Genomic DNA, 54,650 nt, shown 5'->3' on the forward strand with positions numbered 1-54,650 from the left:
CCGCCTTCGGCCCGGTGATCGTGCTGTCGCTCTACTGGCCGCGCATGACGAGGGCAGGAGCGATGGCCGGCATCGTGACAGGTGCGGTCACCGTCGTCCTGTGGAAGCGCATCGACCCACTCCTCGGGCCGCTCGAGACAGGCGTCTACGAAATGGTGCCGGGTGTGCTCGCCGCCACGGCCGCCGCGCTGCTCTTCGGCAGGTTCGTCGGCTACCCCCCAGGGCGCACCTGGTCCGGCGCGATGGAGAAGCAGGACACCCCGGGGGCGCCGGTCGGCTGACTCGGGGTCAGTACCTTCGGCCGGTTCTGCCGAGAGGGGCGCCGCTCGCCGTCCACCAGCCGCTGCACTTCGAGGAACGTGCCGCCGCTACACGACCGCCGAAGACGAGTTGAGCCGACCTCGCCCAGCGGCCGGGTGAGCTGCCACCGGGCTGGACCGCCCGGGTTGCCTTGACATTCTTCAGGGCCGATGTCATCCGGCGTGCTCGTGATCGGCGAGAACTTCGTGGATGACGCGTCGTGCGACGGCCGCCATGACCGGGTTCGTGTCTCGGTAGTACTGCAATTCGAGGAGCGCGATCGACAGTGCCCAGCCGCGACCTCGCGCCCAGGTCGCATCATCAACTCCTAGCGCGGCCCGGAAGGTGCCCTGCGCTTCAGTAGGCAGTACGTACCACGCCACGATCAGGTCGACAGCGGGATCGCCCACGCCCAGGCACCCGAAGTCGATGACGGCGCTCAGCCGACCATGGACCATCAGCAGATTCCCCGGTTGCAGGTCTGCATGGATCCACACTGCCGGGCCGGGCCACGCGGGGGCCTGCAGGGCTGCGTCCCATGCGGCGGTCGCCGCGTCGGTGTCGACGATTCCACGCAGTTCCGCGACCGCGGCGCGGGTCGCCGCGTCCCGCGTCGCCAAGGGCTCACTGCGGTAGGAGGGAGGCCCGTCTGCGGGATCGATCCGGTGCAACGCGGCGACGAACTCCGCCAGATCCTCTGCGAGCAAGCCGGGTTCGGCGATACGCCCGACGATCGGATTCTCACCGTCGAGCCAGCGGTAGACGGACCAGTGCCAGGGATAGCCCTCAGCAGGCGCACCTTTGCCCAGCGGCACGGGAATGGCAACCGGAAGCGGCGGGGCCAGCCGTGGCAGCCACGTGTGTTCCCTCTCCACATCGTTGGCGGCACCTGCGATGCGGGGGAGCCGCACGACCATGTCCTCGCCCAGCCGGTGCATGGCGTTGGATGTGCCGGCGGAGTCGACCGGCTCGACGGGAAGGCCTGCCCACTGCGGAAACTGCGCAGCAACCAGCGTCCCACTGCCGAAGGCGCCGTTCACCCAGACGATCACACGCATCCTCACACTTTCGAAGCCGAACGCCCGCGTCCGCGGGGCGCCACCAGCGGGTGCCTGAGGGCAGGGCAGGCACTTCCCGGGAACCGGTACCAGTCTGGTACCACCGCGCTAGGCGGCAGCCTTGCTGCAATCGCTGGCCTTGAACCCCCCGTTTGTCGACGGCAACAAGCGCACTGCGTGGCTGTGCACCGTCGTCTTCCTCGACGCGAACCGAGCGGAGATGGTGGACGTCGACCAGGATCGCGCCTACGACCTGGTCATCGACATCGCCTCCGGCAAGACGGAGGAGGTCGCCGTGATCGCCGAAGCTCTCCGGGAGCTTCGCCGCGAGCTGAGCCAGTCATGAGCGAGTGAGCGAGTTGCACCATCCGGCGGTGCCGGGGTGGAGCAGCGCCCCGGACGGAAGCCGGGGCCACGCAGGGGAGAGGCCCGCCGGGTGGGGGGTCGGCGGGCCTCTGGCTGGGGGTGGGGCGGCTGTCAGCCCACGGTGAACTTCCGCGTGCTGCCGTTGAACGGAGTGATCTTGCCGAAGATGCTCTTGGAGTCCCCGAAGTGGACGATCCGGTACGTGCCCGACGGGGTGTCCGGCGCGATCTCCCAGGAGATGGCCGCCTTCGAGGTGCCCGTCAGCCCATTGGTCCGGATCCAGCGGTACTTGGTCTCCCAGTCGCCGTCGTCCAGCTGCCGCACCCACGTGCCGTCCACCAGCCGCTGCACCTCGAGGAACGTGCCGCCCCGGTGCAGGTTGTTCTTCGGGTGGCCGGTCACGAACTCGGTCTTGACCGTCTGGCCCGGCTTGTAGGACTCCTCGGGCTCGGTCAGCACATCGCCGAACGACGTGCCGGACGGCGGGTTGTCCATGACCACCCCGGTCTGCAGGCTGACCTGCTTGTCCGAGTGGTCGGGCGGGGTCGGACCGCGGTCGATGGCGCTGCCGTCCTTCAACGAGGCGGCGAGCCGGGCGAACTCCTGCTGATAGGCGGGGAGCGTGTGCCTGCCGTAGAGCGTCGAGCCGCCCTCGTACTGCTGCAGGTCGTACTCCTCGGGCGTCGTCACGTACTGGCTGTACGCGTTGGCGTAGCCCTGCATCAGCACGTTCTCGACCGGTACGCCGAGCTCCTGCGCGACCGTACGGCGGATGCGCAGGCCGGAGACGATGGTGTACTCGGCCGGGCCCGCCACCAGATAGAACTGGCCGATCTTGACGATCTGCACCGGCAGGATCTTCGGGGTGGCGGGTGCGCCGACGGAGATCATCCCGGTCGGCACGAGGTTGGCCTTGGGGTACTGGCAGCCGACCAGCCACTCCGGCGGGTCGATGTGCCAGGGCTCGAGCAGTTTGGCGACCGGGCTGTTCATGCCCTCGGTGAACCCGGGGATGGCGGGCCCGTCCTCGACGCTGCCGGCGAGGGTGGAGGCGCCGACCATGGCGGGGCAGGTGCGGTGCTCCTTGCCGTCGGGGGTGTACTTCCCGTCGACGCGGACCTCTTCCATGTTCACGTACCGCAGACGGGAGTCCACGCTGCCGCTGACCGCGGTGTCCGCGGCGTTGAAGACCTCCTGGGCCTTCTTGAACTGGCGGTCGCCGATGATCCGGGTGTTCTCGAACTCGTCCTCGGTCGGCCCCGATCCCGGCTTCAGGTTCAGGTTCGGTGACATGTCGCCCGCGTTGGTGTTGGGGAACGCGGCGACGAAGCCCTTCTTGTCCTCGAGGTAGCGCACGCCTTCGTGGTCGTGCTCCCACTCGTACGCCGCATAGCCCTTGTTGTCCGCACTGATCAGCGTGTTCTTGCCGGTCATCGACGTGTTGTGGGTGGCGAACCAGTTGATCGAGCCGACATCGTTGTCGCCCTGCTTGAAGCGCAGCACGGTCATGGCCGGGTCGATGGCGCCGGGGAAGGCGGCCTTGTCGGACTCGGGGTTCTTGTCGAACGCGACCTTGGAGCGGTTGACGCTGGCGTTGGTGAGCTTGCCGCTGCCCAGGCTGATGGTGCCCGGCTTGAGGTCCTCGTGGGCCTCGGCGACCGACTCGACGATGCCGTTCACGATCGCGTTGAAGGTGGCCTTCTGGAAGCCGAGGGACGCCAGGTTGTACGCCAGGTGGTGGGAGTGGCCGCCCGGGCCCGCGTGCGTATGAGTCGCGGAGAGCAGCACGTTCTGCTCGCTGTACAGCGAGCCGTACCGCTCCTTCAACTTGCCGAGCACCGCTTGTTGGACCGCCTGGAAGATCATGGCGAGGTCGGCGTTGACGTAGACGACGCGCTTGCCGCTGTCCCGGTCGGCCACGATGAACGCCCGGGAGCGCTGGCGCTGGTGGATACCGGTCGCCTTCTGGTCGAAACTGGAGTACCCCATCATTCCGACCTCGGCGGCCTCCCCGGTGACGTCGGAGATGCCCCGGCCGATGAGGTACGTCGTCGGCTCGCCCGTGGGTGCGGCGCCGGCCCGTTCCAGGCCGGGTATGGCTGCCAGGCTCAGCGCCCCGAGCGCGCCGGCGAGCAGCACGGAGAGGGTTCTGGCTCGTCTGCTGGGGGAACGCATGCCTGCTCTCCTGTGGGGGTGGCACCTCCCTGAGGGCCCCTCCCAGAGCTAGCTGGGGGAGGTGGCTGGGGAAGCGAGGCCGATCGGGTACGGCCGGACGAGGCCTGATGACGTACAGTGCGTCAGGTCATCGGCGTCAGGCCCGTCAGGCCGCATACGGCGATGACGGTACGGCCCACCGGTGAGCGGCGAAGAGGACCGGACCGGACAGCAACCGGGTCTTCAGCGGCCACGGACCCTGTCCGCCCGCGGCCCGGAGCACCTACAGTGGCAGCCGCTGTCCACGGCGCCACCGGGAGGTGAGGTGCAGGGTGCCGCGTCCTCCGCGTCGACTTCAGCCTCCTGTCCGGCCGCCTGCCGAGGCGCGGGCCGACCCACGGTACGGCTCGGCGACGATCACACCACATCTGCTGCGCTATCTCAGCATCGTGGCCGCCGAGCGGGGGCACGACCTGGGACCCGCGCTGCGCCGCGCCGGACTCAGCGAGGCCGCGCTGAGCGTCGTGGGCCTGCGGGTGTCCTACCGGCAGGGGAGCCGGGTCATCAGAGAGGCCATGAGCGAACTGGCCGATCCCGCACTCGGCCTGGCCGTGGGCCGCAGACAGCACTTGACCGCCTGGGGCCTGGTCGGCCTCGGTCTGCAGGCCTGCCCCCGGCTGTACGACGCGGTCGCCCTCGGTGTGCGCTACCACGGCATCACGGGGTCCATGCTCGACTACCGCCTGGAGGCCCTACCCGGCGGAGCGGCGATCCTCGCGACCGCCCGCTACACCGACTCCGGGCTCCAGACGTTCCTGATCGAGGAGGCGTTCAGCAGCATCGTGGCGCTGATCAGGGGCGCCCTGCACGACGGCTTCGCTCCGCACGCCGTCGTCGTACGGCATCCGCGCCCCGCCTACGCGGAGGAGTACGAACGGTACTTCCGCTGCCCGATCTCCTTCGGCGCGCGGGACGACCGGCTCGTCTTCGGCGCGGAATGGCTGGAACACCCCCTGCCGGGCGCGGACGCCTACACCCTCGCCCAAGTCGTAGGGCTGCTCGACTCGGCGCGCACGCTCGGGCGCGAGCGGCAGGACCTGGTCGAGGGCCTGGAGGTGTCGGTCGCCCGCAGTCTGCCGAACGTGCCGCCGCTCACGCAGCAGGCGCAGGCGCGGGCGATGAGCGAGCGGACCCTGCGCAGGCGGCTCGCCGAGTGCGGGACCACGTACGAGGCGCTCGTCGACTCCGTACGCCTGGTGCGTGCCGAGGAGTTGCTGACCACCGGGGACCTGCCGTTCGGCAAGGTCGCCGAGCTGCTGGGCTTCAGCGATGCGCGGACGCTGCGCCGCGCGGTGACCCGCTGGTTCGGGATGAATCCGTCCGAGGTGCGCAAGGGCGCAGCCGCCCCGCTGCGCCGTGCACCGTCGGCGCCCGCCCGGCCCGCCTCTGCCGGACCGCAGGAATGAGCCAGTGCCCGTGACGAGCCTGAGGCCGCTCGGGAGCCGGCGGATGTGAGCGAAGTCCCGCGCAGACCGCGGGATCTGCCCGCCGCCGTGTGAGCCGTGTCGCACTGGCGGCACAGGCCGCGAGGGCGGACGAATCGGTGACCCGGCCGCCGGTAGGGTGGCCCGGTTGTCGTACGTACCCGAGAGCCCGAATGGGAGACCGTGACTACCACCACCTCCTCCCACCACCTCTCACCCGCCTTTCCCGGCCGTGCCCCCTGGGGTACGGCCGGGAAGCTGCGCGCCTGGCAGCAGGGCGCGATGGAGCGCTACCTCCAGAAGCAGCCGCGGGACTTCCTCGCGGTGGCGACACCCGGTGCGGGCAAGACCACCTTCGCGCTGACGCTCGCCTCCTGGCTGCTGCACCACCACGTCGTGCAGCAGGTGACCGTCGTCGCGCCGACCGAGCACCTGAAGAAGCAGTGGGCGGAGGCGGCGGCGCGGATAGGGATCAAGCTGGACCCGGAGTACAGCGCGGGGCCGCTGGGCCGCGAGTACCACGGCGTCGCGCTGACGTACGCGGGCGTCGGCGTGCGGCCGATCCTGCACCGCAACCGCGTCGAGCAGCGGAAGACCCTGGTCATTCTCGACGAGATCCATCACGCCGGGGACTCCAAGTCCTGGGGAGAGGCGTGTCTGGAGGCCTTCGAGCCGGCGACGCGCCGACTCGCCCTCACCGGCACGCCGTTCAGGTCGGACACCCATCCGATCCCCTTCGTCCAGTACGAGGAGGGCAACGACGGCATCCGGCGATCGGCGGCCGACTACACGTACGGCTACGGCAACGCGCTCGCCGACGGTGTCGTCCGGCCCGTCATCTTCCTCTCCTACAGCGGGAACATGCGCTGGCGGACGAAGGCCGGCGACGAACTGGCGGCGCGGCTCGGCGAGCCGATGACCAAGGACGCCGTGTCGCAGGCCTGGCGTACGGCGCTGGATCCGCGCGGCGACTGGATGCCGAACGTGCTGCGCGCCGCCGACCGGCGACTCAGTGAAGTGCGCAAGTCGATCCCGGACGCGGGCGGTCTCGTCATCGCCTCCGACCAGGACGCGGCGCGCGCGTACGCGAAGCTGATCCGCGACACCACCGGCACCGGGCCGACGGTCGTGCTGTCCGACGACAGCGGCGCCTCACAGCGCATCGACGACTTCAGCCACTCCGACGAGCGGTGGATGGTCGCCGTCCGGATGGTGTCGGAGGGCGTGGACGTACCCCGTCTTGCGGTCGGCGTCTACGCGACGACCATCTCCACGCCGCTCTTCTTCGCGCAGGCGGTCGGCCGCTTCGTACGGTCCCGGCGGCGCGGCGAGACCGCGTCCGTCTTTCTCCCGACCATCCCCACGCTGCTCGGCTTCGCCGGCGAGATGGAGGTCGAGCGCGACCATGTGCTCGACAAGCCGAAGCCGGACGGCGAGGAGGACCCGTACGCCGAGTCCGAGAAGGAGATGGACGAGGCCAACAAGCAGCAGGACGAGGACACCGGCGAGCAGGACATGCTGCCCTTCGAGGCGCTGGAGTCGGACGCGGTCTTCGACCGGGTGCTGTACGACGGCGCCGAGTTCGGCATGCAGGCCCATCCGGGCAGCGAGGAGGAACAGGACTACCTGGGGATTCCCGGCCTTCTCGAGCCGGACCAGGTGCAGTTGCTGCTGCGCAAACGCCAGGCGCGGCAGATCGCGCACAGCCGGAAGAAGCCGGACGCCGAAGCGGACCTGCTGGAACTCCCGGCGGATCGGCGGCCGGTGGTCACCCACAAGGAACTGCTGGAGCTGCGCAAACAGCTCAACTCCCTGGTGGGCGCGTACGTCCACCAGAGCGGCAAGCCGCATGGGGTCATCCACACCGAACTGCGACGGGTGTGCGGCGGGCCGCCGAGCGCGGAGGCGACGGCGGGTCAGCTCCGCCAGCGCATCAAGAAGGTCCAGGAGTGGGCCACGCGCATGCGCTGACCCGGGGCGCCGCTGCTCCGGCGAATTCCGCACCGCTCCGCGGCCATCGGCTGCGGAATCCTGATGAACCACGCCCATGAGTCCCCACCGGCCAACTCCTCTTGCTCGCGCCAGAAACGACCGTGACCGCGGGAGCCGGTGGCAACATTCCGGAAACGGTCAGCCTGCCAACGTGGTCGCCGTCGCCGCGCTAAATCGAGGCGCGGAAGCAGGAGACGGAACCTTGGAGAGGCTCATGTACATACGCAGGAAATTCACGAACACCGCCGTTTTCATCGGGGTTGGGCTGGCCGTGCTGGGTGGAGCCGCGGGGGTAGCCGCCGCCCAGCAACACGATGACACCGGTGCCCGGGTCGCCGAGGAGCGCAAGCCCGATGCGGGCGTCAAGGACGTCCGCAAGTTCGCCCGTACCGATTCCAGTTCCGCCAAGGAGGACAAGCCCGATTGCATCAAGGTCGCCCACTCCGACGATGGTGGTGTGGAGGTCACCAAGTGTGAGCCGGGTGAGGAAAACGGTCCCTGGGAGCCAGTCAAGCCAGCCCGCTAGTCCAGCCACTGTGCGAAAGCGGAAGAACACCGTGAGAAACGGACCGCGGGTATGACGGGCACGGCCGGGCACGCCTCGCGCTGCCCGGCCGTTGCTCGTCTTCAGGAACACCCATCTTTCGGCCGCAGCGAGGGATTTCCGGATGCGCGTACTTGTCGTCGAGGACCATCAGGACCTTGCCCAGGTCATCGCCCGCGGATTGCGGCGGTGGTCGATGGCGGTCGACATCGCCCACACCGGTGATGCGGCGTGGGAGCGGCTTGAGGTCAATGACTACGACGTGCTCGTCCTGGACCGGGATCTTCCCGGGGTGTCCGGGGACGAGATCTGCCGGCGGCTCGCCGAGGCCGGCGCGTGCAGCCGCATTCTCATGCTGACCGCGGCAGGGGATCTCGCGGACCGCGTGGCTGGGCTGCGGATGGGCGCTGACGATTATCTGGCCAAGCCGTTCGAGTACGACGAGTTGGTCGCACGCGTGCAGGCGCTGGGGCGGCGGGTCCAGCCTGCTCTGCCTCCGGTCCTGTGCAGAGCCGGGATCAGCCTGGACACCGGGCGCCGCACAGCGACCCGGGACGGCCGTACGCTCTCGCTGGCACCGAAGGAATTCGCCGTGTTGCATGTGCTGCTGGCCGCCGGCGGTGCCGTGGTCAGCGCCGAGGAGCTGCTGGAACGCGCCTGGGACGAGCATGCCGACCCGTTCACCAGCGCCGTGCGGATCACCATGAGCAAGCTGCGCGCCAAGCTCGGCGACCCGCCGGTCATCGTGACCGTGCCCGGCGCCGGATACCGGATCTGACCGGCATGGCCAGCACCGGGCAGCCGGGCCACCACATCCGGCGGGACAAACAGCGGTGGCGCCGTATCCTTCCCCGGCCGACGGTACGGATCCGGCTCACCGCCCTGTACGGCGCGCTGTTCGCCGGGGTCGGCGGGCTCGCACTCGCCATCATCTACTGGGTCGGCCGCGAGCGGTTCATCGCTTCGTTCAGCCTTTCCGAGCTACGCCTCAAGAAGCTGGTGGCTGAGCCCCACAGCGAGGGGACTGGCTCCGATTTCAAGCCGGTCGACCCACCCCAGGCGGAGCCGTACCCGCACCCTGAAGAACCGGACCTCGCCCTGGCGGTTGAGGACAATGTGTTGGGAGCCGCGCAACGCATCCGTGACGACGCGCTGCACCAACTGCTCACGGTGTCCGGGCTTTCACTGGTGCTGCTGACCGTCCTCGCCGTATTGCTCGGCTGGTACGTCACCGGCCGCACGTTGCGTCCACTGCACCGGATCACCGCGAAGGCGCGGCAACTGTCCGAGAAGGACCTGCACCAGCGCATCGCCCTCGCCGGGCCCGATGACGAACTCAAGGAACTGGCCGACACCTTCGACGAGCTGCTCGCCCGCCTTCAAGCCGCCTTCGACAGCCAACGCCGGTTCATCGCCAACGCCTCACACGAGCTACGGACCCCGCTGACGATGCAGCGGGCCGCCCTGCAGATCGACCTCCCCGAGGCGGCACCGGATGACATCCCGGCCATCGCGGCCCGCCTGCTCGCAGTCAACCGGCACACCGAGCACCTCATCGACGGGCTGCTCGCGCTCGCCCGCAGCGAACGCGGGCTCGGCGAGCGCGTCCCCGTCGACCTAGGCGTGACAGCCCGGGACGTCGTGGACCAACTCAGCACCGAGGCGGCAGCCGCTCATGTCGCCGTGGCGCTGTCCGCCGAAGCCGGCACGGTCCTCGGCGACCCCGTCCTGCTCCATCAGCTGCTCGCCAACCTGGTGCAGAACGGGATCCGCCACAATCACCCGGGCGGCCATGTCGGCGTCACCATCGGCGGTGACGGCAGGATCGGCGTCCGCAACACCGGTCCCGTCGTACCGGCCGACCGCATCCCGGAACTCTTCGAACCATTCCGCCAGATGACCGCCGACCGCACCGCCTCCACCACGGGAGCCGGTCTGGGGCTCTCGATCGTCCGCGCGATCGCGGCGGCCCACGCCGGCTCGGTGACCGCGCGGCCCAACCCCGGAGGCGGCCTGGCCGTGGACGCATGGATACCGGTGGACGCCGGGCCCGTAGCGGATCCACGGCGCGCGGGAGGGCGCCGTACGGCGCTGGCGGAGTCATGACGCGGTGAGAGCCGGGCCGGACGCCGCCTCGTGCGGGGTCGGTGGGCTCCGGCTGCGCGGCTCTCCGAGGTGGGCGGCGGAAGTGCCGGAAGCCGGGGCCCCGGGCTGTCATAGTTGTCGCCTGCCCGGGGCTGGGCGGGGCGTGCGCCGGGCGGCCGGATGCCGTCCGTCGGGAGGTCGGAGCCGTGTGTCGCCGCCGGGTCGATCCGCGTGCCCGGTGGCTCTCGTCCTGTGCCGCCGGTTCGTCGTCAGGCTGAAGCCCACGCCTCTCAAACCGGCAAATCGGACAAGGGTTGACCGGATTCTGGACGGACTCTTCCGCTGAGCGGGACAGCTCGCTACCTTTCCGGTACCCCACACGCCCCGTGGCAGCGTCGCCGCGGAGCGCAGCCGGTGCCACGCGACCGGCGGCTTCTCCGCGCCCTGCCGCCGGGACCGGCAGTGCATCCTCACCGAAGTCGCCGTCACTCATACGAGAGGGGGCGTCGTGACCGCCGAGACGTCTCAAACGCTCGACCGGGGACTCAGGGTCCTGAAGCTGCTCGCCGACACTGACCACGGTCTGACCGTGACCGAGCTGTCCAACAAGCTCGGCGTCAACCGCACCGTGGTCTACCGACTGCTCGCCACCCTCGAGCAGCACGCCCTCGTACGCCGGGACATCGGCGGTCGGGCCCGGGTCGGGCTCGGGGTGCTACGGCTGGGCCGCCAGGTGCACCCCCTCGTCCGGGAGGCCGCGCTGCCCGCACTGCGCTCCCTCGCCGAGGACATCGGCGCCACCGCCCACCTCACGCTCGTCGACGGTATCGAGGCCCTGGCCGTGGCCGTGGTGGAGCCGACCTGGACCGACTACCACGTGGCCTACCGGGCCGGCTTCCGGCACGCCCTCGACCGGGGCGCCGCGGGCCGCGCGATACTCGCCGCCCGCCGCAGCCCGGACGTCGACCCAGGCTTCTGCCTCACCCACGGCGAGCTGGAGGCGGGTGCGAGCGGTGCCGCGGCTCCGCTGCTCGGGGTGACGGGGGTGGAGGGCAGTGTGGGCGTCGTGATGCTCGCGGACTCCGTGCCGGAGCGGGTCGGGCCGCGCGTCGTCGAGGCGGCGCGAGAGGTCTCCGACGCACTCCGCTGATCCTCCCCCAGCTACCGCTGGGGGTACCCCCATGCCGCCGGCCCCGGTCGACTAGATTCACTGTCATGCCAGCCGTCTCTCCCCCCGCACCCGGCACTGGGGGGACCCCCAGCGAAGCGCGGGGGAGTATCCGTGCCCGTTCCCGCTTCCGGATCGTCGCCGCCTGCGCCGCACCGGTCGTCGCCCTGGTCGGGGTGGCCGCGTTCGCTCCACTGCCGTTCTCGATCGCCCAGCCCGGAATGACCGCGGACGTGCTCGGGGCCCACCAGGACAAGCCGGTGATCACCGTCTCCGGCGCCGAGAGCCGGGCGACGACGGGGCAGCTGCGGATGACGACGATCGCCGCGACCGGCCCGGACGCGGAGGTCGGCCTCGACGACGTCCTCGACGCCTGGTTCGCGACGGACCGCGCCGTCCTGCCGCGCGACTCGGTGTATCCGGTGGGGGACAGCACCGAGGAGATCGAGCGGCACAACGTCCGCGAGTTCCAGAAGTCCCAGGACGCCGCCACCGACGCGGCCCTTCGCCATCTGGGCACCTCGCCGGACGAGGTACGTGTCACTCTGCGGCTCGCCGACGTCGGCGGCCCGAGTGCCGGGCTGATGTTCTCCCTGGGCATCGTCGACAAGCTGGCGGGGGACGGCCGCGGCGGCGATCTGACGGGCGGTCGGACGATCGCGGGGACCGGCACCATCTCACCGGACGGAGAGGTCGGCGCGGTGGGCGGGGTCCCGCTGAAGACCCAGGCCGCCAAGCGGGACGGTGCGACGGTCTTCCTCGTTCCGGAGAAGGAGTGCTCGGACGCGGAGGCGGAGCTGCCGAAGGGCCTGCGGCTGATTCCGGTCACGACCCTGAAAGGCGCCGTGGACGCACTCAAGGCCCTGGAGTCGGGCGGCAGGGTTCCCGCCTGCTGACCGAGCCCGGGCCCCGCCCGGAGGGTTCCCGCCTGTCGAGCGGCTACCAGCGCCGAAGCGTGCCTCGATCGCCGCGGCGCATGCCTCAGGGGCGGCGATCCTCCGAGGCCTGGCGCACCAGCGGGATGATCCGCAGGGGAACCGGATTCTCCATGACGATCGCCGTCGACGCCCGCACGATGCCGTCGATGCCCACCACCCGGTCGATCACCCGCTGCAGATCCGCGTTCGAGCGGGCCACGAGGCGGCACAGCATGTCGCCGTGCCCCGTCGTGGTGTGCAGCTCCAGTACCTCCGGCACCCCGGTCAGATGGGCCCGTACGTCCGCGCCCTGCCCCTGCCTGATCTCCAGCGTCGCGAATGCGGTCACCGGATAACCGAGCGCCGCGGGATCCACATCCGGCCCGAAACCGCGGATCACCCCCTGTGCCTGCAGCCGGTCCAGCCGGGCCTGCGCGGTGCCGCGCGCGACGCCGAGGCGCCGGGAGGCCTCCAGCACGCCTATCCGCGGCTCGTGTGCGAGCAGCTCGATCAGCCGCCCGTCCAGTGCGTCGATCCCCATGACCTGCCTCTCGGTGGGCATCCTGTACAGAACGTCTCACGCCACGCCGGGATGACTATGCAGAATGTCCAGCTGATCTGGCAACTATTGCGCACCTTGTGGAGCGGCGAGAGCCTGAGGTCATGACTGAGACCATTGATCACACCCCGGGCACCGCACGGCAGGCAGACCCCTTCCCGGTGAAGGGGATGGATGCGGTCGTCTTCGCGGTCGGCAACGCCAAGCAGGCCGCGCACTTCTACTCCACGGCGTTCGGCATGAAGCTCGTGGCCTACTCCGGACCGGAGAACGGCGTACGAGAGACCGCCAGTTACGTCCTGGAATCCGGAGCCGCACGCTTCGTCCTCACCTCGGTCATCAAGGCGACGACCGACCGCGGCCGGTTCCTCGCCGGACATGTGGCCGAGCACGGCGACGGCGTCGTCGACCTCGCCGTCGAGGTCCCCGACGCGCGGGCGGCATACGAGTACGCCATCGCCCACGGCGCGACCGGTCTGGAGGAGCCGCACGAGGTCAAGGACGAGTACGGCACGGTCGTCCTCGCCGCCATCGCCACCTACGGCCAGACCCGGCACACCCTCGTCGAGCGCACCGGCTACGACGGCCCGTACCTCCCCGGCTTCGTCCCAGCCGCCCCGCTCGTCGAGCCGGGCCCGCGCCGCTTCCAGGCCATCGACCACTGTGTCGGCAACGTCGAACTCGGCAAGATGGACGAGTGGGTGGCCTTCTACAAGAACGTCATGCACTTCACCAACATGAAGGAGTTCGTCGGCGACGACATCGCCACCGAGTACTCGGCGCTGATGTCGAAGGTCGTGGCGGACGGCACCCGCAAGGTGAAGTTCCCGATCAACGAGCCGGCCATCGCCAAGAAGAAGTCGCAGATCGACGAGTATCTGGAGTTCTACGGCGGCCCGGGCGTCCAGCACATCGCGCTCGCCACCAACGACATCGTGGCGACCGTAGGGGCCATGCGCGCCGCCGGCGTGCAGTTCCTGGACGTCCCCGACTCGTACTACGACACCCTCGGCGAGTGGGTCGGCGACACCCGGGTGCCCATCGAGCAGCTGCGCGAGCTGAAGATCCTCGCCGACCGCGACGAGGACGGCTACCTGCTGCAGATCTTCACCAAGCCAGTGCAGGACCGCCCCACCGTCTTCTTCGAGATGATCGAGCGACACGGTTCGATGGGCTTCGGCAAGGGGAACTTCAAGGCGCTCTTCGAGGCCATCGAGCGGGAGCAGGCCAAGCGCGGCAACCTCTGACGTGGGGGTCCCCCAGCTGACGCCGGGGGACCCCCACCCCAGCGGTAGCTGGGGGAGGATCGTCCGGGCTCGCGGCCCCACGGAACCTGACCTGTGGGGCCCCCGGCCGCCACTGCTGCCCCGCCCCCGAGATAGCCCGGCCGGCGCACCGCCGCGTGTCGCACCCCGAACGCCGTCGTTGGCCCAGGGCATGCGCATTCAGATCATCACGGCCGGCACGTACGGCTCCGTGGCGCCCTACACCGGGCTGGCGCACCGACTGCTGGCCGAGGGGCATGACGTCGAGCTCGTCACCCACGCGAAGTTCGCCCCCGCCGTGTCCTGCTGCGGTCTCCGGATGCGGCCCCTGCAGGCCGATCCGTTCGAGCAACTGCTGCGTATGCACACCCGGTTCGAGCGGACCCGGTACGCGCCCGGCGGCCTGTACGCGTCCCTGCGTGCGGGCCGGCGCGCCGCGGCCGAGCTCGTGGACGGGATCCTCGACGCCGTCGACGAGAAGGCGGATCTGCTGCTGCTGTCCACGATCACCGCGCCCATCGGGGCGGTGGTGGCGGAGTACCACGGCATCCCGAGCGCCGGGGCGTACCTGCAGCCGGAAGCCCCCACGTCGGCCTTTCCTCCCTGCGTGATGGGCCTGCGCAGGCGGGGGTTCGGCAACCGGATGCTGGGCAGGGCGGTGAACCTGGCCTTCGACGCCCTGTACGGCACGGCGAACCGGCGTGTCCACACCCGGCTCGGACTGCCCTGCCGCAGCACCCGCCAACTGCGCCGCCGCCGTGCGAGCCAGAGCTGGCCCGTCTGGCACGGCTTCAGCCCCACCGTGGTGCCGCGCCCAGTGGACTGGCGCCCCGGACTGCACGTCACCGGGTACTGGTGGCCCCACCAGTGCGCGGACTGGACGCCGCCCGAGACCCTCACCGACTTCCTCGGCGCCGGGCCCGCACCGGTGTTCATCGGCTTCGGCAGCACGATGCCGAGGTCTGCCGAAGAGCTCGGTGAGATCGCCGTACGGGCACTGCGCCGGGCCCGGGTGCGGGGCGTGGTCCAGGCGGGCTGGGCGGGGCTGTCGGTGGTCGACGACGACGACGTCATCACGGTCGGCAGCCTCCCGCACGGCTGGCTGTTTCCCCGGATGGCGGCCGTGGTGCACCACGCGGGGGCCGGAACGACGGGCGCGGGGCTGCGGGCGGGCGTCCCCGCCGTCCCGGTCCCGGTCATGACCGACCAGCCGTGGTGGGCGTCGCGCCTCGTCCGGCTCGGGGTGAGCCCGGAGGCGCTGCCGCACCCGCGGCTGTCCGCGGCGCGGTTGGCGGCGGCCCTGACGCGGGTCACCGGTGAACCGGCCTACCGGCGACGGGCGGTGGAGATCGCAACGCGGATCGCCGGCGAGGACGGCTGCGGGCAGGTGGCGCGCGCGATCGAGTCCGGTTACGCCTGACCGGCACCGGGATGGCCCGCCGCCTTCGCTGCCACCGGCCTGTGGACGACGGCGGTCCGCGTGGCCCGTACGGGCGGCTCATGGGGCGGCCGTGTGGCGGCCGTGTGGCGTAGGTCGGCCCGTACGGATGAACTTCGCGGTCGGCCGTGTGCGCCGTCCTCCCGATCCGTCCGCCACGGGCTCAGATAGTGCTCTGATGCGACGACACGGTGATGCACAGGCGGCGCAGCCGAGCCGCCGGAGGATGCTCGGCCTCGGTGCGGGGGCGGCCGCGGCAGTGGTGCTCGGGGACCCCGCGCCCGCCCCCGCCGAAGCCTCCCCCGGCTACGTGCCCCCAGCGCCGAACGGGCCTTTCGACCTGAGCGGACCGGCCACCCGTTGGATCCAGGACAAGCGGCTGCACCACACGACCGTGATGCAGTCCTTCGCGTTCGACGAGCGGCACCGCCACATCTACGCGCTGCAGGTGGTGCGCGGCGGAGTCCGCCTCCCCGGCGAGTCGCGCAGATACACCCACGCCGAGCGCTCCAAGGCGGGCGACCTCGTCCTGAACCGGCTCTCCCGGAGCGGGGACCTGCTGGGCCACATGTACCTCAAGGGGTTCGGGCACGGCAGCGCGATGGGCGTCGAGGAGACGGCGGACGGCGGCATCGCGCTGTGGACGGAGTGCGACGCCAACCCGGCCTCCGGCTACGGCCGCGCCATCGGCCGCTTCCGGTACGTGGCGGGAGGCGTGCTGCACAGCGACCACCGCAGCGTCGTCACCTACCGCCCACGGCCGGGCTCGACCGCCAACTCGGTGGCCCTCGACCTGCACGGCCGCAGGGTGCTCCTGCGCTACCGGACGCGCGGTCGGCGGCGGTACGCGCTCTACGACCTCGACGCCTTCGTGCGCGGAAGATTCCGGCCGCTCACCGACTTCCCGCAGCCGGGCGCCGAACTCGGTCTGCCCTTCCAGGGAATGACGCTGTACGGCAACTACGCGTACCAGATGATCGGCTCCGCCCACGACCCCGACAACCCGTCCGCGGACGGTGGCGACACCCTGCTTCACGCCATCGATCTGCGCACCGCACAGGTCGTGGAGGAGCAGCGGACGTGGGCCGCGGAAGAACCCGTTCTGCGGGAGCCGGAGGGCCTGGCGGTGCTGCGGAGCACCACGCCCCGGCTGTGCATGGGCTTCGCCTCCGGCCCCCTGGGCGGGCGAACCTACTCCCTGTACTACAAGGAGAGCTCCTCCTAGCGGATCCCTCGCGGGAGGGTCCGGGGCAGCACGTCGTCGAGGGGCTTCCGGGGGCCAAGGGCGCATCGTGGATGGCGGCTTGGCGGAGCATCGTCGGTCTTCCGTCCGGCCTGGACTGCGCTTTCCACCCCGGTCGGTCAGTGCGAGGGTGGAGGCATGGATCAGCTGATCGACATGCTGCGCGACGGGCTCCCGGCCGACGCCGTGCTGACCGACCCGGACATCACGGTCTCCTACGCCCACGACATGGCCAGTTTCTGCACGGCCGGCGCTCCCGCCGTCGTGGTCATGCCGCGCACGGTGGACCAGGTCCAGCATGTGATGCGTACCGCCACCGCGCTGCGCGTTCCCGTCGTCCCGCAGGGAGCGCGTACCGGCCTGTCGGGCGGCGCCAACGCCACCGACGGCTGCATCGTGCTCTCGCTCATCAGGATGGACCGCATCCTGGAGATCAGCCCGGTCGACCGGATCGCCGTCGTAGAGCCGGGCGTCGTCAACGCCGCGCTCTCCCGCGCCGTCGCCGAGCAGGGGCTCTACTACCCGCCGGATCCGAGCAGCTGGGAGGAGTGCACGATCGGCGGGAACATCGGCACGGCCTCCGGCGGCCTGTGCTGCGTGAAGTACGGCGTCACCGCCGAGTACGTCCTCGGCCTCCACGTCGTCCTCGCCGACGGCCGGCTGCTGAGCACCGGCCGCCGCACGGCGAAGGGCGTCGCCGGATACGACCTGACCCGACTCTTCGTCGGATCCGAGGGCAGCCTCGGCATCGTCGTACGGGCCGTGCTCGCCCTGAAGCCCGCCCCGCCGCCGCAACTCGTCCTCGCCGCCGAGTTCCCCTCCGCGGCCACCGCCTGCGCCGCCGTGTGCGAGATCATGGCGCGCGGCCACGCCCCGTCACTGCTCGAACTGATGGACCGCACCACGCTCCAGGCGGTCAACAAGATGGCCAACATGGGCCTGCCCGAGACCACAGAGGCCCTGCTGCTCGCCGCCTTCGACACCCCCGAACCCGGCGCCGACCTGGCGGCCGTCGGCGCGCTGTGCAATGCGGCGGGCGCCACCCAGGTCGTACCGGCCGAGGACGCGGCCGAATCCGAACTTCTCCTCCAGGCCCGTCGGCTCTCGCTCACCGCGCTGGAGCAGATCAGGCCCGCCACCATGATCGACGACGTGTGCGTACCCCGCTCCCGGCTCGCCGCGATGCTGGACGGCACGGCGGCGATCGGTCAGAAGTACGCCCTGACCATCGGCGTCTGCGCCCATGCCGGCGACGGGAACACCCATCCCGTCGTCTGCTTCGACTCCGCCGACCCCGACGAATCACGGCGCGCCCGGGAGTCCTTCGACGAGATCATGGCCCTGGGACTGGAACTCGGCGGCACGATCACGGGCGAGCACGGCGTCGGAGTACTCAAGAAGGAGTGGCTGGCACGGGAGCTCGGGCCGGTGGGGGTGGAGCTGCAGCGCGGCATCAAGCGCACCTTCGACCCGCTCGGCCTGCTGAACCCGGGCAAGCTCTTCTGAGACCCCGTTGCGCTCTGCAGCTCACTCACGCGGTCGCAGTAACGATCCCGCGCCGCCCGAGCCTTCACGCACCGGCCTCCGGCGCCTCGTCGGAGGGCCAGGGATCGCGTGACCGCTGATCGTCGGACCCGGCGGGGGCGAGCAGATCGTGCAGGGCATGGTCGATGGCCAGCCACGCTTGCTCATGCCCCGGTGCCACCACCCGCAGCGTCCGCTCCAACCATGCGGACACCGCCGCCGCAGAGGCCTCCAGCAGCGCGTTGCCGTCCGGCGACGACAGCGCCAGACAGACGACGCTACGCGTGTCGACTTTCGTCGGCCAGATCCGCACATCCCCGCGCCCGCACGCGCGGAACACGCCCTCGACGAGCAGTTCACGGGCGAACGTCCAGCTGACGGGGGAGTCCGAGCCGACGTGGAAGGTGATGTGCACGGCGTACGGGTCGTCCGTGCGGTAGGCCAGCCGGGCCGGGACGGGGATGCTGCGCTCCGGCGACAGCACCAGGTCGATCTCGAGCTCTCGTTCCACCACGGTGTGCATGAACGTCGTCCTTTCCTTGTGCGGCGGCCCCGCACACGGGCCCGCACACGGTGAGACCGAACACCTCGGCGTCGATGACGCGGTTTCGCGAAAATCTCTCAAGTTTTTTCCTGCGCCCAGGCGACGGTGGCGATTTCGACGGGAAAGGCCCGGCCGTGCGCGGCGTCTGCTATGCGTGAACGATCAGGAACGGGCGCTCCGATCCGGCCCCGGGCAGTCGCCGCGGGCGGGTTGCGTGGCCCGACGAAGGTTCCGGCCGGCGCTTGCGCCCCGCCTCGTCGCGCTCCTCGGCGCTCGCGCCGGGATTCTCGTACAGCCTGGCGAACCGTTCCCCATTCGAGTGTCCGCGCTCGGCCTCCTCGTCCTCAGTCTGCTGTTCGACGGGCGTCTCGCGGTTGGTCTGCTGCCACCGCTCCCTCCGTTCTTCGTTAATGTCCTCCTTGGACAGGCGGAGGTACGCGCCGATCGCGCTGCAGGTGCGACGCGTAGCCCGTGGACAGTCGCGGTGTTGCTTGGTGATGGGAGTTGGGGACATGACGACCCCCGGTGGCGGCAGCGAGAACGTACCCCTGCCCGGGTACTACCCGGATCCGTCCATCCCCGGATATATCCGGTACTGGAACGGCGCCGCGTGGGTGCCGGGTACGAGCAGGCCGGCGCCGAAGGACGGCGAGGACATGCCCGTGCCGCCCCAGGGTGCTGCGCCGCCCCCCCAACGACAGACCGCCTCCGCTCCCGATGTCCCCGCACAGGCGACCGAGGAGACCGGGCCGATGTTCCTCGACGAGGAGTCGGCCGACTCGGGGGCCGGTTCCGGGCCGGGTGTCGGTGCAGCGCTTCCGGAGCAACGGTCGCGCGGCCGGATGGACGTACGGCAGTCCGCCGAGACGGACTGGAACGACCCTCGCCGTCTCCATGGCTCCCGCCCCGAACCCGCCTCCGCATGGCAGGCGGACGCCTCCCGCCAGACCGGCTTCGGCGACGACGACCACCGTGTCTCCTGGGGATCGGACCCGGCAGACTCAGGAACGGGAGGAGGCGGAGCCGGGTCGAGCGCCGGGTCGGCTTCGTCCGACCGGCCCGCGGACGCCGGTCGTGACAGCGGGGCGTCGGCTGCGGGCGCGTCCCGTGAAGGGGCAGCGGACCCCGGGAGCGGGCCGTCGTCCCGTGACCGAGGCCCCCGTGACGCCGGCACGCAGGTCATCCGGGCGGACCGGAGGCGGGACGCCGGTTCCTCGGACACCGACCGCCCGGCCGACGGCACCATGGCCATCCGCGCCCCGAAACCCGGGGCCACCGGGGGCGACGCCACCGCTCCCCCGGCCCGCGACCGCACCTCCGCCCAGCGGCGTGACGAGACGATGGCGATCCGCGCCACCCCCCGGGAGACCGGCGCGGCCGCCGGCGACGGCACCATGGCCATCCGTTCCCTGAGGCCGGGTTCCGGCCCCGGAGGTGCGCAGACTCCCGCGTCGGGCCCCGCATCTGCATCCGCCTCCCCGTCCGCCGCAGCGCAGGGTTCCGCCGGGGCGCCCGCTCCCGCACCCGCGCGGACGGACGGCGGCGTCCCACCGCAGCCCAGCCCGTCGCTGCCGCCGCCCGTCACCCAAGGCCCCGGCGGCGGACAGCCTTCCTGGGCCCAGCAGGTTCACCAGCTCGCGCACAGCGACTCCGGGACGTCCGGGCAGGGCGACTCCGAGTCCGGGCCTGTCACGCCCTGGCGCCCCCCGGTGAACGACCCCTTCCTGCAGGCCGCCCAGGCGCAGGCGTCCGTGCGGCCCGCCACGCTCGGGCCCCGGTTCGCCGCCCGGCTGATCGACAGCGTCCTCCTCGGCGCGATCATCGCGGCCCCTGCCGTGCCGCTCGGTCAGAAGGCCGTCGACCACATCGACCAGAAGATCGAGGCGGCGAAGCTCAGCGGCGAGACCGTGACCGTCTGGCTCCTCGACGGCACCACCGGCGGCTACCTCGGCATCGTCCTCGGCGTTCTGCTCGTCGCGGGTCTGCTCTTCGAGGTTCTGCCCACCGCCAAGTGGGGCCGGACGCTCGGCAAGCGCCTGTGCCGGGTGAAGGTGCTGGACATCGACTCCAACGAACCTCCCGCCTTCGGAGCCGCCTTCCGCCGCTGGTCGCTCTACAGCGTGCTCGGCCTCCTCGGCATCGGCGTCGTGGGCGTCCTGTGGGGTGTCATCGACCGGCCGTGGCGCCAGTGCTGGCACGACAAGGCGGCCCGGACCTTCGTGGCCGGCGACGGCCGCGAAGGCTCCGCAGGCTAGGGGGCACCCCCAGCGTTAGCTGGGGGAGTTCTCCGCCGGGTCCGCCGGGTCCGCTGGTGCGCCGGTCCGCCGGGCGCCGTACGACCGGGCGACGGTCCCCCGAACGGCTCCGGCCGGGCTGCGGTGCCCTCACCCCGGCAGTCGACTGGGGGACATGAGCACCGATCAGCCGACGCCAGGTTCTGGTGAGCCGCCGGAGGACGACCCCTTCCGGAAGCGGCCTCCCACTCCGCCGATGGACGGCGGCCCTGGTGAGCCTGGTGGTCCCGGTGCTCCCGGCGGCGGATCGCCGTACGACGGCGCTCCGCCGCCACCTCCTCCCGGTGGCACTCCGCCCCCGCCTGGCGGTGGCCCGTACGAGCCGGGACCCGGCGGTCCCGGTGAGGCTCCAACCGGCGGTGCGCCGTACGGCCCCGAGCCACTCGCCGGCATGCCCCCGCTCGCCAACCGCGGCAAGCGACTTGTCGCCCGCATCATCGACCTGCTGCTGATCTGGGTTCCGGTCGGTCTCGCCATGTATGCGATCGTCGGGGGTTACGACCCCGCCGACGCCGACGACAACGGCAAGGCCGCCATCGTCCAGGGCGTGGTGGTGCTCGCGTATCTGCTCTACGAAGGGCTGATGCTGGCCAGCTCAGGCCAGACGGTGGGCAAGAAGGTGATGAACATCCGCGTCGCCCTGCTGGAGAACGGAGCCGTCCCCGCCGGTTCGCCCGCCTGGATCCGCGCCTGCGTCTACATCCTGCCGGTGCTCGTGCCGTGCTGCGGCTGGCCCGTCTTCTGGCTGGTCAACGTGCTGTGGTGCACCTGGGACAAGCCGTACCAGCAGTGTCTCCACGACAAGGCGGCCAAGACCGTGGTGGTCGAGGCGGGTTAGCTCGGCGGCGCAGCCGATCGTTTCTTCAGCGGCGGAGCGAGTGCTCCCCGACGTGCGAACCGGCGGTCGCGTGGGTCCTCGGGTGCGGCGCCCGGGAGGCGAGCCGTCGTTCGGAGGCGGCCACTGGGGAAGCTGGCCTGGCGGAGTCGGCGGAGTTGGTGCACGTCCGTATCGGGCGCGTCCGATGCGCCGTGCCATGTGCCGGGGCCACGTCCGTACGCGCCTCATCCGTACGCGGCACGTCCGTACGCGGCAGTGGCACCGTCACGGCCACCAGAAGCCCCAACGCGAGCCCGGCGAAGGCGATGACCACCACCCCGATGCCCGAGTGGGTCTGGGAGAGCAGGAGCATGGCCACAGTCGAGAAGACGACGGTGGCCGAACCGTAGGCGAGCTGTGCGGCAGTCGGACGCGGCATGGCGGGTTCCGTCCTCGGGGCAAGTCGGGGGTGTCGAGTCACCACGTATAGGGGGTGTCGAGTCACCGTCCCGGTAGCGCGGCTCCCCGGGAGAGCGCAGCGTTGGCGCTGACACATGACTCTAAGTCCTGTGTGCCCGAGCAGAACGACTGGCAAGCGTGACCTAACCCACGGTGGATGCACAGGGGGCGCATCGAGTCATCACGGATTCCAACTGGTGAGATGAGCGCGCCTGTTCGGCTTTCGCCCCGCCGTCCGCTCTCCGGGTCACGCGAACCCGAAAACGTACGTCCCCTTACGTGTGCAAGTCAAGGTCTGTCTTTTCCTCGCCGACTCCGGTCCAATGCCCCCTGACCACGCCGTAATCGGGGAGGGACAACGTCAGGTGAACAACGTGATGAGTCGGCGGCGGACCAGGAGAGCCGCCGCCCTGGTGACCGCAGTCGCCGCCATCGGTGCGGCTGCGCTCACCGCCGGTGCCGCCGCCCAGGCCGATGACCGTCCGGGCGCCGATCGGGTCGAGCGCCGTGATCCGGCGCCCGCGAAGCACCACGTCGACCACGACCTGGAAGGCCCGTACAGCAAGCAGCAGGAGGAACAGCGCGAGGACGCGCTCCAGCAGGTGCTGACCGGGGAGGCGAAGGCTGAGCGCCGCGGCGCCTCGCAGGTCGTCAAGCTCGACAGGGGCAAGTACGTCGAACTGGGCCGGGAGAAGACCGACAAGATCTTCACCGTTCTCGTGGAGTTCGGCGACAAGGTCGACGACACCACGATGTTCGACCCGGACGGGCCGGAGGGCCCCAAGCCGCCGGTGAAGAAGTACGGCGGCGAGCCCGGGCCGAAGCACAATGCGATAGCCAAGCCGGACCGTGCGACCGACAACAGCACGGCCTGGCGCGAGGACTTCAACCGCAAGCACTTCGAGGACCTGTACTTCTCGAAGGCCAAGGACAAGGAGTCCCTGAAGAAGTACTACGAGCGGCAGTCCTCGGGCCGTTACTCGGTGGATGGCGAGGTCTCCGACTGGGTCAAGGTCGAGTGGAACGAGGCCCGCTACGGCTCGAACTACTGCGGCGACAAGAACTGCCCCAACGTCTGGGACGCGGTGCGCGACGGGGTCAACCAGTGGACCGCCGACCAGAAGGCCGCCGGCAAGACCCCGGAGCAGATCAAGGCCCAGCTGGCCAAGTACGACGCCTGGGACCGCTACGACTTCGACGCCGACGGCAACTTCAACGAGGCCGACGGCTACATCGACCACTTCCAGATCGTCCACGCGGGCGAGGACGAGTCGGCGGGCGGCGGCAAGGAGGGCGAGAACGCGCTCTGGGCCCACCGCTGGTACGCATACGGCACGGACGCGGGGAAGACCGGCCCGCCGGACAACAAGTCCGGCGGCACCCAGATCGGTGACACCGGCACCTGGGTCGGCGACTACACCATGCAGCCGGAGAACGGCGGCCTCGGGGTCTTCGCCCACGAGTACGGCCACGACCTGGGCCTGCCCGACCTCTACGACACCACCGGCAAGGGCGAGAACTCCACGGGCTTCTGGTCGCTGATGTCCTCGGGCTCCTGGCTGGGCACCGGCAAGGAGTCCATCGGCGACCTGCCGGGCGACATGACCGCCTGGGACAAGCTGCAGCTCGGCTGGCTCAACTACGGCAAGGCCAAGGCCGCGACCAGGTCCGTGCACAAGCTGGGCGTCGCCGAGTACAACACCAAGAACAAGCAGGCCCTCGTGGTCGAGCTGCCCGCCAAGCCCGTGACCACCACCATCGTGAAGCCCGCCGAGGGCACCAAGCAGTGGTGGAGCGGCATGGGCGACGACCTGAGGAACACCCTCAGCCGCCCCGTCGACCTCACCGGCAAGTCCAAGGCCTCGCTGGAGCTCAAGGGCTGGTGGGACATCGAGGAGGGGTACGACTACCTCTACGCCGAGGTGTCCACGGACGGGGGCGCCAACTGGACGCCGCTGGACGGCACCGCGGACGGCAAGCCCATCACCCGGGACGGCGGGGACAAGCCGGCGCTGACCGGTGTCTCGGGGGCGTACAAGAGCCTCGTCTACCCGCTGGACGCCTACGCGGGCAAGAAGATCGACCTCCGCTTCCGCTACCTGACGGACGGCGGTGTGGCGCAGAAGGGCTTCGCGGCCGATGCGATCAGCGTCCTCGCCGACGGCAAGGCGCTGTTCACGGACGGCGCCGAGGGCGATGACAACGGCTGGACGGCGACGGGCTTCTCGCGCATCGGCGAGTCCTTCACCAAGCCGTACTCGCAGTACTACATCGCGGAGAACCGGCAGTACGTGTCGTACGACAAGACCCTCAAGGTCGGCCCGTACAACTTCGGTTTCACCTCGACGCGGCCGCACTGGGTGGAGCACTTCCCGTACCAGAACGGCCTGCTGCTGTGGCTGTGGGACACCTCGCAGGCGGACAACAACGTGGGTGTCCACCCGGGGAGTGGCCTGGTCCTGCCGATCGACGCGCACGCCACGCCGGCGAAGTGGGCGAGCGGTGCGCTGATGCGCAACCGCATCCAGAGCTACGACTCGCCCTTCAGCCGCTACGCCACGGACGGCTTCACCCTCCACAACGACGGCAAGCCCACGAAGGTCATGTCGAAGAAGGGCGTGTCGGTCTTCGACGACCACAGGGGTACCTACTGGTACGAGTCGAACCCGACCGCAGGGGTGAAGGTTACTGACAGCAATACCCGGATCCGGATCGTCAAGGAGGCCCGGGATGGAGCGACGATGACCGTGAAGGTTGGACCTTCCGTGAAGTAACTCTCATCTTCGCAGGTCAGAGCGGTAACGGCCGCCGCCCTCTAGCGGGCGGCGGCCGTTAGCGCTTAGATGCTCTGGCAAGCTTTCTTATTGACATGACGTCTCACGGGGGAGATCCGAGGGCATGGCCGGTGGAGGATTCAGCAAGCTTCCCGGCGGCAGCGTGGTAGTCGCGCTGTCGCTGCCGCGCCCGCACCGGGCGCCGGGCGAGGGCCTCCGCGACGCCGTACGGGTCCGGGTGCTCGTGCACGCCGCCAACCGGGCACGGGCGCTGACGCGGCTGCGGAATCTGGGGCTCCGGTCGGTGTATCTGCGGGGCAACACGGATCCGCCGACGCCTGACGAGATCACCGCCGTGCTGCACCACCCCGACGGGCTGGTCTGGCGTGCGTCCCCGCACGACGACACGGAGGCCTGGCAGCCGATCCGTACGCTGCTGCGCCCGCCGGCCCAGAACCCCACCGGCCCGGCCCGGCCGGCGCACGACCTCGTCCAGGACCCGGACCGGGCGCCGCTCCCGGCGGAGTGGCCGGCTCAGCCGGTCCGGGCCGCCGACCCGGGCGCGTGGGACTGGGATACGGTCCTGGCCCAGTGGGCCCGCTCCGCGGCGCCCTAGGGGAGGTCAGACGACCGGTTTGCCGCTGAGCTTCGCGCCTGCCGCGCGCATGTCCTCCAGCGCCCGCTCGGTGGTGTGCGGCGCCACGCCAGCGGTCAGGTCGAGCAGGACGTGGGTGGTGAACCCCTCGCGCAGCGCATCGAGCGTGGTGGCCCGTATGCAGTGATCGGTCGCGATGCCGACCACGTCGACCTCGGTCACGCCGCGGGCCCGGAGCCAGCCGGCGAGCGGGGTGCCGTTCTCGTCGGTGCCCTCGAAACCGCTGTACGCCGCCGCGTACGCGCCCTTGGAGAAGACCGCGTCTATCGCCCCGGAAGCGATGACGGGCGCGAAATTCGGGTGGAAGCTGCTGCCTTCCGTGCCGGCGATGCAGTGCGGAGGCCAGGAGCGTTCGTAGTCCGGATTGTCCGAGAAGTGGCCCCCCGGCTCGATGTGAAAGTCACGGGTGGCGACGGTGTGACGGTAACCGGGTGTCGCCTCCGCGATCAGATCCGTGATGGCGGCGGCGACGTCCGCGCCCCCGGCGACAGCGAGGCTGCCGCCCTCGCAGAAGTCGTTCTGCACGTCGACGACTATGAGTGCCCGTTGCATGGCGTGCCCTTCGGCTGGTGAGGAGCGGCGGGATCGGGTGGGGTCGCGTGACGGAGGCCGCTGACGATCCGGACCGGTATGGCCGGAGACCGCCCCTGCCTCTGAGCGTAGAGACTCGGCAGCCCTTGCGGGAGAGGGCCTCTCCTGCTAAGTGCCGCCCGGCGGTGCCGACCACGGCACCGGAGCCGATCGGCTGCGAGCCTGCGAGCGCGGTCGCGGCTGCACCGCGCTCCCGCATCAGCTGTACCGTGCGGCCCTGGCCGGTGGCCCCGGTGGCTCGGCTGCGCTGGCCGCCGTGCTCCGGCGGTGCGGTCGGCGGTTGGCCGGGACGGCGCATGCTGGTGGGAACGGTGTCTGCGTGCCGCGTGTCGGCAGTGCGCCCGGTGGGCCCGTCCGGGTGCGCAGCCCGCGGCGGGACGCGGGCCGCGTTGCCGGGAGGCCCTGGCCGGGAGGCCTCATGCGTACTCCGTGGGGAGCACGGGCTCGCCCTTCGACAGCTGTATCGCGGAGATCGGCAGGCCCGCTCTGGCGGCGGTATGGCGGTCCCGGATCGTGTCGAGGGTCTCGCGCCCGAGGATCTCGCCGCCCCGGACGAGTTCGACCAGCAGTTGCCGGTCCGCCAGTTCCGGCGCAACCGGCCCTGTGCCGACGACCTCCGCCTCGGCCACGCCGTTCTCGTCCAGCCGCCGGGCCGCCCACTTGCGGCCGCCGATCGAGATCTTCCCGCCCAGCGACTTCTTCGCCACCGGCAAGAGCGGCGCCTCCGGACCGGCGGACTCGGAGCGGGCGACCAGTTTGTAGACCATCGAGCAGGTCGGGTGGCCGCTGCCGGTCACCAGCTGAGTTCCGACGCCGTAGGCGTCCACCGGAGCCGCGGCCAGCGAGGCGATCGCGTATTCGTCCAGATCGCTGGTCACCACGATCTTGGTGCCCTTCGCGCCCAGGTCGTCCAGCTGCTGCCGCACCCGGTGGGCGACGAGGAGCAGGTCCCCGGAGTCGATCCGTACGGCGCCCAGTTCCGGCCCGGCGAGGTCCACCGCCGCCCGTACGGCCTCGGCGACGTCGAACGTGTCCACCAGCAGCGTGGTGCCGCGGCCGAGGGACTCGATCTGTGCGGTGAACGCGTCCCGCTCGCTGTCGTGCAGCAGCGTGAAGGCGTGGGCGCTGGTGCCCACGGTCGGAATGCCGTAGCGAAAACCCGCCGCGAGGTCGGAGGTCGAGGAGAAGCCGCCGACGTACGCGGCGCGCGACGCGGCCACCGCCGCCAGCTCGTGCGTGCGCCGCGCGCCCATCTCGATCAGCGGCCGGCCCCCTGCCGCCACCGCCATCCGGGACGCCGCGGCGGCCACCGCCGAGTCGTGATTGAGGATCGAGAGGACGACCGTCTCCAGCAGCACGGCCTCGGCGAACGTGCCCTCCACGCGCAGGATCGGCGACCCGGGGAAGTAGACCTCGCCCTCCGGGTAGCCCCAGATGCCACCGCGGAAGCGGTAGTCGGCGAGCCACTGCAGCGTCGGCTCGTCGACCACCCCGCGGCGGCGCAGGAACTCCAGGACGGCCTTGTCGAAGCGGAAGTTCTGCACCGCGTCCAGGACCCGCCCGGTCCCGGCCACGACGCCGTACCGGCGCCCCTCGGGCAGGCGGCGGGTGAAGACCTCGAAGACGGAGCGTCGCTCGGCCGTGCCCGCCTGCAGCGCGGCTTGCAGCATCGTGAGCTCGTAGTGATCGGTGAAGAGCGCAGTCGAGGGCACGGTCACCGGCAGGCCGAGCAGGTCCGCAGTGTTCATGGCAACGATGCTACCCCCATTACCGTCACTTTGACGATTTCTCGGTGAGGTTTAACCGAGGCCGTTTGTGCAGCGGCACTTCCCGGGTGGCAGCATGGGACGCGTGAGTGTTGCACCCGTCGAGATCGAGCGGCCCGAGTCGAGCGAGGCATCCTCCCCGGTGCCCGAGCCCGATGTCCCGTGGGTGACTCTGGTGCACAACGATCCGGTCAACCTCATGAGCTATATGACCTACGTCTTCCAGACGTACTTCGGCTATCCCAAGGACAAGGCCCGCAAGTTGATGCTCGATGTGCACCACAAGGGCCGCGCCGTCGTCTCGCAGGGCACGCGCGAGGAGATGGAGCGCGACGTACAGGCGATGCACGGCTTCGGGCTGTGGGCGACCCTGCAGCAGGACCGCTGATGGCAGGACTGTTCGAAGCCATCCCCGGCGGTGGGGCGGCGGTAGCGCTCGACGAGGTCGAGATCGCGATCCTCCGTAGCCTCGCCGTGCAGCTGGTCGAGCTGGTCGGCCCGGGGGACCGGCCCGTCGAGGGCGAGGATCCGCTCGCCGAGCTCTTCTCCGAGGGGCCCAGCGAGCCGCCGTCCGACCCTGCGCTCGCCCGGCTCTTCCCGGATGCGTACGGCGGTCCGGACGCCAAGCCGGACGACGGGGAGGCGCAGGCGCTGTCGGCGGAGTTCCGCCGCTACACCGAGAACGACCTGCGCGCCCGCAAGCGCGACGACGCGCTCGCCGTCATCCGCTCGCTCGACGGCCTCACGGTGGCGGGCGATGGCGGTGCGGTGCTCAAGCTGGGGCCCGAGGAGTCCCGGCACTGGCTCGGCGCGCTCAACGACCTGCGGCTCGCCATCGGGACCCGGCTCGAGGTGACGGAGGAGGATGATGGCGGTGACGGGCTCTACCGGCTGCCGGACTCCGATCCGCGGAAGCCGATGGTGATGGCGTACCTCTGGCTCGGCGGGCTCCAGGAGTCGCTCGTCGAGACCCTCACGCCCTGATCGTCCCCATCGGGCCGGGCCACACCCGCTGTTCGCTCAACGGACACTCAAATCCGAATAACGATCGCGCAACCACTCTCGCAGCAGTTGAGGGTGGTTGTCGTCGTATGTCCGCTTCTCTCTGTGATCTCCCGCACATCCACCTCCACGGAACACGACCCGGCCCGTGATAGACATCCCCGACGCCTGCCGCGACACCAACCGTCGCGGCAGCGTGCTGAGTCGGCGGATCGCCGACGTGCAACTCCATCCATTTCCGGGGGGGTCGGGACCCGATTCGTACCAAGGCGGGTCGGGCGTGGAGAAAGGCGCAGCATTCATGACCTCAGTGCGGGTCGCGCGACAGGACGACAACGCTGCTGGCAACGGGGCCACGGGCAACACCCCTGAGGAGGGCTACCAGCGGGGACTCGGCAGTCGCCAGGTCCAAATGATCGCCATCGGCGGCGCCATCGGCGTCGGACTCTTCATGGGTGCCGGAGCGAACATCGCAAAGGCCGGTCCCAGCATCATCCTGATGTACGCCCTCGCGGGCGTGGTCATCTTCTTCATCATGCGAGCGCTCGGCGAGCTGCTCCTCTATCGGCCGGTCTCGGGTTCCTTCGCGGAGTACGCCCGGGAGTTCCTCGGCCCGTTCTTCGGTTACGCCACCGGCTGGACGTACTGGCTCATGTGGGTCGTGACCGGCATGGCCGAGCTCACCGCGGCCGCGATCTACATCCACTTCTGGTTCCCTGAGATCCCGCAGTGGGTCAGCGCGCTGGTCTTCCTGGTGGTGCTGTTCGGCGTCAACCTGATCTCGGTGAAGATCTTCGGCGAGGTCGAGTTCTGGTTCTCGATGATCAAGGTCACCGCGATCATCGGCATGATCGTGATCGGTCTCGGTGTGCTCACCCTCGGCTTCTCCGAGGCCGGTGAGACCGCGGCCGCCTCCAACATCTGGGCGCACCACGGGATCTTCCCGAACGGCATCGGCTCCAGCCTGATGACGCTGCAGGGCGTCATGTTCGCCTACCTCGCCGTCGAGCTCGTCGGCGTCACCGCAGGCGAGTCCGAGAACCCGGAGAAGACCCTGCCCAAGGCGATCAACACCCTGCCGTGGCGCATCATCATCTTCTACGTCGGTTCCCTCACCGTCCTGCTCGCCGTGATCAAGTGGACCGAGTTCTCCGCGGGGGAGAGCCCGTTCGTCCAGGCCTTCAAGTCCATGGGCATCCCGCTGGCAGCCGGCATCGTCAACTTCGTCGTGCTGACCGCGGCGCTGTCCTCCTGCAACTCCGGCATGTACTCCACCGGCCGGATGCTGCGTGATCTCGCCGCCAACAGCGAGGCCCCGAAGGTCTTCGGCAGGCTCAACTCCCGCAAGACCCCGGCCCTCGGCATCACCGTCTCCGTCGCCCTGATGGCCATCGGCGTGCTCCTGAACTACGTCGTTCCGGAGAAGGCCTTCGGCTACGTCACCTCGGTGGCCACCGCGGCGGGAGTCTGGACCTGGATGATGATCCTGATCAGCCACATCCTGTACCGGCGCGCGGTGCGGGCGGGGCGGCTTCCGGCCTCGTCCTTCCCGGCTCCGGGCGGCGCGGTCCTCAGCTGGGTGGCGCTGGCCTGCCTGGTCTTCGTCACCGGTCTGATCGCGTACGACAAGGATGCGCGGGTCTCGCTGTACGTCGGGGCGTTCTGGGCCGTGTGCCTGGCCGTCGGCTGGGCGATCCTGAAGAGCCGCAACCCGCAGATCGCGGATGCGGTCGAGGAGCGGACGCCGGAGTACGCCTCGAAGTGACCGAGCCGACGCGGCTGCGGCTGCGTCTGCCTCTGCACGAGGTGCGGCGGCTACACGTCAAGACCAGGCGGCCTCCCGGAGCATGCTCCGGGAGGCCGCCTGGTCTTTGTCCGTCCGCCGAGGACGGCCCTCGAACCGGGACTCCCCCACCGCCCGGGGGACCCCCAGCGTGCCGTCGCTCTTGCCCTCCCGTCTCCCACCGCCACCCTCAGACGAAGCGCTGCGCGCCCCTCCTATCCTGAGCGCATGCTGACCATCACCCAGGAGCTCCACGACCGGATCGTCGCGCACGCGCGCCAGGACCACCCCGACGAGGCGTGCGGGGTGATCGCCGGGCCCGCCGGCTCCGACAGTCCGGAGCGCTTCGTGCCGATGCTCAACGCGGCCCGGTCGCCGACGTTCTACGAGTTCGACTCGGCGGATCTGCTGAAGCTGTACCGCGAGATGGACGACCGGGACGAGGAGCCCGTGGTGATCTACCACTCGCACACGGCCACTGAGGCGTACCCCTCCCGTACCGACATCGGCTACGCCAACGAGCCCGGAGCGCACTACGTCCTGGTCTCGACGGCCGAGTGCGGGAATGACGAGGGACCGGTGGAGTTCCGTTCCTTCCGGATCGTCGACAGCGAGGTCACCGAGGAAGAGGTGAAGGTCGTCCCGTCCCCCTGAGGTCACGGCCACCACCGGGGCGCCGGGCTCGGCACGTGTCCAAGGCGACGTCCGCATCCTGGGACCGGATCTCGGAGCGCGGACGGGGAATCGATACGATGTGCCCATGGTTCTCCACGACGTGAGCGAGAAGACGCCGGGCATGCTGCTCGTGGCGCGGCTGCACGTCGACCTGTGCCGCCTCGCCAGCGCCATCTGTCCGCGCTGCCCCGCTGCCTGCCGTACGGCCTGATCCCGCCGCGGCGTACGCACCACTGCTCTTCTGCTTTCCCGACTCTCACGCCGCCGGCGCAGGACGTCGCCGCGCGCCCTCCGCCTCATCCCGACAGGAGCCCGCTCATGGCCATCGAGGTCCGCATCCCCACCATCCTCCGCAGTTACACCGACGGCCAGAAGGCGGTCGAGGGCAGCGGTGCCACGCTCGACGAGCTCTTCGCGGACCTCGAGTCGCGGCACGCCGGCATCCGCGAGCGCCTGGTCGACGGCGGCACGCTGCGCCGCTTCGTGAACGTCTACCTCAACGACGAGGACGTCCGCTTCCTCGAGGGGATCTCCACGAAGCTGTCCGACGGCGACAGCGTCACCATCCTTCCCGCCGTCGCGGGCGGCGCCGGCTGATGCGGTACGACTCCCCGCTGGCGGCGGTCGGCCACACTCCGCTGGTGCGCCTCCCGCGGCTGTCCCCGTCGGAGGACGTCCGGATCTGGGCGAAGCTGGAGGACCGCAATCCGACCGGCTCGGTCAAGGACCGGCCCGCCCTCCACATGATCGAGCAGGCGGAGAAGAACGGTCGCCTGACCCCGGGCTGCACGATCCTCGAGCCGACCTCGGGCAACACCGGCATCTCGCTGGCGATGGCGGCCAAGCTCAAGGGCTACCGCATCGTGTGCGTCATGCCCGAGAACACCTCGGAGGAACGGCGGCAGCTGCTCGCCATGTGGGGCGCGGAGATCATCTCCTCCCCGGCAGCCGGTGGATCCAACACGGCCGTACGGGTGGCCAAGGAGCTGGCGGCGGAGCACCCGGACTGGGTCATGCTCTACCAGTACGGCAATCCGGACAACGCGGGCGCGCACTACGCGACGACCGGCCCGGAGATCCTCGCGGACCTCCCCACGATCACCCACTTCGTGGCCGGGCTCGGCACCACCGGCACGCTGATGGGCGTGGGCCGCTTCCTGCGCGAGAAGGTACCCGGCATCAAGATCGTCGCAGCCGAGCCGCGGTACGACGATCTCGTCTACGGCCTGCGGAACCTGGACGAGGGCTTCGTCCCGGAGCTGTACGACGAGACGGTGCTCACGACCCGTTTCTCCGTGGGCTCGGAGGACGCGGTGCGGCGGACGCGCGAACTCCTTCAGCAGGAGGGGATTTTCGCGGGCGTCTCCACGGGGGCGGCGCTGCACGCTGCGCTGGGCATCGCGCGCAAGGCGGTCAAGGCGGGGGAGTCGGCGGACATCGTGTTCGTGGTGGCCGACGGCGGCTGGAAGTACCTGTCGACGGGGATCTACACGGCCGAATCGACGGAAGCGGCGGTGGAGGCCCTGCAGGGGCAGCTCTGGGCCTAGGACCTGCCGGGACGGGCCGGAGAGGTGGGCCGTGGGCCTTCCGGTGCCGCGGTCCGGGGCCGCGCGGTCAGCGGTCCGCGACGTCCTCGCGGAGGCCGTCGCAGAACTCCCACCACTCGAGCGGCAGCCAGTCTCCGTTGACGAAGCCGTCGACGATCGCCCCGCGACCACGGATGGTCACGGTCGTTCCCGGAGGGTAAGTCGTTCCAGACAGGCCGGGCACGGGGACGATCAAGGTGCCAAGGCGCTCTGCCACGCTTCTCGCCCTCCTCCCGGTACTGCACAGTGGGTGACCGTTTGAGCCCGAGATTACCGGCTTGTCGATTGATTCAGGCCGGTGAATCATGAGAAATAGGTCACGTGGCAGGAGCGGTGCCGTGCCGCCTCGTGCTTCCCAGCCTCATGAGGGCACGTTCGACCCGGTGCCGTTCGCTGCGAGGCAGCAGCGAGAGCAGCGTCGAGCGGAGGTGGAAAGCATGAAGGCCGTCGTCTACAAGGGACCGTTCAGTGTCGCGGTCGAAGAGGTCGAGAGGCCGCGGATCCAGCACCCGAACGATGTCGTCGTACGGGTGACGTCCACCGCGATCTGTGGCTCCGATCTGCACATGTACGAGGGCCGCACCGCGGCCGAGGCCGGCATCGTGTTCGGCCACGAGAACATGGGGATCATCGAGGACTGCGGCGAGGGCGTCACCTCGCTCAAGAAGGGCGACCGCGTCGTCATGCCCTTCAACGTCGCCTGCGGGTTCTGCAAGAACTGCCTCGACGGGTTCACCGGATTCTGTCTGACCGTCAACCCGGGCTTTGCGGGCGGCGCTTACGGCTACGTCGCCATGGGCCCCTGGCCGGGCGGCCAGGCCGAGTACCTGCGGGTGCCGTACGCCGACTTCAACTGCCTGAAGCTGCCGGAAGGCAAGGAGTACGAGAGCGACTTCATCCTGCTCGCGGACATCTTCCCGACCGGCTACCACGGCTGCGAACTGGCCCAGGTCCGGCCTGGCGAGAGCGTCGCGGTCTACGGCGGTGGCCCCGTCGGTCTGATGGCCGCCTACTCCGCGCTGCTGCGTGGCGCGAAGAAGGTGTTCAGCGTGGACCGGGTCCCCGCACGGCTGGAGAAGGCCCGCGAGATCGGCGCGATCCCGATCAACTTCACCGAAGGCAACCCGGTGGAGCAGATCAAGGAGCAGACCGACGGAGAGGGCACCGACAAGGGCGTGGACGCCGTCGGATACCAGGCCATGGCGCGTACCGAGGAACGGGAGGAGCCGGCGACCGTACTGAACTCGCTGGTCGAGACGGTGCGGGCCACCGGCATGCTCGGCGTGCCCGGGCTCTACGTCCCGGCCGACCCCGGTGGCCCGACCGAGGACGCCAAGCACGGCATGCTCCTCGTCGCGATCGGACGGCTCTTCGAGAAGGGCCTGAAGCTGGGCACGGGTCAGTGCAACGTGAAGCGCTACAACCGGTACCTCCGCGACATGATCATCGAGGGCCGGGCCAAGCCGAGCTTCGTCGTCTCCCACGAGCTGCCCCTGGAACAGGCGCCCGCGGCGTACGACAAGTTCGACAAACGGATCGAGGGCTACACCAAGGTCGTCCTGCACCCGTAGCAGCGATCATCCGGGCAGCGCCCCCGCGGATCCGCGGGGGCGCCGACGTACCCTCTGTCGTCCATCCGGCCCAGCCGGAATCTGCCTCGAAGAACTGGATGGCGGGTCGGCAGCGAGGACGCCCCGGATCGGGTGAGTTCGCCCACAACAGCGGCCCGTGGAGGGGCGACCAGCCCTTTCGCGCCTTACGCTCGACGGACCGCACGCCCCCCGGAACGTCACCTGACCGGAGGTTCCAGCTTCATGAAGCTCACCGTCGTCGGCTGCTCGGGGTCGTTCCCGTCCGCGGACTCGGCCTGCTCGAGCTACCTCGTCGAAGCCGACGGCTTCCGGCTGCTCCTCGACATGGGCAATGGCGCCCTCGGCGAGCTGCAGCGCCACTGTGGTCTCTACGACCTCGACGCCGTACTGCTCAGCCATCTCCACGCCGACCACTGCATCGACATGTGCGGTTATTTCGTCGCCCGCTACTACCGGCACGACGGTGGGCGGGCCGACGCACTCCCGGTGTACGGCCCGGTGGGCACCGAGCAGCGGCTGACCAAGGCGTACGACGACGTGCCGTCCGAGAAGTCGATGAGCGAGGTCTTCGACTTCCGCACCCTGGAACCGGGCAGCTTCGCCGTCGGGCCGTTCACGGTGACCACGGACCGGGTCTGCCATCCGGTCGAGGCGTACGGCTTCCGGCTCGAGCACGCCGGCCGCACGCTCACCTACTCCGGGGACACCGGGGTGTGCGCTGCGTTGCACGGCCTGGCCGACAGCGCGGACCTCTTCCTGTGCGAGGCGTCCTTCACGCATGGCAAGGAGGACGTACCGGAACTGCACCTCAACGGGCGGGAAGCGGGGGAGCACGCCCAGCAGGCGCGCGTCGGGCGGCTGGTGCTCACGCACATCCCGCCGTGGACCGATCCGCAGGTGAATCTGCGGGACGCCCGCGAGGCCTTCGACGGTCCGGTCGAACTGGCCCGCCCCGGCGTCGTGTACGAGGTCTGATCACCGGTCGCGCCACTTGTCCGGCAGGTCATGCCGGCCGGACAGGAACTCCTGGAACTTGATCTTCGCGCTGATCACCGGATGCCGCCAGCGTTCGTCCCGCCGGACCGCCCGCGCCAGCCGCTTCGGCTTGTTGCGGTAGCGCCAGCGCGCCCAGGGAGCCTCCGGGCGGCTGAGCCGGAAGGCGCCGATGAGCAGGAGCGGGAAGACGAAGAGCCCCACGAGGCCGGTCCACACCTTGCCCTTGAGGAGGGTGACGACCGCCAGGCCGAGCTGGAGGACCAGGTAGGCGGCGAGCAGGACGGCCTTCCCGGCGGTCGGGTCCGCCTGGTAGGCCGCCAGGTCGATGAGCGCGAACGGGCGGAATCCCAGCAGGACGAGACCACAGAGGGCGACGGCCACAAACACGGCGTCGACGGACGTCCGGCCCGCCTCGGTCCAGTACACGTCCCGCAGATGCAGGATGAGCGCGAATTCGTCGAGGACGAGCGCGGCGCCCACCCCGAAGACTCCGGCGAGCACGGACTTCTCGGTATCCGAGGGGGCGTTCACCAGGATCAGTGAAACGCCGCTGACCACCATGAAGACGACACCGAAGACGACGTGGTGGATATGCAGGCCGCCGTGCCTGATGTTGCCCGGCCACCAGCGCACCTGGGCCCGGATCATGCGCACACTCAGGCGGATGAAACCGAATCCCGCGATGAAGGAGCAGAGGAAGACGAAGAGCGGCAGCAGGCCCGTGTCGACGATCTCCCGTCGGAACCAGCCGCCCTGCGCCAACGTCCACACACCGAAACGCTAACCGACAGCCGAGGAGATCACCGGCGAGCGCGGCGGCCGGTCCGCCGAGGAGGCCCCGGCGCCTTGCGGGGTCGTGGGCGCGGCTGGACATGAGGAGGCCCCCGGTCGTCCACGACCGGGGGCCTCGCGCCGAGCGGGATCAGGCCTTGGTGACGTCCTCGACTTCCTCCTCGGGCTCGCGGCCCGGGGTGGCGAGATTGAACTTGAGGATCGCGAAGCGGAAGACCACGTAGTAGATCGCCGCGAAGACCAGGCCGATCGGGATGATCAGCAAGGGCTTGGTGGCCAGGTTCCAGTTGAGCAGATAGTCGATCGCACCGGCCGAGAAGGTGAAGCCGGCATGCACGCCCAGGGCCCAGGTGATGGCCATCGAGAGGGCGGTCAGTACGGCGTGGATCGCGTAGAGCAGCGGCGCGATGAACAGGAACGAGAACTCGATCGGCTCGGTGACACCGGTGACGAACGAGGTGAGCGCCACCGAGATCATCATGCCCATGACGGCCTTGCGGCGCTCGGGACGCGCGCAGTGGGCGATGGCGAGCGCGGCGGCGGGCAGGCCGAACATCATGATCGGGAAGAAGCCCGACATGAACTGCCCGGCGGCGGCGTCACCGGCGAAGTAGCGGTTCAGGTCGCCGTGGACGACCTTGTCGGCGGCATCGGTGAAGGAGCCGAGCTCGAACCACGCGACCGTGTTCACGAACTGGTGCATGCCGATCGGGATCAGCGCGCGGTTGATCAGGCCGAAGAGGCCGGCGCCGGCGGCACCGAGGCCCGTCATCCACTCGCCGACCGAGGTGATCACCTCACCGACCGGACCCCAGATCAGGCCGAAGACCACACCGACGAGGGTGCCGACGAACGCCATGATGATCGGGACGAGACGGCGGCCGTTGAAGAAGCCGAGCCAGTCGACCAGCTTCGTGCGGTGGTAGCGCTGCCAGAACACCGCGCTGAGCAGACCCATGATGATGCCGCCGAGCACGCCCGGGTTGTGGTAGACCGCGGCGACGTCCTCACCGGCCTTGACCTGCAGTTCGCTGACAGGGAAGGCGGTCAGCACGTTCTTGTAGACGAGGAAGCCGACCAAGGCGGCGAGGGCGGTGGAGCCGTCGGCCTTCTTGGCGAAGCCGATCGCCACGCCGATGCAGAACAGCAGCGGCAGATTGTCGAAGATGGCGCCGCCGGCCGTGGCGAAGACGGCCGCGACCTTGTCCCACCCCAGGCCCTTGTCGCCGAAGACATCCGGCTGGCCGAGGCGGAGGAGAATACCGGCGGCCGGGAGAACGGCGATCGGCAGCTGGAGGCTGCGACCGACCTTCTGCAAGCCCTGGAAAAGGCCGGAGCCCCGCTTCTTCGCGGGTGCCGCGGCCGCGGTCGACGTACTCATATGGGGTTCCTTAGGCGCTATATCCGACACGGCATGGTCTACACCACTGACTGGTGTAGACCTGTTCTAGCAGGTGAGGACCGGATAAGGAACCACTGCTATCGGCATCCTTTCGGTCACGGATAGGTCACTTGATGGTGTCCCTGTCGATCTGGTCCGGCTGGCGCCCCGGAGTTCGGAGGCCGAAGACGCTGATCACGAGGCGAATGACGCACCGGATGGACCGTCAGGACGTTTGTGGCGGATCGGAAAGCCCGCCGCAGCCGATCGCGCCGTCGAGCCGCCCGCCGTCTTCGCGAAGCCGATCGCCGACCCGATGGCGAACCGAGGCGGCCCGAGTCGCACGTCGACGTCGGAGATCATCGGCATCCTCCCCGGGGCGGCCCGTTTTGTAGGCGCGGCAATGTGGTGTAGACCAGTCCCAGCACGGCTTGGTACCGCAACCCCCGCGGGCGCGGGACCAGTGATGGTCATCCTTCGCCAGACGGCGAACACGCGCCCGCGAAAATGGGCCAATCGTGCGTTACCGTTTGGAAACTCGGCGGCGACGCCGAAGCCTCGAGACACGCAGGAGTGGGACATGGCCACCAAGGCTGAGAAGATCGTCGCCGGGCTCGGCGGAATCGACAACATCGTCGAGGTCGAAGGCTGCATCACCCGCCTTCGCACTGAAGTCAACGACGCCTCCCTCGTCAACGAGGCCGCGCTCAAGGCCGCCGGCGCCCACGGCGTCGTCAAGATGGGCACCGCCATCCAGGTCGTCATCGGCACGGACGCCGACCCCATCGCCGGCGAGATCGAAGACCTCATGTGAGCCACTGACCTTCCCCGGCAGGGAAGCGGTCGCTCCCGCGCACGCGGATCCGCCCCTCCGATCCCCGCGCCCCCGGGCCCCGTTCGCACCTGGAACGGGGCTCTCCGCGCAGCCGATAAGGTCATCCACATGTCTCGTATCGACGGTCGGGTCCCCGACCAGCTGCGCCCCGTCACCATCGAGCGCGGATGGAGCAAGCACGCCGAGGGCTCGGTCCTCATCTCCTTCGGCGACACCAAGGTCCTCTGCACCGCCAGCGTCACCGAAGGTGTACCCCGCTGGCGCAAAGGCGGCGGAGAGGGATGGGTCACCGCCGAGTACTCCATGCTGCCCCGCTCCACCAACACCCGCGGCGACCGCGAATCCGTACGAGGCAAGATCGGCGGCCGCACCCACGAGATCTCCCGGCTGATCGGGCGTTCCCTGCGCGCGGTCATCGACTACAAAGCCCTCGGCGAGAACACCATCGTCCTCGACTGCGACGTCCTCCAGGCCGACGGCGGCACCCGCACCGCCGCCATCACCGGCGCCTACGTCGCACTCGCCGACGCCATCGCCTGGGCCCAGTCCAAGAAGCTGATCAAGCACGGCCGTAAGCCGCTCATCGGCACCGTCTCGGCCGTCAGCGTCGGCATCGTCGGCGGCGTCCCGCTCCTCGACCTCTGTTACGAGGAGGACGTCCGCGCCGAGACCGACATGAACGTCGTCTGCACCGGCGACGGCCGCTTCGTCGAAGTCCAGGGCACCGCGGAAGGCGTCCCCTTCGCGCGCGAGGAACTCGGCCTCATGCTGGACCTCGCGGTGGCGGGCTGCGCCCAGCTCGACTCCGCCCAGCGCGAGGCACTTGCGAAGCCGCTCCAGCAGCCCGCGGGCCGGTAGCTGCAGGTCCGCGGCCCGCACCGACGGCTCCGCAACCCCGCGAGGGGTCCCGAGCGTTCTTACGGGTACGGGCGTACGGCACCATGTCCGTACGCCCGTCCGATCACCAAGGGGAGGACCCACTCCATGGCCCACCGACGCCTCCGCCGCACCACCGCCCTCGCAGCCACAGCCGCCCTCGCCCTCGCCGCCCCGGCCCTCGCCGCGTGCAGCGCCGTCGACAAGGCGCTGGACTGCGCACAGACCGCAACCACCGTGTCGAACAATGTCGAGGACCTCCAGCAGGCCGTCGGCGACGCCGGCGAAAACCCGGCCGAAGCGCAGCGGGCCCTCGACCAGATCGACAAGAACCTGGCCGACCTCGGCGACAAGACCGACAACGCCGACGTCGAGAAGGCCGTGAACGACCTCAACGCCGGCGTGAAGAACGTCCGCGAGGCGATAGAGCAGGGTGAAAACCCGGACATCACGCCCATCACGGACGCGACCTCCGAACTCACCAAGGTCTGCTCCCCGTGACGGCCGATCGCCGGGCGATCGGGATAATCGGCCCATGCAGCGTCTGATCCTCGCCACCCGCAACGCCAACAAGGTCACCGAACTGCGCGCCATCCTGGCGGGGGCTGGCCTCTCCGTGGAACTCGTCGGCGCCGACGCCTACCCCGACGTCCCCGACGTCAAGGAGTCCGGCATCACCTTCGCCGAGAACGCCCTGCTCAAGGCCCACGCCCTGGCCCGCGCCACCGGCCTCCCGGCGGTCGCCGACGACTCCGGCCTGTGCGTGGACGTCCTGGGCGGCGCACCCGGCATCTTCTCCGCCCGCTGGGCGGGCAAGCACGGCGACGACCGTGCCAACCTGGAGCTCCTCCTCGCCCAGCTCGAGGACATCACCGGCCCTCACCGCACAGCCCACTTCGCCTGCGCGGCCGCGCTCGCCTTCCCCGACGGCAGGGAACGCGTCGTCGAGGGCCGCCTCCACGGCACCCTCCGCCACGCCCCGGCGGGCGAGGGCGGCTTCGGCTACGACCCGATCCTCCAACCCGAGGGCGAGACCCGCACCTGCGCCGAGATGACCCCTGAGGAGAAGAACGCGATCAGCCACCGCGGCAAGGCCTTCCGCGCCCTGGCCCCGGTCATCCGCGAAATGCTCGACTGAGAGGCGTCGAGGGCCCGCCGCGAACCGCTTCGCGACGGGCCTTCGATTGATCGGTGCGTGCGGCCGAAGGGATTCGAACCCTCAAGCCCTCTCGGGCCACAGGACCTAAACCTGCTGCGTCGCCACTGCGCCACGGCCGCTAGCCGCCAGCCATGGTAGCGGGCTGCGGCAGCGCGCCACGTGGGAGAAGCGCTTATGGCTCGACGTTCCCTCCGTCGGTTGCGATCGGTGATACGGAAAGGCCCCTCGCCCGGTGGGCGAGGGGCGCCTTGAGCGGGTGGGCGGGCGTCAGATGCCCAGGTCTTTGATGATCTTGGCGACGTGGCCGGTGGCCTTGACGTTGTAGAGGGCCTGCTCGACCTTGCCCGCTTCGTCGACGATCACGGTGGAGCGGATCACGCCGGTGACGGTCTTTCCGTAGAGCTTCTTCTCGCCGAATGCGCCGTAGGCGGCCATGGTCTCCTTCGACGGGTCGCCGACGAGCGTGACCTTCAAGTCTTCCTTCTCGCGGAACCTCGCGAGCTTCTCGGGCTTGTCCGGGGAGACGCCGATGACGTCGTAACCCGCCTCCGCCAGGAGCTCCAGGTTGTCGGTGAAGTCGCAGGCCTGCTTCGTGCAGCCGGGGGTGAGGGCGGCCGGGTAGAAGTACACGATGACCTTGCGGCCGTCATGGTCGGCGAGCGAGATCTCGTTGCCGTCGGCGTCGGGCAGGGTGAAGGCGGGGGCGGTGTCGCCCGGCTGCAGTCGCTCGCTCATGGTCGTGGCTCTCCTCATCGATGGTGGCTACCGCAGAGACTAGCCCCGCGGTTGGGGGTGCCATGGGGCACCCGTAGTGCGGAGCTGACAGACTGTCCATCACGGACAACCAAGACGACGGAGGCAGCGCGGTGTCGGATGCCAGGACCCCGGCGCAGATCGAGGCGGACATCGCCCGCAGGCGCCAGGAGCTCGCGGTGACGCTCGACGAGATCGCGGTGCGGGTGCACCCGAAGACGATCCTGGGCGGCGCGAAGGCGAAGGCGGCGTCGACGGTTGACCGTACGGCGGGCCAGGCGTATGTGGCTGCGAACCGTGCCGTGTCGGGTGTGCGGGCTCAGCTGGTGTCCGAGGACGGCTCCCCGCGGCTGGAGCGGATCGTGCCCGTGGCGCTGGCCGCCGTCGCGCTGGTCGGTCTCTTCGCCGTCTCCGTGCGGCGCCGCCGGGGCTGACTCCCGCGCCCCCATAGCCCCGGATGCCTGCCCCCTGCCCGCCCCGCCGCCCGCGGAAAGGTACGGTCTTGGCGTGAGCACGAACCCGACCCACGACAAACTGCCCATCCGGATGCTGCACGACCGGGTGCTGGTCCGCACCGACATCTCTGAGGGCGAGCGCCGCTCCAGCGGCGGCATCGTCATCCCGGCGACGGCGGCGGTCGGCCGCCGGCTGGCGTGGGCCGAGGTGGTCGCGGTCGGGCAGAACGTACGCACCGTGGAGCCGGGGGACCGGGTGCTCTACGACCCGGAGGACCGTGCCGAGGTCGAGGTCCGCGGCGTCGCGTACCTGCTGATGCGAGAGCGGGATCTGCATGCGGTCGCGTCCGAGCGGCTGGAGGGGGCCGAGGACTCGACCGGGCTCTACTTGTAGCTCAGCAGCCGCTGCCGCACCCGTGGCTTGCAGCCGTAGCTGTGGCTCAGTAGCCGTAGTAGTAGGGGTTGTACATCTCCTGGTTCTGGGTGGTGATCGGCGAGCTCGGGGTGTCGGTCGGCTCCGTGGGCCAGCTCGTGGGCGGTGACGTCGGGACGTCGGTCGGCGGCCAGGACGGTGGCCAGGACGGCGGCAGCGTGGTCGGCGGGAACTCGGACGGCGGCTGGCTTGGGGTAGGCGGCTCTGGGGAGACCGAGGTCTGCGGCGGAAGGCTCGGGGTCTCGGCGCCGCTGGCCAGCTGGAGGTCGAAGGACTTGACGGGGCTGCCCTTGAGGGCCTCCGCGGTGTACTGGCCCCAGATCTGGGCCGGGTATCCGCCGCCGTTGATCCGCGGCAGCCCGGTGGCCCCGTAGAGCGGCTTCTGCTTCCCGCTGTCGGGGTCCTGGCCCATCACGGCGACGACGGTCGCGAGGTCGGGCGTGTAGCCGGCGAACCAGGCGGCCTTGTCCTCCTCCGCGGTGCCGGTCTTACCGGCGGCCGGGCGGCCCGCGGACTGTGCGGCGGTGCCCGTGCCGCTCTCGACCACGCTCTGCAGGATGGAGGTCGTGGTGTCGGCGGCCTCGCGCGGGACGGCCTCCTCGTCGCTGTGCTGCGGCAGGTCGACGCTCTGGCCGCCCTTGGTGACCTTCTCGACGAGGGCGTAGACGCCGTGTTCGCCGTGGTTGGCGAGGGTCGCGTAGGCCTGGGCCATGTCGAGGACGCCGGCGTTGACCACGCCGAGGGGGAGGGAGTAGCGGGCTTCCTTGAGGCTCGGGGTGTCCTTGGGGATGCCGAGGGCGATCGCCGTCTGCTTGACCTTGTCCGGGCCGACGTCCGCGCCCATCTGCGCGTAGACGGAGTTGACGGACTTGTCGGTGGCTTCGGTGACCGTGATCTGGCCGTACGAGCGGTCGTCCTCGTTCTCGGGGGCGTAGCCGACGGGCCCGTTGGGGCCTTGGACGGGCCGCTTGTTCGTGCCGTCGTACATGGTGCTCGGGGTGATCCTGCGGCCGTCCTGGGTGGTGGAGTCGTTCTCGACGGCCGAGGCGAAGACGAACGGCTTGAACGTGGAGCCGACCTGGTAGTCGCGGCGGGTGGCGTTGTTGACGTACTGCTTGGTGTAGTCGATGCCGCCGTACATGGCGACGACCTTGCCGGTGTCCGGGTCGATCGAGGCGCCGCCGGCCCTGACATAGCGGTCGACCTTGCGGGAGTCGCTCAGCTTGCTCATGAGCTGGTCCTTCACCGCGTCGGCGAGCGCCCTCTGCTTCCGCTTCTCGAGGGTCGTGGTGATCCGGTACCCGCCTGCCTGGAGGGTGTCCTCGTCGAGGATGCCGTGGCTGGTGAGGTAGGCGTTGACGGCCTCGACGAGATAGCCGCGCTGTCCGGACATCCCGGAGGGGGCCTTGTTCCTGCCGGGCATGGGGAACGTCATCGCGGTGCGATCGGCGGGGTCGAGCCAGCGTTCCTTCACCATCCCGTCGAGAACGTAGTTCCAGCGGGCTTCGGCCTTGGCCCGGTTGTCGGGATGGGCATTGACGTCGTACACGCTGGGCGCGTTGAGCAGCGCGGCCAGGTAGGCGCCTTCGGCGGTGCTGAGGTCCTCGGAGTCCTTGCCGTAGTAGGCGTGGGCGGCGGACTGGATACCGTAGGCGTTGCGCCCGAAGTAACTGGTGTTCAGGTAACCGGTCAGGATGTCGTCCTTGCTCTTCTCCCGATCGAGCTTGATCGCGATGAAGAACTCCTTCACCTTGCGGGTGATCGTCTGCTCCTGCCCCAGGTAGTAGTTCTTGACGTACTGCTGGGTGATCGTGGAGCCGGACTGTTTGCCCTTGCCGGTGACCGTGTTCCAGGCGGCGCGGATCATGGCCATGGGGTCGATGGCCGACTCGGAGTAGAAGTCCCGGTCCTCGGCGGAGAGCACGGCGTGCTGTACGGACTTCGGGATCTGGCTGAGGGTGACGTTCTCGCGGTTGACCTCGCCGTCGCGGGCGAGTTGGGAGCCGTCGGCGTACAGATACACGTTGCTCTGCTTGACGGCGGCGGCGTTCGCGGGCGGGATGTCGACCAGCATGTAGCCGGCGACGAAGCCGCCGGTGAGGAGCAACAGGATCAGCAGCAGCCCGCCGACCACCATCCGCCAGGTGGGGACGAACCGGCGCAGCCCGGTCCGCTCCGGGCCCTCGGGGTGCGGTGGCCTGATGCCGCCTCCGGGTGCCCAGCCCGGAGGGGCGATGCCCCGGTCGGTCTGCTGCTGCGGATCGTGGCTCATGTAGGTAGGGACTCCTAGGCCACCGCCGACGGTTGTGCCGTGGCGGGGTGTTTGTGGGGTGTGGTGGGTGTCATGGACGATTCGCGCGGTTGGCCCTGTATAGAACTGTCGCATCCGCCGCTCCGTACGTGATCGGTGGCGCGCAGTTGTAACGGCTCTGTGACAGGCCGAATGGCCGTGGCAAACCACTCCAATGCGTGACCGGCCGATGGCAGGGAGTTCTCGTCCTGACTAGGCTCTTGGCTTTGGTGCCGGGGGACAAGAGGTCTGCCCTCTGGGGACGAGGAGTCGCAGCTGGGGGCTATGACGTGGCCGAGGCGATCACGGGTGTGTGGCCCGAGGAGGCGCTGCTGTTCGTAAAGCGCCTACGCGGTGGTGCGGGACTCTGGCGCTCCGCCCCACGGGCGGTATCGCCGGGCGACGTGTCAGGCGTACGCACGGGAGGCGTACGCACGGGTGCGCGCAGGCCGTCAGAGGGCGGCCGGGGCGGAGCCCTTCAGGTGCTCGAGGTTCACCGTGTGGGCCATCGCCCGGTAGCCCTCGTCGCTCGGGTGCAGATGGTCACCGGAGTCGTAGCGGGGATTCAGCCGCAGCGGGTGGGTGGGGTCGCGCAGCGCCGCGTCGAAGTCCGCGACCTCGTCGAAGACCCGGCCGGACCGGATCTCCGCGTTGACCTGCTCCCGTACGGCGTTGAGCTGGGGCGTGAAGCCGCGGTGTCCGCCGAACGGCGTCAACGTGCCGCCGACGACGCGCATTCCGCGGGTGTGGGCCTGGCGCACCAGCTGCCGCAGCCCGTCGGTGATCTGCCGCGGGTCGGTCACATGCGGGGTGCGGAGGATGTCGTTCAGACCGAGTTCCATGAGGACGACCTTGGCGCCCGTACTGCCGAGGACATCGCGCGCGGCGCGGCTGAGCGCGCTCGGGTTGTTCGGCGGGAACTCGCTGCCGTCGTTGAGCACGCGGTTGCCGCTGATGCCCTGGTTGAGTACGCCGTAGCGGGGCGCGCCGGGCTCGAACCGCAGCCGCTCGGCCAGGAAGTCGGTCCAGCGCCGGTTCGCCCCGGCCGTCGAGGTGCTCCCGTCGGTGATCGAGTCTCCGATGGCGACGACCGCGCCGCGTGCCTCGCTGGTGAGGACGTCCACGGCGGTGAGGTAGCGCCAGGACGGAGTCTGCTCGGTGTACGCCGTGCCAGCGGCGTCCTCGGTCCGGTCGCCGGTGGCGAGGTAGGAGGTCTGGCGGGCGTGCGGGTGATACGTCACCGGCCCGGACGGCGTCGGTGAGAACGTGGTGACCAGCAGGTCGGCGGCGGGGGGCACGTTCAGGCGGGCCGGGTCGCTGAGGATCGACCGGCCGATCGGGATCGTCACGACCGGATTGCCCGCGAAGGTGAGCCGGCGCATCGTCCCGGCCGCGGCCGTGGGGGAGCTCGGCGCTGCGGCGACGGCGAGCGAGGCATGGGTGATCGTCAGCGGCCGGGTGCCGTACACGTTGGAGAGCTGGATACGGGCGCCGCTGCCGCCGATGCTGGTGTGCACCACGTTACGGATCGACATGCCGGCATAGCCGTCGGGCGTGTTGGGCTCGGCGGCCGCGGGGGAGGTGGACCACGTGCCGACCCAGTTCCCGGCGGAGGCGGGGGCGGCGGAACCGCGGGGCTTGCCCGGGGCCGCGTTCAGCCTCTTCTCACCGTCACCGAACCCGATGAATATCGCGGTGGAGATGAGAACCACCACTGCCGCGAGCGCGGCGAGCAGGGCATAACCATGTCGCTTGGTCATGCTCGGCATGTCTCCTCGGACAGGGGAGCGGAACGCTCCGGGTGGGCAGGCATCCGGTCGGCCGGCGACGGTGACGGCGCGATCCAACGGACCCATCATGGTCCCATGATCGGGAAGCCGCCCGGTGGGGTACCCCGCGGGGGGTCGGGTGAGTTCCGCTCTCTCAGACGCCGGGAACTCATGGTTCGTTCCAGGAGTACGTCAGGTAGTGCGTCACATCGGACAAGGCTCGGACAAGGCTCGGACAGGACTCGGGGAAGGCTCGGGAAAGGCTCGAACGGTGGAGCGAATCGGTCGCACGAGCGCGGATGAAGCCGACGATCGTGCCGGTGGAGCCGGTGGAGCCGGTGGGGTGAAGACCGCCCGCCCCGGGGTGGCCGCTTCCGCCGTCCCTCGCGGCGCGTTCGTCTACAGCGCCGCGGACGAGGAGAAGCGGCGCGGTGTCCGGCGCATGAAGTCCATCGCCGCCGGAATGCTCCTGCTGGTCGCGGTCGTGTATGTGCTGGCCAAGTGGCAGCAGTCCGGCGAAGGGGTCGGCTGGGCGGGGTACGTGGCGGCCGCGGCCGAGGCGGGCATGGTCGGCGCGCTGGCGGACTGGTTCGCGGTGACCGCCCTGTTCCGCCGTCCCATGGGCCTGCCCATCCCGCACACCGCGATCATCCCGACGAAGAAGGACATGCTGGGGCGGACCCTGGGCGACTTCGTCGGGGAGAACTTCCTCTCATCGGATGTCGTACGGCTGCGCCTGCGGGCCGTCGGCATCAGCAGCCGGCTGGGCGGCTGGCTCGGTGAGCCGGAGAACGCCGACCGGGTCACGGCCGAGCTGTCGACCGCACTGCGCGGCGCGCTGACCGTACTGCGGGACTCCGACGTCCAGGCGGTCGTCGGCGAGGCGATCACCCGCCGGGCGGAGGCCCAGGAGGTCGGTCCGGCCATCGGCAAGATGCTGGAGCGGATCGTCGCGGACGGCGGGCACAAGCGGGCCGTCGACCTGGTGTGCGTACGGGCCCACGACTGGCTCGTTCTGCACGGGGACTCGGTGATGGGCGCCGTCACCGGCGGTGCGCCCGGGTGGACGCCGCGCTTCGTCGACCGGAGGGTCGGCGAGCGGGTCTACAAGGAGTTGGTGCGCTTCATGGCCGAGATGCGCGACATGCCGGACCATCCGGCGCGCGGCGCGATCGACCGCTTCCTCACCGACTTCGCGGGGGATCTGCAGTCGGACACGGACACCCGGGGGCGCGTCGAGCGGTTGAAGGCGGAGATGCTGGGGCGCGAGGAGGTACAGGAGACGATCGCCTCGGCGTGGGGCGCGGTGCGCCAGATGGTCGTGGCGGCGGCCGAGGACGAGCGCAGCCAGTTGCGGCTGCGGACGCGCGCGGGGCTGTTGTCGCTGGGGGCGCGGATGGCTTCCGACGAGCGGCTGCAGGCGAAGGTGGACGGCTGGCTGGAGGACGCGGTGGTCCACATCGTGACGACGTATCGGGACGAGATCACCTCCCTGATCACGGAGACGGTGGCCGCCTGGGACGCGGAGCACACGTCGCGGAAGATCGAGGCGAACATCGGCCGCGATCTGCAGTTCATCCGGATCAACGGCACGGTGGTCGGTGCGCTGGCGGGCCTGGTGATCTTTACGGTCTCGCGGGCGCTGGGCGCATAGCCGCCGGCCATGCGCCCAGGGCACGTAGCCGCCGGCGGCTACGCCTCCGCCGGGACCGGAACCCGCCTGCGGCCGGCACCGAAGCCCCCGGCGGCAGGCGGGCCAACCCTCGGTGGTCAGCGGAACAGTTGACCGCGCACCGCTCCGTCGGGGAACTCCGTCGTGTGGAGGTTCGAGTAATAGTCGGACGGGTTCTTGCGGATCCGTTCGACGACCTCGGGGTCCTGGTCGGTGAGCGTCCCGGACACGGCGAAGATGTTCTGCGGCACGGGGTTGTTGAAGAGGTTGAACTGCACGTCGCCGTTCTTCCCGAACTCCCCCTGGTGGATGTGTCCGAGCGTGGGCGGGGCGATGTTGACCCAGGCGAGGGAGTAGTCCACGCGGCTCCCTTTGGGGCGGAGGAAGGTCAGGGCGAGCCCGTCGGGGTCACCGACCTTCGAGGTGTCGGTCTTGGGTACTTCCTGGTCGCCGTCGGAGAGGGCGCGGATCTTGCCGCCCTTGATGAAGGCGAGCGGATTGACGGGCTTGTGGAGGGGGCGGAGCTGTCCGCGGACGGCTCCGCCCGGGAACTCCTTGCTGTGCAGATTGATGTAGAACCCGGCGGGATTCGTACGGAGCTGCTCGGCCAGCCCGGCGTCGGTGACGGACACCTGTCCCGCGGCAGCGCGAACCGTGTCCGGCATCGCGGAGCCGAAGAGGGCAACCTTCACAGCCCCGTTGGCGCCCGCCTCGCCCTGGTGGATGTGGCCGAGGGTGGGGGCGCCGATGTTCTTGTACCGCAGGGCGAAGGCGACTCGGTCGCCCTTGACGTGCACAAGCGCGACGGCCTTCCCGTCGGGGTCGTCCACCGCGGGCCCGCCCGATGTGGGCACCTCCTTGGCACCGGAGAGGGTGGCGGTGAGGAAGACCGACGGCCCCCGCGCCGGGGTCGTAGGGGTGGCGGTGCCGTCGGCCCCGTCGCTGCCGCTGTCGGCGTGGTCGCTGTGCGACGTGCCGGGACGTGCGGTGCCGCTGTGACTGCCATGTCCACCGTGCTCGCCGTGGGCGAGCGCCGGGGAGACCCCGACGGTTCCCAGGGTGACCGCAGCTGCGGCGAGGGTGAGAATGCGCCGTCGCATCGTCTTCGTCCTTCCGTCGTCATCCCGAGAGCGACTTCGCGTCCCGGTCGGCTACTCGGACGTACGTGCCGTCACGTCCGGATGCCTCAAAACGGAAGAGTCAATTCTGGTGAACATCGCCGTTCTTGACCTGTCACCAGTGACGACGTGTGGAGAGCGCGCCGATCGTTACGAGGATGGCTGGGCCGCGGGGCCGGGAGACGGCAACGTCCGCCCGCCGAGAGGGGTGGGGGAGGCGGGCGGACGTTGGTCATGGCGTCTTCTACCGGGCCTGCACGCCGATCTCCCGTTCGGCCCGCGACCGGCTGAGCGGCGACGCGAGCCCGTCGTGCCGGTCAGTCAGTTGAGCTTCAAAGTGGGCCTGCCGACGTCGGGCCGGCTCCACCCTCCGGCGTCGAGGGTCACGTCGAAGAGGACATGTCCGGTGTACTCGCGCCAGAACTCGGGCCCGCCGGGGCTTGCTTCGCGCATGTTGACCTTGTGTTTGAGGACGGGTGCGCCGTTGTCGTACTCGCACTCGTCTTCAAATGCGGTGGTGCCCGTCCGCTTGTTGTGGGCGTTCAGGAGGAAGCAGAAGGTCCCGCCGGGTCCGGGCTCCTCTTGGTCGCTGACCGTGCCGGTGATGCTGTTGATCCGCCACACGCCGGAGCCCAGGTTGGTCGCGTTGACCTCCACACAGACCTTGGCCTTGTAGTCGCCCGTGTCCTTGACACATTCCGTACGGGTCTCGGTCGCCTTGGTGGGTGACGCGTCCGCGGACGCGACCCCGATGGTGTCGGCCAGAAGGGTTCCGACCGCGGCGCTGGCGAGGGTCAGGCGGCGGAATCGGTTCTGCAACACGAGAACTCCTCTGTGGTCCAGTCCAATTGCTGTCTCACCGTAGGAGCCCTGTTCTGAACGTGACAATCGCTCAGGTCCTTACGAATCGCGAACAGGGAGGCACACCGGACGGGTTCGGTTCCGCGTCGCGCTTGCCGCGGGTCCGGCGAGCACGGCGGAAGCCCGTGGCGCGAAGCCGTCCCTCCCGTCATGGCCTGCGGACCTCGAAGTGGAAGCAGCCGTACTCCACCGCCCGTATGTGCACCAGGACGACGTCCGGATCGGCGAAGGCCCCGTCCAGCGCCTGGTCGAAGGCGTCGGCGTCCTGCGGGATCTCCAGTAGGCGGCCTCCGACGATGTGGCCGTCGGCGGCGTAGCGGCGGAGCGTGCGCAGTGCGCCGGGGCGTGCGAAGGGGTAGCCGTCGGCCTCTGACGCCGGCCCCTCGCAGGCCTCGGCGTGGATGAACACCGGTCCCTGCTCGTCGTAGGCCCCCGGCCGGGCTCGCGTTTCCACAGCCCAGCGGCGCAGCGGAGCGTACGAGACGAGGGCGATCCGCTCACCGGACCGGCTCGGCCGCAGGCAGCAGCGGAGGGGGCGCCGCCCTCGGTGTCGGTGTACGGCTCGGCGGCGCGGCCCGTGTCGTCGATGACGCGTAGCTGCCCGAGGGTGATGGGGTCGATCGGCCTCGGGACGTAAGCCGTCGTACGGGTTCTCTGGTGTGGCGTTGTCATGGGACCAGCCTCGGCGAATGCGACGAGGTGGTCTGGCGGGATTCGGACGTGCAGTTTGCCCGCCGCCGTGAGCTTCAGGCGCGGGGCCGGGTCGGCTCGCGACGGGAGCGTAGCCGCTCCCGCATCATGCGAACGAGGCGTGCGGTGGCGGTGGTTGCGTGGTGAGTTCGGGCCGCAGCTGGTTCGTGTTTCGTAAGAACTTGAGGCGTTGTCGCGGCGGGTGACGCTCCTTACCGTCACACACATCGTCGTCCATCGAAGAGGATCTTCGATACCGGCGGCCGTGGTGGTCTGCCGCCCCACCGGGGGAGGGCGGTAGACCACCCCACCGGCCTGGTGGGCATCTTCGACCCACTGCGCCCGCGGGCTCCCGCCGTCGACCCGCATCCCCGTACGCCCGGCCCCAGTTCCGCCGAGCGGGCAACCGGCGCCAATTCCCAGGCAGTTATGACGAGCGGCAGGGCAAGTGTGCGCCCTTCAGCGCGGTCGGCACGGTCGTACGTACGGGTCGTCCGCGGCTGCGGTGCGCGCTTCTCAAGCCCTCGGGGGGACTGTGAGCCATGTGTGGTTGTTCCTGTGACTGGTGAAACCGCCCGTGCCACCCCGCCAGTGTTCGATGACCACACCTGGGAAGATGCAGATGCGCGATATGTCCGCCGACCCCGCCCCCACAACCGGCTCCGGCGGTCGGCGCCGGCACCGTAAGCCCAAGCCGGTGAGCCTGGCTGCCCGCCGTACCCTCGTCCTCGCCGTGGCGGCCCCGGTGGCCGGGACGGTGTTCGCCGGTCCATCGGCCTTTGCGGCCGACAAGAGCACGGCGGCGACTCGCGCCTCGACCGCGGAGGAGAGCAACGGGCTCGACGGCGGCGACCAGCAGATCGCCGCGCGCCTTAACACCCGCGTCGACGACCAGCGCTTGGGCACCAACGTCAGCGGCGTCGTGCTGGACGCGGCGTCCGACAAGGTGATCTGGGGGCACAACGCGTCGACCGCCCTGATGCCTGCGTCCAACGCCAAGCTCGCCACCGCCACCGCCGCCCTCACCGTGCTGGGCCCCGACCACCGGTTCACCACCAAGGTCGTCTACGGCAACCGCACCGTCACGCTCGTCGGCGGCGGTGACCGCGCCCTGACCCAGGACGACCTGGCCGAGCTCGCGAAGACCGCAGTGGCCGGGCTCACGTCGGCGGGCGTCACGTCCGTGAAGGTCCGCGTGGACGACAGCCTCTTTCCCGAGCCGACTCCGGCCAACGGCTGGAAAGCGGGCTACTACCCCTACACCATCGCCCCCGTGCGCGCCCTCGTGGTCGACGGGCACAGTGTGATGGACACCTCCATGGATGCCGGGCAGGCCTTCGCCAAGCGGCTTGCTGCCCGGGGCGTCACCGTGGACGGCGATGTCACGCGCGGCCAGGCCAGCCCCACTGACGTACCGGTGGCGCAGCACCTCTCCCCGAAGTTGTCCACGATCGTCAGCCGGATGCTCAAGGTCAGCGACAACAACATCGCCGAGACCCTGCTCCGTATGACCGCGCTCGCCGCAGGACAGCCGGCCACCTTCGAGGGCGGCACGACGGTCGTACGCGAGGTGCTGAGCCGGCGCTACGGCGTACAGCTCGACGACTTCGCGCTGTACGACGGCAGTGGTCTCTCGCGCGCCAACCGCATCCCGGCCGCCACCCTCGCGGACCTCGTCGGCCTGCTGACGGATCCTCGCTACAAGAAGGCCCTCCGGCCCATCCTCGACGGCCTCCCGGTCTCCGGTGAGGCGGGCAGCACCCTGGGGCCGGAGTGGGGCCGCTTCGACGACCCGAACTCCCAGTGCGCCGTGGGGAAGGTCAGCGGCAAGACCGGGACCCTGACCGGCGCCATGGCACTCAGTGGTCTGACGAAGGGCAAGGACGGGCGGTGGAAGGTCTTCTCCTTCGTGGAGAACGACTCCATGGCCAACCCGGCCGACATCAAGGACGCGATGGACGGTCTCGCGGCAACGGTGAACGGCTGCTGGGCGTAGCCAGAGTGCACGGCGCCGGGATGCCCTGCCCAGGGGGACCCGGCGCCAGTTTCGGGCTGAGCGTCTCGTCCGTGGCTCGGGCTCAGTGGCCGAGACACTCCCCGTGCCGGCGTGACCAGTTGCGTGGCGCGGGGGGTCGCCGTAGCCGCTTCCTGTTCCCCGACAATTTGGAACCTCTTATTCCACGTCGTGTTCCGGGCAGCCCTTACCTGCACGGTCAGAGAATGAGGAGCTCATCGTGCAGCAGATAACCCGGCGACCTCCAACTTAGTCGAATCATAAAGAACTTGATGAGGCGTTATTCCGCTGTGATAGAAACGGGATAACAGCACGACGATCTTGTCGCGCTGGCAACGGGAGGTATTAGTCGTGCGTATGACGCAGGTCGTCGGTGTGGGCGCATCGACCATCGCTCTTCTCGCAATCAGCGCAACGCAGGCGCATGCCACCGCCAGTAATTGCAAGGGCGGGGAACGCGGTGTTTGCATGATTGCCATCGGCGAAAGCCTGAAGGTGAAGGAGATCAAGACTTCGCGACCGCATCACGCCGGATCAAAGGCGCGGTACCTGGTCAAGAAGCCGGGTCAGGGCTGGAAGAAGAGTAACTGGAAGCGCGCAAAGCAGGTGACCGACCACTTCGATCAGGCCAAGTGGAAGGTCAACAAGTCGTTTCCTCACGGCACTCGTATATGTACCGAGTTCAAGGGCGACAGTCGCAAGCCGTGTATCACCGTCAAGAGGTGATCTGCAGGGCGCGATAACGCCCTAAGGCGCCGGGTCTTCGGTCTTGAGCGGTGACTCTCTTTCCGGTTTCTGATGTGGCGTCACGCTCCATGCGGATCGGGTGGCTCGGCCCTGGACGCAAGCTGCCCGTGGCCCTGCGTGATCATTGCTGTTCCCTAGGCGGAACGATAGTCCCGGTGTTCCGGTACTCGATGACGTACTTTTCTTGGACCCCGCGGTACCCGCCGGCGAGCTGCCGCCGCCACGACCGGTGCTGCAGCTCGAGCGAGCGGAGTCGCGCTGTCAGGTCCTCGGCGGCCTCCGGAACACCCGCGGCCTGCGCCCAGGCTTCCAGGTCCGCGGCTATGGCAGTCTGCTTGCCGTTCTCAAGACGCGACACCTTGGACGGCTGCCAGCCGAGACGACCGGCCATTTCCTTGCCGTTCAACCCGGCCTCGGTGCGCAGCTCGCGGAGCCGCGCACCGAGGGATACCCGGGCCGTCTGGTAGTCGGTGGTCACACGGTCGAAGGTACCTGGGCCTGGAAGTCGGTCGTAGGCACCGCATAGTGCCAGGCTGCATCGCGTGCCTGGCACGCGGCGAGGACCTGCGCGGGATCCTCGATCAGCTCCACGCCGAGGGTGTTGCCCTCGCCGTCGATGGCGAACTTCACCAGCGAGCGAGAGTCGAACAGCCAGAAGTCGTAGTCCGGCAGCTTCAACCGCTGAGCCTCGGTTCGGTGCATACTCCGGATGTCCTCACCCGCCTCGACGTTGCCGAGGCCCGTGGCGAGCAGAAAGCGCTGCCCCTCAGTTGGCGGGTCGTCTACGAGCCGGACGCGCTCATATCGCTTGCCGTCCTGGGTCTGCTTGCGGACGTTCGCATGCCAGGGGTTGTCGGAGTTGTAGCCGAACTGCTCGCCGCGCAGGAATCGATCCCAGTTGGGGCTCTGCTGGTCGGATGCGTAGCCGCGCTGGGTCTCCAAGCGCCATGCCGTGTGCTCGAACTCCTCGAAGAGGTGTGTGATGTCCTCGAAGGGGATCAGGTTACGCACTCGGTTCTACTCCTTCGGTGCGAAACGGGTCAGCAGCTCGCGGGGGATTACAACGAACGTCTCAGTGTCCTTGACGGCGCGCAGCTCGGCGACGTGCTCGGGGTTGGTGAGGCGCTCGCCTTGTACGACGATGTCACCTGTCTCTTCAACCTCATACAGCGTC

At 69.8% G+C, this 54,650-nt stretch carries 53 protein-coding genes, 1 tRNA gene and 3 pseudogenes (2 of these 57 cut by a window edge); 35 read left to right on the forward strand and 22 right to left on the reverse strand.

Annotated elements, in window-relative coordinates:
* A protein-coding gene (putP, locus tag ACTWQI_RS20195) for a sodium/proline symporter PutP (RefSeq protein ID WP_443272351.1) crosses the window boundary here: on the forward strand, positions 1 to 281 show its 3' portion. The gene continues 1,246 nt to the left of window position 1, outside the view; only the last 281 of its 1,527 coding nucleotides appear in the window; its start codon lies beyond the left edge, outside the window; its stop codon occupies positions 279 to 281.
* 192 nt (positions 282 to 473) lie between these two features.
* Here the strand turns inward: putP and ACTWQI_RS20200 are convergent, their stop codons facing one another.
* Positions 474 to 1,358, reverse strand: a complete 885-nt coding sequence (locus ACTWQI_RS20200; RefSeq protein ID WP_443272353.1) for an aminoglycoside phosphotransferase family protein — start codon at positions 1,356 to 1,358, stop codon at positions 474 to 476.
* A gap of 121 nt (positions 1,359 to 1,479) precedes the next feature.
* Here ACTWQI_RS20200 and ACTWQI_RS20205 point away from each other — a divergent pair, with 121 nt between their 5' ends.
* Positions 1,480 to 1,704 carry a Fic family protein gene (locus ACTWQI_RS20205; RefSeq protein WP_443272355.1) on the forward strand — a complete coding sequence of 75 codons (225 nt, stop codon included), beginning with the start codon at positions 1,480 to 1,482 and terminating at the stop codon, positions 1,702 to 1,704.
* A gap of 131 nt (positions 1,705 to 1,835) precedes the next feature.
* Here the strand turns inward: ACTWQI_RS20205 and ACTWQI_RS20210 are convergent, their stop codons facing one another.
* Entirely contained in the window at positions 1,836 to 3,899 is a 2,064-nt protein-coding gene (locus ACTWQI_RS20210; protein ID WP_443272356.1) for a neutral/alkaline ceramidase, read from the reverse strand.
* Between the two features lie 311 nt (positions 3,900 to 4,210).
* Here ACTWQI_RS20210 and ACTWQI_RS20215 point away from each other — a divergent pair, with 311 nt between their 5' ends.
* The 7 genes from ACTWQI_RS20215 to ACTWQI_RS20245 all read left to right on the forward strand — a co-directional run bounded on the left by ACTWQI_RS20215 (position 4,211) and on the right by ACTWQI_RS20245 (position 12,047).
* Positions 4,211 to 5,344 carry an AraC family transcriptional regulator gene (locus tag ACTWQI_RS20215; protein ID WP_443272357.1) on the forward strand — a complete coding sequence of 378 codons (1,134 nt, stop codon included), beginning with the start codon at positions 4,211 to 4,213 and terminating at the stop codon, positions 5,342 to 5,344.
* A gap of 201 nt (positions 5,345 to 5,545) precedes the next feature.
* Positions 5,546 to 7,333, forward strand: coding sequence for a DEAD/DEAH box helicase (locus ACTWQI_RS20220; protein WP_443272358.1), 1,788 nt, complete (start codon positions 5,546 to 5,548; stop codon positions 7,331 to 7,333).
* A 235-nt stretch (positions 7,334 to 7,568) separates the two neighbouring features.
* On the forward strand, positions 7,569 to 7,880 hold the full coding sequence (locus ACTWQI_RS20225; protein WP_443272359.1) for a hypothetical protein: 312 nt from the start codon (positions 7,569 to 7,571) through the stop codon (positions 7,878 to 7,880).
* A gap of 142 nt (positions 7,881 to 8,022) precedes the next feature.
* Positions 8,023 to 8,676 (forward strand): response regulator transcription factor, encoded by a 654-nt coding sequence (locus ACTWQI_RS20230; protein ID WP_443272360.1) that lies wholly within the window; start codon positions 8,023 to 8,025, stop codon positions 8,674 to 8,676.
* Between the two features lie 5 nt (positions 8,677 to 8,681).
* On the forward strand, positions 8,682 to 10,004 hold the full coding sequence (locus tag ACTWQI_RS20235; protein WP_443272362.1) for a sensor histidine kinase: 1,323 nt from the start codon (positions 8,682 to 8,684) through the stop codon (positions 10,002 to 10,004).
* A 487-nt stretch (positions 10,005 to 10,491) separates the two neighbouring features.
* Positions 10,492 to 11,133, forward strand: coding sequence for an IclR family transcriptional regulator (locus ACTWQI_RS20240; protein WP_443272364.1), 642 nt, complete (start codon positions 10,492 to 10,494; stop codon positions 11,131 to 11,133).
* Between the two features lie 65 nt (positions 11,134 to 11,198).
* Entirely contained in the window at positions 11,199 to 12,047 is an 849-nt protein-coding gene (locus tag ACTWQI_RS20245; RefSeq protein WP_443272366.1) for a S16 family serine protease, read from the forward strand.
* 85 nt (positions 12,048 to 12,132) lie between these two features.
* On the opposite strand, the gene ACTWQI_RS20250 is transcribed toward ACTWQI_RS20245, so the two are convergent.
* Entirely contained in the window at positions 12,133 to 12,609 is a 477-nt protein-coding gene (locus ACTWQI_RS20250) for an Lrp/AsnC family transcriptional regulator (protein WP_443272450.1), read from the reverse strand.
* Positions 12,610 to 12,731: 122 nt separating this feature from the next.
* On the opposite strand from ACTWQI_RS20250, the gene hppD reads away from it, so the two are divergent.
* From hppD to ACTWQI_RS20270, 4 genes are all read left to right on the forward strand, one after another.
* Positions 12,732 to 13,874: a 4-hydroxyphenylpyruvate dioxygenase gene (gene hppD, locus ACTWQI_RS20255; protein ID WP_443272367.1), complete on the forward strand. Its 1,143-nt coding sequence runs from the start codon at positions 12,732 to 12,734 to the stop codon at positions 13,872 to 13,874.
* A gap of 190 nt (positions 13,875 to 14,064) precedes the next feature.
* Positions 14,065 to 15,312: a glycosyltransferase gene (locus ACTWQI_RS20260; RefSeq protein ID WP_443272368.1), complete on the forward strand. Its 1,248-nt coding sequence runs from the start codon at positions 14,065 to 14,067 to the stop codon at positions 15,310 to 15,312.
* A gap of 196 nt (positions 15,313 to 15,508) precedes the next feature.
* Positions 15,509 to 16,555, forward strand: a complete 1,047-nt coding sequence (locus tag ACTWQI_RS20265; protein ID WP_443272370.1) for a phage baseplate protein — start codon at positions 15,509 to 15,511, stop codon at positions 16,553 to 16,555.
* A 156-nt stretch (positions 16,556 to 16,711) separates the two neighbouring features.
* Positions 16,712 to 18,079 (forward strand): FAD-binding oxidoreductase, encoded by a 1,368-nt coding sequence (locus ACTWQI_RS20270; protein ID WP_443272371.1) that lies wholly within the window; start codon positions 16,712 to 16,714, stop codon positions 18,077 to 18,079.
* Positions 18,080 to 18,143: 64 nt separating this feature from the next.
* Here the strand turns inward: ACTWQI_RS20270 and ACTWQI_RS20275 are convergent, their stop codons facing one another.
* The gene (locus tag ACTWQI_RS20275) at positions 18,144 to 18,620 is read right to left on the reverse strand and encodes an SsgA family sporulation/cell division regulator (RefSeq protein ID WP_443272373.1); all 477 of its coding nucleotides are present in this window, start codon (positions 18,618 to 18,620) and stop codon (positions 18,144 to 18,146) included.
* 169 nt (positions 18,621 to 18,789) lie between these two features.
* Positions 18,790 to 19,155, reverse strand: coding sequence for a hypothetical protein (locus tag ACTWQI_RS20280; RefSeq protein ID WP_443272375.1), 366 nt, complete (start codon positions 19,153 to 19,155; stop codon positions 18,790 to 18,792).
* Between ACTWQI_RS20280 and ACTWQI_RS20285 the strand changes: the two genes are divergently transcribed.
* Together ACTWQI_RS20285 and ACTWQI_RS20290 are read left to right on the forward strand one after the other, a co-directional pair.
* Complete coding sequence (locus tag ACTWQI_RS20285; RefSeq protein ID WP_443272377.1) at positions 19,154 to 20,896, forward strand: RDD family protein; 1,743 nt, start codon at positions 19,154 to 19,156, stop codon at positions 20,894 to 20,896. The two genes, ACTWQI_RS20280 and ACTWQI_RS20285, sit on opposite strands and share 2 nt — an antisense overlap.
* 430 nt (positions 20,897 to 21,326) lie before the next feature.
* Positions 21,327 to 21,773 carry an RDD family protein gene (locus tag ACTWQI_RS20290; RefSeq protein WP_443272378.1) on the forward strand — a complete coding sequence of 149 codons (447 nt, stop codon included), beginning with the start codon at positions 21,327 to 21,329 and terminating at the stop codon, positions 21,771 to 21,773.
* A 25-nt stretch (positions 21,774 to 21,798) separates the two neighbouring features.
* Here the strand turns inward: ACTWQI_RS20290 and ACTWQI_RS20295 are convergent, their stop codons facing one another.
* Complete coding sequence (locus ACTWQI_RS20295; protein ID WP_443272379.1) at positions 21,799 to 22,191, reverse strand: hypothetical protein; 393 nt, start codon at positions 22,189 to 22,191, stop codon at positions 21,799 to 21,801.
* Between the two features lie 397 nt (positions 22,192 to 22,588).
* On the opposite strand from ACTWQI_RS20295, the gene ACTWQI_RS20300 reads away from it, so the two are divergent.
* On the forward strand, positions 22,589 to 24,985 hold the full coding sequence (locus ACTWQI_RS20300) for an immune inhibitor A domain-containing protein (RefSeq protein ID WP_443272451.1): 2,397 nt from the start codon (positions 22,589 to 22,591) through the stop codon (positions 24,983 to 24,985).
* Between the two features lie 124 nt (positions 24,986 to 25,109).
* Positions 25,110 to 25,436, forward strand: a pseudogene (locus ACTWQI_RS20305) (hypothetical protein); the annotation flags it as partial.
* Positions 25,437 to 25,607: 171 nt separating this feature from the next.
* On the opposite strand, the gene ACTWQI_RS20310 reads toward ACTWQI_RS20305, so the two are convergent.
* Both ACTWQI_RS20310 and ACTWQI_RS20315 read right to left on the reverse strand, forming a co-directional pair.
* Positions 25,608 to 26,192 (reverse strand): isochorismatase family protein, encoded by a 585-nt coding sequence (locus ACTWQI_RS20310; RefSeq protein WP_443272380.1) that lies wholly within the window; start codon positions 26,190 to 26,192, stop codon positions 25,608 to 25,610.
* Positions 26,193 to 26,647: 455 nt separating this feature from the next.
* Positions 26,648 to 27,979 (reverse strand): nicotinate phosphoribosyltransferase, encoded by a 1,332-nt coding sequence (locus tag ACTWQI_RS20315; protein ID WP_443272382.1) that lies wholly within the window; start codon positions 27,977 to 27,979, stop codon positions 26,648 to 26,650.
* A gap of 94 nt (positions 27,980 to 28,073) precedes the next feature.
* Here ACTWQI_RS20315 and clpS point away from each other — a divergent pair, with 94 nt between their 5' ends.
* The 7 genes from clpS (at position 28,074) to ACTWQI_RS20350 (ending at position 33,004) form a co-directional block, all read left to right on the forward strand.
* Positions 28,074 to 28,385: an ATP-dependent Clp protease adapter ClpS gene (gene clpS / locus ACTWQI_RS20320; RefSeq protein WP_443272384.1), complete on the forward strand. Its 312-nt coding sequence runs from the start codon at positions 28,074 to 28,076 to the stop codon at positions 28,383 to 28,385.
* Positions 28,385 to 28,981, forward strand: a complete 597-nt coding sequence (locus ACTWQI_RS20325; protein WP_443272386.1) for a DUF2017 domain-containing protein — start codon at positions 28,385 to 28,387, stop codon at positions 28,979 to 28,981. Before clpS ends, ACTWQI_RS20325 begins: the two co-directional genes overlap by 1 nt.
* 319 nt (positions 28,982 to 29,300) lie before the next feature.
* Positions 29,301 to 30,764, forward strand: a complete 1,464-nt coding sequence (locus ACTWQI_RS20330) for an amino acid permease (RefSeq protein WP_443272387.1) — start codon at positions 29,301 to 29,303, stop codon at positions 30,762 to 30,764.
* 246 nt (positions 30,765 to 31,010) lie between these two features.
* Entirely contained in the window at positions 31,011 to 31,436 is a 426-nt protein-coding gene (locus ACTWQI_RS20335) for a Mov34/MPN/PAD-1 family protein (RefSeq protein WP_443272389.1), read from the forward strand.
* Between the two features lie 106 nt (positions 31,437 to 31,542).
* Positions 31,543 to 31,668, forward strand: coding sequence for a putative leader peptide (locus tag ACTWQI_RS20340; RefSeq protein WP_443272391.1), 126 nt, complete (start codon positions 31,543 to 31,545; stop codon positions 31,666 to 31,668).
* A 107-nt stretch (positions 31,669 to 31,775) separates the two neighbouring features.
* The gene (locus tag ACTWQI_RS20345) at positions 31,776 to 32,054 is read left to right on the forward strand and encodes a MoaD/ThiS family protein (RefSeq protein ID WP_443272393.1); all 279 of its coding nucleotides are present in this window, start codon (positions 31,776 to 31,778) and stop codon (positions 32,052 to 32,054) included.
* Positions 32,054 to 33,004 carry a PLP-dependent cysteine synthase family protein gene (locus tag ACTWQI_RS20350; protein ID WP_443272394.1) on the forward strand — a complete coding sequence of 317 codons (951 nt, stop codon included), beginning with the start codon at positions 32,054 to 32,056 and terminating at the stop codon, positions 33,002 to 33,004. Before ACTWQI_RS20345 ends, ACTWQI_RS20350 begins: the two co-directional genes overlap by 1 nt.
* 67 nt (positions 33,005 to 33,071) lie before the next feature.
* On the opposite strand, the gene ACTWQI_RS20355 is transcribed toward ACTWQI_RS20350, so the two are convergent.
* A complete protein-coding gene (locus tag ACTWQI_RS20355) occupies positions 33,072 to 33,260 on the reverse strand; it encodes a hypothetical protein (RefSeq protein ID WP_443272395.1) in 189 nt (62 codons plus the stop codon).
* Between the two features lie 220 nt (positions 33,261 to 33,480).
* Between ACTWQI_RS20355 and ACTWQI_RS20360 the strand changes: the two genes are divergently transcribed.
* The gene (locus tag ACTWQI_RS20360) at positions 33,481 to 34,614 is read left to right on the forward strand and encodes a glutathione-independent formaldehyde dehydrogenase (protein WP_443272396.1); all 1,134 of its coding nucleotides are present in this window, start codon (positions 33,481 to 33,483) and stop codon (positions 34,612 to 34,614) included.
* Positions 34,615 to 34,857: 243 nt separating this feature from the next.
* Positions 34,858 to 35,610, forward strand: a complete 753-nt coding sequence (locus tag ACTWQI_RS20365; RefSeq protein WP_443272397.1) for an MBL fold metallo-hydrolase — start codon at positions 34,858 to 34,860, stop codon at positions 35,608 to 35,610.
* On the opposite strand, the gene ACTWQI_RS20370 is transcribed toward ACTWQI_RS20365, so the two are convergent.
* The 3 genes from ACTWQI_RS20370 to ACTWQI_RS20380 all read right to left on the reverse strand — a co-directional run bounded on the left by ACTWQI_RS20370 (position 35,611) and on the right by ACTWQI_RS20380 (position 38,167).
* Positions 35,611 to 36,402, reverse strand: coding sequence for a hypothetical protein (locus ACTWQI_RS20370; RefSeq protein ID WP_443272398.1), 792 nt, complete (start codon positions 36,400 to 36,402; stop codon positions 35,611 to 35,613).
* Positions 36,403 to 36,553: 151 nt separating this feature from the next.
* Positions 36,554 to 37,804 carry a PTS transporter subunit EIIC gene (locus tag ACTWQI_RS20375; protein WP_443272399.1) on the reverse strand — a complete coding sequence of 417 codons (1,251 nt, stop codon included), beginning with the start codon at positions 37,802 to 37,804 and terminating at the stop codon, positions 36,554 to 36,556.
* Positions 37,805 to 37,999: 195 nt separating this feature from the next.
* Positions 38,000 to 38,167, reverse strand: a complete 168-nt coding sequence (locus ACTWQI_RS20380) for a hypothetical protein (protein WP_443272400.1) — start codon at positions 38,165 to 38,167, stop codon at positions 38,000 to 38,002.
* A gap of 103 nt (positions 38,168 to 38,270) precedes the next feature.
* Here ACTWQI_RS20380 and ACTWQI_RS20385 point away from each other — a divergent pair, with 103 nt between their 5' ends.
* From ACTWQI_RS20385 to rdgB, 4 genes are all read left to right on the forward strand, one after another.
* The gene (locus ACTWQI_RS20385) at positions 38,271 to 38,618 is read left to right on the forward strand and encodes a glucose PTS transporter subunit EIIB (RefSeq protein ID WP_443272402.1); all 348 of its coding nucleotides are present in this window, start codon (positions 38,271 to 38,273) and stop codon (positions 38,616 to 38,618) included.
* Positions 38,619 to 38,747: 129 nt separating this feature from the next.
* Positions 38,748 to 39,497 carry a ribonuclease PH gene (gene rph, locus ACTWQI_RS20390; RefSeq protein WP_443272404.1) on the forward strand — a complete coding sequence of 250 codons (750 nt, stop codon included), beginning with the start codon at positions 38,748 to 38,750 and terminating at the stop codon, positions 39,495 to 39,497.
* A gap of 126 nt (positions 39,498 to 39,623) precedes the next feature.
* On the forward strand, positions 39,624 to 40,016 hold the full coding sequence (locus tag ACTWQI_RS20395) for a hypothetical protein (RefSeq protein WP_443272405.1): 393 nt from the start codon (positions 39,624 to 39,626) through the stop codon (positions 40,014 to 40,016).
* A gap of 34 nt (positions 40,017 to 40,050) precedes the next feature.
* Complete coding sequence (gene rdgB, locus ACTWQI_RS20400; protein ID WP_443272406.1) at positions 40,051 to 40,653, forward strand: RdgB/HAM1 family non-canonical purine NTP pyrophosphatase; 603 nt, start codon at positions 40,051 to 40,053, stop codon at positions 40,651 to 40,653.
* A gap of 58 nt (positions 40,654 to 40,711) precedes the next feature.
* Here rdgB and ACTWQI_RS20405 read toward each other — a convergent pair.
* Positions 40,712 to 40,793, reverse strand: a tRNA-Leu gene (locus ACTWQI_RS20405).
* 148 nt (positions 40,794 to 40,941) lie between these two features.
* Complete coding sequence (gene bcp, locus ACTWQI_RS20410; protein ID WP_443272407.1) at positions 40,942 to 41,409, reverse strand: thioredoxin-dependent thiol peroxidase; 468 nt, start codon at positions 41,407 to 41,409, stop codon at positions 40,942 to 40,944.
* Positions 41,410 to 41,540: 131 nt separating this feature from the next.
* On the opposite strand from bcp, the gene ACTWQI_RS20415 reads away from it, so the two are divergent.
* Both ACTWQI_RS20415 and ACTWQI_RS20420 read left to right on the forward strand, forming a co-directional pair.
* Positions 41,541 to 41,861 carry a DUF3618 domain-containing protein gene (locus ACTWQI_RS20415; protein WP_443272409.1) on the forward strand — a complete coding sequence of 107 codons (321 nt, stop codon included), beginning with the start codon at positions 41,541 to 41,543 and terminating at the stop codon, positions 41,859 to 41,861.
* A gap of 112 nt (positions 41,862 to 41,973) precedes the next feature.
* The gene (locus tag ACTWQI_RS20420; RefSeq protein WP_443272453.1) at positions 41,974 to 42,276 is read left to right on the forward strand and encodes a GroES family chaperonin; all 303 of its coding nucleotides are present in this window, start codon (positions 41,974 to 41,976) and stop codon (positions 42,274 to 42,276) included.
* A gap of 46 nt (positions 42,277 to 42,322) precedes the next feature.
* Here ACTWQI_RS20420 and ACTWQI_RS20425 read toward each other — a convergent pair whose 3' ends face one another.
* Both ACTWQI_RS20425 and ACTWQI_RS20430 read right to left on the reverse strand, forming a co-directional pair.
* On the reverse strand, positions 42,323 to 44,587 hold the full coding sequence (locus tag ACTWQI_RS20425; RefSeq protein WP_443272411.1) for a transglycosylase domain-containing protein: 2,265 nt from the start codon (positions 44,585 to 44,587) through the stop codon (positions 42,323 to 42,325).
* 470 nt (positions 44,588 to 45,057) lie between these two features.
* Entirely contained in the window at positions 45,058 to 46,365 is a 1,308-nt protein-coding gene (locus tag ACTWQI_RS20430; protein WP_443272413.1) for an SGNH/GDSL hydrolase family protein, read from the reverse strand.
* 280 nt (positions 46,366 to 46,645) lie between these two features.
* Between ACTWQI_RS20430 and ACTWQI_RS20435 the strand changes: the two genes are divergently transcribed.
* Positions 46,646 to 48,028, forward strand: a complete 1,383-nt coding sequence (locus tag ACTWQI_RS20435; protein ID WP_443272415.1) for a DUF445 domain-containing protein — start codon at positions 46,646 to 46,648, stop codon at positions 48,026 to 48,028.
* Positions 48,029 to 48,144: 116 nt separating this feature from the next.
* Here the strand turns inward: ACTWQI_RS20435 and ACTWQI_RS20440 are convergent, their stop codons facing one another.
* From ACTWQI_RS20440 to ACTWQI_RS20450, 3 genes and pseudogenes are all read right to left on the reverse strand, one after another.
* Entirely contained in the window at positions 48,145 to 49,146 is a 1,002-nt protein-coding gene (locus tag ACTWQI_RS20440; RefSeq protein ID WP_443272416.1) for a CHRD domain-containing protein, read from the reverse strand.
* A gap of 339 nt (positions 49,147 to 49,485) precedes the next feature.
* Positions 49,486 to 49,986: a hypothetical protein gene (locus tag ACTWQI_RS20445; protein ID WP_443272418.1), complete on the reverse strand. Its 501-nt coding sequence runs from the start codon at positions 49,984 to 49,986 to the stop codon at positions 49,486 to 49,488.
* Positions 49,987 to 50,173: 187 nt separating this feature from the next.
* Positions 50,174 to 50,697, reverse strand: a pseudogene (locus ACTWQI_RS20450) (DUF1203 domain-containing protein).
* 616 nt (positions 50,698 to 51,313) lie between these two features.
* Between ACTWQI_RS20450 and dacB the strand changes: the two are divergent.
* Together dacB and ACTWQI_RS20460 are read left to right on the forward strand one after the other, a co-directional pair.
* Positions 51,314 to 52,711, forward strand: coding sequence for a D-alanyl-D-alanine carboxypeptidase/D-alanyl-D-alanine endopeptidase (gene dacB, locus ACTWQI_RS20455; protein WP_443272420.1), 1,398 nt, complete (start codon positions 51,314 to 51,316; stop codon positions 52,709 to 52,711).
* 369 nt (positions 52,712 to 53,080) lie between these two features.
* Entirely contained in the window at positions 53,081 to 53,455 is a 375-nt protein-coding gene (locus ACTWQI_RS20460) for a hypothetical protein (RefSeq protein ID WP_443272421.1), read from the forward strand.
* A gap of 166 nt (positions 53,456 to 53,621) precedes the next feature.
* Here ACTWQI_RS20460 and ACTWQI_RS20465 read toward each other — a convergent pair.
* The 3 genes and pseudogenes from ACTWQI_RS20465 to ACTWQI_RS20475 form a co-directional block, all read right to left on the reverse strand.
* Positions 53,622 to 53,954: pseudogene (locus tag ACTWQI_RS20465) on the reverse strand (helix-turn-helix domain-containing protein); the annotation flags it as partial.
* Positions 53,951 to 54,487 carry a DUF6879 family protein gene (locus ACTWQI_RS20470; protein WP_443272423.1) on the reverse strand — a complete coding sequence of 179 codons (537 nt, stop codon included), beginning with the start codon at positions 54,485 to 54,487 and terminating at the stop codon, positions 53,951 to 53,953. The gene ACTWQI_RS20470 and the pseudogene ACTWQI_RS20465, both read right to left, overlap by 4 nt.
* Before the next feature lie 6 nt (positions 54,488 to 54,493).
* Positions 54,494 to 54,650, reverse strand: partial view of a hypothetical protein gene (locus tag ACTWQI_RS20475; protein WP_443272425.1) — the 3' portion only. 47 nt of this gene lie beyond the right edge of the window; only the last 157 of its 204 coding nucleotides appear in the window; its start codon lies off the right edge, out of view; it ends in the stop codon at positions 54,494 to 54,496.

Origin of the sequence: Streptomyces sp. KR80 (assembly GCF_052245555.1) — a bacterium.
GTDB lineage: Bacteria > Actinomycetota > Actinomycetes > Streptomycetales > Streptomycetaceae > Streptomyces.

Excerpts from the sequence above, each read along its gene's own strand:
- ACTWQI_RS20200 (WP_443272353.1), bottom strand. The coding sequence starts at position 1,358 with ATGCGTGTGATCGTCTGGGTGAACGGCGCCTTCGGCAGTGGGACGCTG.
- ACTWQI_RS20210 (WP_443272356.1), bottom strand. The coding sequence starts at position 3,899 with ATGCGTTCCCCCAGCAGACGAGCCAGAACCCTCTCCGTGCTGCTCGCC.
- ACTWQI_RS20225 (WP_443272359.1), top strand. The coding sequence starts at position 7,569 with ATGTACATACGCAGGAAATTCACGAACACCGCCGTTTTCATCGGGGTT.
- ACTWQI_RS20230 (WP_443272360.1), top strand. The coding sequence starts at position 8,023 with ATGCGCGTACTTGTCGTCGAGGACCATCAGGACCTTGCCCAGGTCATC.
- ACTWQI_RS20235 (WP_443272362.1), top strand. The coding sequence starts at position 8,682 with ATGGCCAGCACCGGGCAGCCGGGCCACCACATCCGGCGGGACAAACAG.
- ACTWQI_RS20245 (WP_443272366.1), top strand. The coding sequence starts at position 11,199 with ATGCCAGCCGTCTCTCCCCCCGCACCCGGCACTGGGGGGACCCCCAGC.
- ACTWQI_RS20250 (WP_443272450.1), bottom strand. The coding sequence starts at position 12,609 with ATGGGGATCGACGCACTGGACGGGCGGCTGATCGAGCTGCTCGCACAC.
- hppD (WP_443272367.1), top strand. The coding sequence starts at position 12,732 with ATGACTGAGACCATTGATCACACCCCGGGCACCGCACGGCAGGCAGAC.
- ACTWQI_RS20260 (WP_443272368.1), top strand. The coding sequence starts at position 14,065 with ATGCGCATTCAGATCATCACGGCCGGCACGTACGGCTCCGTGGCGCCC.
- ACTWQI_RS20265 (WP_443272370.1), top strand. The coding sequence starts at position 15,509 with ATGCGACGACACGGTGATGCACAGGCGGCGCAGCCGAGCCGCCGGAGG.
- ACTWQI_RS20270 (WP_443272371.1), top strand. The coding sequence starts at position 16,712 with ATGGATCAGCTGATCGACATGCTGCGCGACGGGCTCCCGGCCGACGCC.
- ACTWQI_RS20275 (WP_443272373.1), bottom strand. The coding sequence starts at position 18,620 with ATGCACACCGTGGTGGAACGAGAGCTCGAGATCGACCTGGTGCTGTCG.
- ACTWQI_RS20285 (WP_443272377.1), top strand. The coding sequence starts at position 19,154 with ATGACGACCCCCGGTGGCGGCAGCGAGAACGTACCCCTGCCCGGGTAC.
- ACTWQI_RS20280 (WP_443272375.1), bottom strand. The coding sequence starts at position 19,155 with ATGTCCCCAACTCCCATCACCAAGCAACACCGCGACTGTCCACGGGCT.
- ACTWQI_RS20290 (WP_443272378.1), top strand. The coding sequence starts at position 21,327 with ATGCCCCCGCTCGCCAACCGCGGCAAGCGACTTGTCGCCCGCATCATC.
- ACTWQI_RS20295 (WP_443272379.1), bottom strand. The coding sequence starts at position 22,191 with ATGCCGCGTCCGACTGCCGCACAGCTCGCCTACGGTTCGGCCACCGTC.
- ACTWQI_RS20300 (WP_443272451.1), top strand. The coding sequence starts at position 22,589 with ATGAGTCGGCGGCGGACCAGGAGAGCCGCCGCCCTGGTGACCGCAGTC.
- ACTWQI_RS20310 (WP_443272380.1), bottom strand. The coding sequence starts at position 26,192 with ATGCAACGGGCACTCATAGTCGTCGACGTGCAGAACGACTTCTGCGAG.
- ACTWQI_RS20315 (WP_443272382.1), bottom strand. The coding sequence starts at position 27,979 with ATGAACACTGCGGACCTGCTCGGCCTGCCGGTGACCGTGCCCTCGACT.
- clpS (WP_443272384.1), top strand. The coding sequence starts at position 28,074 with ATGGGACGCGTGAGTGTTGCACCCGTCGAGATCGAGCGGCCCGAGTCG.
- ACTWQI_RS20325 (WP_443272386.1), top strand. The coding sequence starts at position 28,385 with ATGGCAGGACTGTTCGAAGCCATCCCCGGCGGTGGGGCGGCGGTAGCG.
- ACTWQI_RS20330 (WP_443272387.1), top strand. The coding sequence starts at position 29,301 with ATGACCTCAGTGCGGGTCGCGCGACAGGACGACAACGCTGCTGGCAAC.
- ACTWQI_RS20335 (WP_443272389.1), top strand. The coding sequence starts at position 31,011 with ATGCTGACCATCACCCAGGAGCTCCACGACCGGATCGTCGCGCACGCG.
- ACTWQI_RS20340 (WP_443272391.1), top strand. The coding sequence starts at position 31,543 with ATGGTTCTCCACGACGTGAGCGAGAAGACGCCGGGCATGCTGCTCGTG.
- ACTWQI_RS20345 (WP_443272393.1), top strand. The coding sequence starts at position 31,776 with ATGGCCATCGAGGTCCGCATCCCCACCATCCTCCGCAGTTACACCGAC.
- ACTWQI_RS20350 (WP_443272394.1), top strand. The coding sequence starts at position 32,054 with ATGCGGTACGACTCCCCGCTGGCGGCGGTCGGCCACACTCCGCTGGTG.
- ACTWQI_RS20360 (WP_443272396.1), top strand. The coding sequence starts at position 33,481 with ATGAAGGCCGTCGTCTACAAGGGACCGTTCAGTGTCGCGGTCGAAGAG.
- ACTWQI_RS20365 (WP_443272397.1), top strand. The coding sequence starts at position 34,858 with ATGAAGCTCACCGTCGTCGGCTGCTCGGGGTCGTTCCCGTCCGCGGAC.
- ACTWQI_RS20375 (WP_443272399.1), bottom strand. The coding sequence starts at position 37,804 with ATGAGTACGTCGACCGCGGCCGCGGCACCCGCGAAGAAGCGGGGCTCC.
- ACTWQI_RS20380 (WP_443272400.1), bottom strand. The coding sequence starts at position 38,167 with ATGATCTCCGACGTCGACGTGCGACTCGGGCCGCCTCGGTTCGCCATC.
- ACTWQI_RS20385 (WP_443272402.1), top strand. The coding sequence starts at position 38,271 with ATGGTCATCCTTCGCCAGACGGCGAACACGCGCCCGCGAAAATGGGCC.
- rph (WP_443272404.1), top strand. The coding sequence starts at position 38,748 with ATGTCTCGTATCGACGGTCGGGTCCCCGACCAGCTGCGCCCCGTCACC.
- ACTWQI_RS20395 (WP_443272405.1), top strand. The coding sequence starts at position 39,624 with ATGGCCCACCGACGCCTCCGCCGCACCACCGCCCTCGCAGCCACAGCC.
- rdgB (WP_443272406.1), top strand. The coding sequence starts at position 40,051 with ATGCAGCGTCTGATCCTCGCCACCCGCAACGCCAACAAGGTCACCGAA.
- bcp (WP_443272407.1), bottom strand. The coding sequence starts at position 41,409 with ATGAGCGAGCGACTGCAGCCGGGCGACACCGCCCCCGCCTTCACCCTG.
- ACTWQI_RS20420 (WP_443272453.1), top strand. The coding sequence starts at position 41,974 with ATGCTGCACGACCGGGTGCTGGTCCGCACCGACATCTCTGAGGGCGAG.
- ACTWQI_RS20425 (WP_443272411.1), bottom strand. The coding sequence starts at position 44,587 with ATGAGCCACGATCCGCAGCAGCAGACCGACCGGGGCATCGCCCCTCCG.
- ACTWQI_RS20430 (WP_443272413.1), bottom strand. The coding sequence starts at position 46,365 with ATGACCAAGCGACATGGTTATGCCCTGCTCGCCGCGCTCGCGGCAGTG.
- ACTWQI_RS20440 (WP_443272416.1), bottom strand. The coding sequence starts at position 49,146 with ATGCGACGGCGCATTCTCACCCTCGCCGCAGCTGCGGTCACCCTGGGA.
- dacB (WP_443272420.1), top strand. The coding sequence starts at position 51,314 with ATGACCACACCTGGGAAGATGCAGATGCGCGATATGTCCGCCGACCCC.